Below are 54,815 nucleotides of genomic sequence, written 5' to 3'. Positions count from 1 at the left end.
GCGACAGTGTCGGAAACCGGCTGGCCCTACGTGCAGTTTCGCGGTGGTCCGGCAGGCTGGCTCAAGGTGCTTGATCCGCAGACCATCGCCTATGCCGACCTACGCGGGAACCGCCAATACGTGAGCCTTGGCAACCTGCAAGGCAACGACCGCGTGTCGATCATCTTCATGGACTATCCCAACCGCGCGCGCCTCAAGCTGATGGGGCGTGTGGAATTCGTTGATGCCGCCGATGATCCCGACCTGATCGCGCGGCTGATGCCGGAAGGCCAGAAAATGGCCCCTGAACGCGCGGTCCTGATCAAGGTGGCAGGGTTCGACTGGAACTGCCCCCGCAATATTCCCATGCGGTTCACCCCTGATGAACTCGCCCCCCATTTGGCCCCGCTGCACGACAGGATTGCCGAGTTGCAGGCCGAAAACGAAGCCCTGAAGGCCCAAGGCTGACAGGGAAACCCCCTAAATTTGAAAGGAAACGACATGAATAAAACGATTATTGCCGAACTTCGCGCCGCGCTCCTGACAACTTCTATGGTCGTGGCAATGGCCCTGCCAGGCGGGGCCGAGGCCACCGAAGCCTCTTCCATGATGCCCAAGGTGGATTTCAACACAGTCATGCTCGACGGCCTCAAGATCGCCTACCGCGAAGCGGGCGATCCGTCGAAGCCAACCGTCCTGCTGTTGCACGGTTTTCCGACATCGTCGCACATGTTCCGTAACCTGATCCCGGTTCTGGCGCGCGACTACCACGTGATTGCCCCCGACTATCCGGGCTTTGGGGCCTCGGACATGCCAAAGGCCGAAGACTATGACTATGGCTTTGAAAACACGGCGCAACTCGTGACCCGCCTGCTCGATCTCAAGGGCGTTGACCGCTATGCCGTCTACCTCATGGACTACGGCGCGCCCGTCGGCTACCGGATGTTTGCCAACGACCCCGAGCGCGTCTCTGCCTTCATCATCCAGAACGGCAACGCCTATGAAGAAGGCCTGCGCGAATTCTGGGATCCGATGCGCGACTACTGGAAATCGCCGTCCGACAAGACTGCCGATCCGCTCCGCGGCTTCCTGACCTTCGAGGCGACCAAGTGGCAATTCACCCACGGCACCCAGAACCCCGAGGCCATCAACCCCGACAACTTCTGGCACGTGCAATACCTGCTGGACCGTCCGGGCAACCAGGAGGTTCAGCTGGAATGGTTCCTCGACTATGGCACCAACGTCGGGGAATATCCCAAGTGGCAGGCCCTGTTTCGCGAGCATCAGCCGCCTGCGCTTTTGATGTGGGGCAAGAACGACGTGATCTTCCCCGAGGACGGCGCACATCCCTACAAGCGTGACCTCGCCAATCTGGATTTCCACATCCTCGACACCGGCCACTTCGCACTTGAAGAATACGGCGACGAAATCGCGACCGAGATGCTGGCCTTCCTCGACCGCACCGCCAACTAAGATCACGGGTCCGCCCCCTCAGGCGGGCGGACCTGCCCGAAAGGAGTTTACCATGACACATCCCGACACCCTGACAATCGAACGTGTCGCCGCCTTTTCAGACGGCGAAACCGGCGGGAACCCCGCAGGCGTGGTCATTGCCGATGCCCTGCCGTCCGAAATCGAAATGCAGCGTATCGCGGCCGAGGTCGGTTATTCCGAAACCGCCTTTGCCGCCCCGGAAGGGAACGCATGGCGCGTGCGCTACTTTGCGCCCACGGTCGAAGTGGCCTTCTGCGGCCACGCCACCATCGCGCTGGCGACGCGGCTGGCCGAACACAAGGGTCCCGGCACTTACGCCCTCACCCTGAACGACAGCAAGATCACCGTCGAAAGCCGCCAGATCAACGGTCGCGCGCAGGCCTCATTGACCTCTCCGCCGACGCGCAGCGCCCCGGCAGATCCCGCACTTGTGTCTGCGGCTCTCGATCTGTTCGGATTGCAGGCCTCCGACCTTGCCGAGGGCTTTCCTCCGGGTCTGGCCCACGCCGGCAATGATCACCTTGTGCTGGCCCTCAAATCTCGCGATCTCCTGGCCCGGATCACCTATGATCTTGATGCCGGCGCCGCCTTGATGGCACAACATGGATTGACCACCATCAACCTTCTCTCCATCGAAACCCCGCGCCTGTTCCACAGCCGCAATGCCTTTGCCATCGGCGGCGTTCTGGAAGACCCCGCTACGGGTGCCGCCGCCGCCGCACTGGGCGGCTACCTGCGCGATCTCGGCTGGCCGCATGAGGGCAGCATCGACATCATTCAGGGCGAAGACATGGGCGCGCGGTCCCTGCTGCGGGTCGACATCCCCGCCCCCAAAGGCAGTGGCATCCGCGTGTCCGGCACGGCGCGCACCCTTTAGGCCTTGAGCGCCGCGCCCACCTCGGCAAGAACCTTTTCCGCGGCTTCCTCCCTGACGGGACCATAGCCGCGGATTTCCATCGGGGCCGACAGGATCGCTTCGAACCGCTCGGCCTCGGCTTCCGAATATCGGGCTTCAACCTCGGACAACACCCCTTCGAACCACGCCAGCAAGTCGCGATCCAGCTTGCGATCCGCGGACCAACGGAACGGATCGAACACGCCACCGCGCAGCCCCTTCATGCGGGCAAGCCCCCGCAGAACCGGTGTGATCCAAGGCCCAAAGCGGCGTTTCTTCGGCCGCCCGCGCCCGTCTTTTTCAAAGCTCAGGATTGGCGGCGCAAAGTGGTGCACCACCTTGAAATCCCCCTCGAATTCCCGCGCGATCTGCTCGGCAAAACCCGATCCAACCTGCAAACGCGCCACTTCATATTCGTCCTTGTAGGCCATCAGCTTGAACAGTGACTTGGCAGCCGCAATGGCAAGCGCCTCCGGCACCTTCTCCGCAATGGCCTCAATCCGCGCCCGATAGCGATCCGCATAGGCCTGATCCTGATAGTCCTTCAGAAAATCGCCGCGACGTGCCAGAACCTCTGCCAACCCGTCTTCGGCGGGGGCATCCTCGGCAAGGAACCCCGCCACCCGCTCGGGCGCGGCGGCCATGATCCGCCCCATGTCAAAGGCCTGTTCGTTGCGCGTGATGGCAACGCCGTTCAGGGTGATGGCCTGTTTCATGGCCTCTTCAGACACCGGAACCAGCCCCTGCTGCCAAGCCGCGCCCAACATCATGATGTTGGCAAACACCGCATCACCCAGCAACCCCTCTGCCGCCTTGTTGGCGTCCATCCCGATCACGTTCTCATCGCCAACAACGCCGCGGATCAGCGCCTCGCGTTCGTCGATCTTCAGCGCGGCATCCCGGCGCAACACCAGATCCCCGGTTGGCATCTCGGCCCGGTTCACAACGGTCTTGGTGCCCCTGCGATAATGAACCGATGCCTTGGGTGCCGAAGCCACCACCGCGTCGCAGGCAATCAGCGCATCCGCCGCCCCGGTCTCGATCCGCACCTGATGGATGGCCTCCGGCGTTTTGCCAAGACGCACATAGCCGATCACCGTTCCGAACTTCTGGGCAAAACCGGTGAAATCCAGCACGCTTGATCCCTTGCCCTCAAGATGCGCCGCCATGGTGATCAGCGCCCCGACTGTCACAACCCCGGTCCCGCCGACACCTGCAACCAGCAGGTCAAACGGTGTCTCCAGCGAAGGCAATTGCGGATCAGGCAAGGATTTCACCACCTCCGCAATATCGAAATCCACCCCCTTGCGTTTGCGACGCTGCCCGCCTTCGATGGTCACGAAAGAGGGACAGAACCCGTTCAGGCACGAGAAATCCTTGTTACAGCTCGACAGGTTGATCTTGCGCTTGCGGCCGAACACCGTCTCTTTCGGCTCAACGCTAAGACAGTTGCTCTCCAGCGAACAATCCCCGCAGCCTTCGCACACCAGATCGTTGATAAAGGCAAACTTGGCCGGGTCTTCCATCTTGCCGCGCTTGCGACGGCGGCGTTTTTCGGTGGCGCAGGTCTGTTCGTAAATCAGAACCGACACACCCTTCACCTCACGCAATTCGCGCTGCACCGCATCCAGTGTCTCGCGCGCATGAAACGTGGTGCCGGGCGGGAAGATCTCGTGTTTGAACTTGCTGATGTCATCACTCACCAGCGCAATCCGCTGCACCCCTTCGGCGCGACAGGTAAAGGCGATGCCCTGAACGCTGACCGGTCCATCCACCGGCTGTCCACCAGTCATCGCCACCGCATCATTGTAAAGGATCTTGTAGGTGATATTCGTCCCCGCCGCGACGGCCTGACGGATCGCGAGCGAGCCAGAGTGATACCACGTCCCCTCGCCGAGGTTCTGGAAAATATGCTTGCCGCCGTTGTACTTGGAGGTCACCACCCACGGCACCCCTTCGCCCCCCATCTGGGCATAGCCAACGGTTTCGCGGTCCATCCAGCTGGCCATCACGTGACAGCCGATACCGCTCGCCGCCTTGCTGCCCTCGGGCACCTTGGTCGAAGTGTTGTGCGGGCAGCCGGAACAGAAATACGGCGTGCGAGACGCCCCCGGCAGATGCAACACCGGCGGCGGGGTTTCGGTGAGCTTTGCCGCCTTCTCAACCAGCCCTTCTTCGGGAAAGAACCGATCCAGCCGCTCGGCCACTACGGGCACGAGCTTAAGGGGGCTGAGTTCGCCAGTCCAGGGCAACAACGGATCGCCCGCCGCACGGTGTTTGCCCACCATTTTCTCGGGCTTGTCCCCCGGCCAGTCATAGAAATATTCCTTGAACTGGCTTTCGATGATGCCCCGCTTCTCTTCGATCACCAGCACTTCTTTTTTGCCACGCACAAAGGCCAGCGCATCGCGCCGCGCCAGCGGCCAGACCATGCCAACCTTGTAGATATCGATGCCAAGCTCCCGGCACTTGGCGTGATCCAACCCCAACAGGCGCAGGGCTTCCATCAGATCATGGTGCCCCTTGCCCGTCGTCACGATGCCAAAGCTGGCATCCTTCAGGTCATAAATGCGCCGGTCAATCGGGTTGGCCTCGACAAAGGCCTCGACCGCCTCAAGTTTGTGACCGATCCGCGCCTCGATCTCGGGGCTTGGCAGGTCGGCAAGGCGCACATGCAGCCCCCCTTGCGGCGCGGTATAGTCCGGCTGAACAAAGGCGCGGTCCGCGTGCAACTCGACCGACTGACCGCTTTCCACCGCTTCGGAAATGGCCTTGAACCCGACCCATGCGCCAGAAAATCGCGAGAGCGCAAAGCCGTATTCTCCGAACTCGAGGTATTCCGCGACAGAGGCAGGGTTCAGCGTTGGCATGAACCACGACATGAAGGCCACGTCCGATTGGTGCGGCATGGACGAGGAGACACAGCCGTGATCATCCCCAGCCACGACCAACACGCCGCCCTTAGGCGATGACCCATAGGCGTTGCCATGCTTCAGCGCATCGCCGGACCGGTCAACACCGGGGCCCTTGCCGTACCACATCGAAAACACGCCCTCGACCTCGCAATGCGGGTCCAATGCCGCCTGCTGCGCCCCAAGAACCGCCGTTGCGCCAAGGTCTTCGTTGACCGCCGGCATGAAGTCGATCTTTGCCGCGCCCAATTGTTCGCGACAGCGCCACATCTCGAGATCGACACCCCCAAGCGGAGACCCGCGGTAACCAGACACGAACCCCGCCGTCTTCATCCCGCCATCACGGTCACGCCGCGCCTGATCCAGCATGACCCGGACAAGGGCCTGTGTCCCGGTCAGGAAGACACGGCCTTCCTGTCGGTCATATCGGTCGTTGAGTTTGTAGCTATCCAGCTGGCGGTCATGCGAAGACATTGCGGGCTCCTGTTCTGCTCGCTTTATTTTGCACCGCAAGCACCGGCAAATTTGACCAAATTACTGGACCTCGGATTGAATTTTCGAATACTTTACCCAAAAAGGCGGCCAATTCCGGACAACTGAACCATGGACACCCTCAACCAGACAGACCTGAAGATTCTGCGCCACTTGCGACAGGACAGCCGGATTTCGAACGCTGACCTCGCCGACAGGGTCGGGCTTTCATCGTCCTCCTGCTGGCGGCGCGTGCGCGCATTGGAAGACAGCGGGGTTCTGCACCGCTATTCGATCGTGCTGGACGAAGAGAAGATGGGCCTGACGTTTCAGGCCATCGTGCATGTCCACCTCACCCGCCACGATCCGGAGTTGGTAGAAGATTTCCTGCGTGTCGTGCAGCGTCAGGAAGAAATCCGTGACTGTTATGCGACTACCGGTCAGGCCGACTATCACCTGATTGTCCGTTGCCGCGATCTGAACGCCTATAACGATTTTCTGGAAAACACCCTGTTCCGCATTCCCGCCGTCGCCAGCGCCCAGACAAACCTTGTCCTGCGCAGCATCAAGACCCGCGAAACAGGTGCCTGAACGCAAAAAGGGCCGCCACGAGGGCGGCCCAGACTGCTCGATGTTCGGGGATCAGCCGAACATGTCGGAGGTGATGCCAGCGTACCAGCCCACCGATTCTTCAAAGGTCTGCTGACGCAGGTCCGCGCTCTCGCCGGTCTTCGAGATAAAGCCATCCACCTTGGCGATCTTCTCGTCGGTCGCCTCATAGGTGGCCCCGACCTTCACGCCGTCATTGGTGTCAATCAGCGACCAGCAGGTGTTCGAGAACTTGGCCGGGAACACTTTTGATCCGGTCAGCGCGCCACGTACCGCCATCGCGGCAACCTTGGCCTGGCTGTTGGCCGAGAAGCCCGATTTCGGCATGTCACCCTGCGCACAGGCATCGCCCAGAACGTGGATGTTCTCATCGACACGGCTTTGCATGGTGTGGCCGTTGACCGGTGCCCAGTTGCCTTCGTTGATGCCCGCCATCTCGCAGATACGGCCCGCTTTCATTGCCGGGATCACGTTGCAGGCGTCAACCTTGGTCGCTTCGCCATCAATGGTCACCGTCATCTCGTCGGCATTCACTTCGACACTGTCGCCACCAAAGTCGGGGCCAACCCAGTCGATCATGCCGTCATAGTGGTTGCTCCAGCCTTCCTGGAACAGCGCCATTTTCGAGAACTTCGGCTTGGGGTCCGCCACGATGATCTTCGCGGTCGGGTTCTTTTCCTTGAGCAGGTGCGCCACCATCGACACGCGCTCGTAAGGTCCGGGCGGGCAGCGATAGGGGTTCGGCGGGGCGACCATGGCAAAGGTACCGCCCTGCGGCATCGACTCGATCTGCGCCTTAAGCAGCTCGGTCTGCGATCCCGCCTTATAGGCATGGGGCATCTTGTTCTGCTTGGTCACGTCCCAACCGGCAACCGCACCTTCGACAAAGTCGATACCCGGCGACAGTATCAGACGGTCATAAGGCAGCTTGGCACCCCCCGCGAGCGATACGGTCTTGGCGTCGCGGTCGATGCCAATGGCCCAGTCATGCACCACGTTCACGCCATATTCGCTGGCCAGCGTGCCATAGCTGTGCGCAATCGACGAAAGATCGCGGAAGCCACCGATATACAGGTTCGAGAAGAAACAGGTGTAATAGGTGCGGCTTGGCTCGACGAGTGTCACGTCGATCTCACCCTTGGAGCCCTTTGCGATGTAGCGCGCGGCCGTGGCACCGCCGGCGCCGCCCCCAACAACGACAACACGGGGCTTGCCGTGACCAGCCCCCATTACCATCGGTGCCGACAGGCTTGCCGCCGCAGCGGCCCCTGTCCCGATAAACATCCTTCTATTCAATTTCATAGATCGTCCTCCCTTGATCTAACGTCTTAATCTCACTCCAAATTTCCGAAATAGGCCGCCAGCGCCGCGATCTCTTCGTCGGACAGGCGCGCAGCCATCATCTGCATCACCGGATGCGGACGGATTTCGCGTTTGTAGGCATGCATGGCGAGGACAAAGTCCTCTTCATACCAGCCGGTGATCACCGGGATACCGTCATAATCGCCGTCAATCTGGTGGCAGGTCGTGCATTCCGTCGACAGGTATTCGCCATAGTCCGGATCACCCACAATCGCGAGGATCTCAGGGGGCAACTCCACCTCTTCGGCATAGGCCGTCGGGGCCGCTTCCGGAATGTCCTGCGGGCTATACGAGAACTGCCGCAGATAGGCGAGCACGTCACCGCGATCCTCTGGCTTTTTCATGCCCCGGAAGTCCATATTGGTGCCTGACACCAACAGCTTGGGGTTGGTCAGATAGGCATCCAGATGTTCCAGATCCCAGACCATGCCATCCTTGCGCGCCCGAACGATCCCTTCGGAATACTTGAAGAAATCCTCGAACTGCGCGACCTCGCGGTCAAAGATGTGGTTGAGGTGCGGGCCCTGCCCCGGATCAACGCCATGAACGGCGCCCTCCCCGACCTGGTGACAGCTTCCACAGCTCCGCTGAAACAGCATTTCACCCCGATCGACATCGCCGATCAGGGTGGCTTCTTCCTCGGCCATGGCCGCGCCTGCAAGCGCGACCAGTGCCAATGTTACTCCTCCCAGAAACCGCATCAGATCAATACGACTTCAGGTATGTGATGACCGCCTCGATGTCCGTCTCCTTTTTCAGACCGGAGAACGACATCTTGGTGCCCTTCATGTACTTCTTGGGGCGCGACAGGAAGGCCGAGAGTTCGTCTTCGCTCCAGACCAATCCACCAGAGGCGGCGGCCTTCATCGGCTTGGAGTATTTGAACCCGTCAACCGCACCGGCTGATGCACCGACAATACCGTTCAGGATCGGTCCGGTCTTGTTCTTCGCGCTGTCGCCAACCTGGTGGCAGGACTTGCACTTTTTAAAGACCTTCTCGCCCTTCTTGACCATTTCGGGGTCAAGCGCGACCACTTCAACAACCGGCTCTGCAGCAGGTTCGGCGGCAGGTTCTTCAACCTTGGCTTCCTCAACCGGCTCTGCGGCGGTTTCCTCAACCTTGGCTTCGGCCGCGCCTTCCTCTTCCGGGGTCACATCCAGAACCAGCGCGCGCATGGTAATTTCAACGCTGTCCTTGCAGTTCTCCATGCACGGCGCATCCGTCCAGAAATGCGCTTCCGAAGTTTCGCGGTCATCAATGATGAAACCACCCGCGTTGGGCATTTCGACATCCAGGAAGTTTTCGTTCGACAGAACGAACTCATCATCCACGAGGTCGTTGGAATAGAGGATATAGGCCACGATGGCGTAAACATCATCCGGGCTCAGCGTCTGCGCGGCACCAAAGGGCATCGAGCGGTTCACATAGTCCCATGTAGTCGAGAGATACGGCCAGTAAGATCCCACCGTCTTAAGCGGGTCTTCGTGATCCAGCGTGTCGGCACCACCGGCCAGTTTCGGCCAGTTATCAACACCTTCCGCGAAATCGCCGTGACAGATCGCGCAGTTGTCGGCGAAAACTTCTTCACCGGTGAACACGTCACCCGAGCCAACCGGCAGGCCGGTGCCATCGGGGGCCACATCCAGATCCCAGGCGGCGATTTCATCCGCCGTGGCCGGACGTCCAAGGCCGTATTTCTCGGCCAGCGCCGGGGCAGCGATCAGGGTCGAAGCCAGCGCGGTGCCGGCGACCAGATTAAGAAACTTCGACATTCTCTGCCTCCCCGTTCGATTTGACCCACCAGGTCTGGATACAGTTGTTGTGATAGATCGAGTTCAGACCGCGCACGTCGCGCAGCTGTGCCTTGGTCGGCTGGACATAGCCGCTCGAGTCACGCGCACGCGACTGCAACAGCATCTCTTCGCCGGTCCACTCGGTATCGAGATAGAAACGGGTGAGCGCCTTGTCGGTACCCGGAGCCGCCAGACGTGCCTCCTGCCAGGTCTTGCCACCATCGGTCGACACGTCGACACCGGTGATCGACCCGCGACCCGACCATGCGAGGCCGGTGATAACCAGCGGGCCATGGCCGTGCTTGATCGGCGCCTGCGGGCTGGGCGAGGTGACAACCGATTTGGCGTCCATGACCCAGGTCCATTTGCGCGAAGTACCGTCCTCAAGCGTGTCGGTGTACTTCGAGGTTTCTTCACGCGATTCAATGGCTTGGTTGGTCACTTCGATGCGACGCAGCCATTTGACCCACATGTTGCCTTCCCAACCGGGAACCACGAGACGCACCGGATAGCCATGTTCCTTGCGCAGAGCTTCGCCGTTGGCCTTGAACGCCACCAGAACATCGTCCAGCGCCTTTTCCATCGGGATCGAGCGACCGTTCGAAGAGGCATCCGCGCCTTCGACGTAAACCCACTTGTCTTTGAGGTCGCCTGCCGCGCCGAGACCCGCTTCTTCAAGCAGGGTGCGCAGGGTCACGCCGGAATATTCCATGTTGTGGATCATGCCGTGGGTGAACTGGGCACCGTTCAGCTGGGCACCCGCCCATTCCATGCCGGTGTTCGCCGCGCACTCACAGAAATACACGTGGTTCTCACGCGGGAAGCGCTCCAGATCTTCGTAGGTAAACACCAGCGGGGTGTCGACCAAACCGTTGATCATCAGACGATAGTCTTCTTTCTTCAGCTCGATCGCGCCCGAATGGTGACGCTCGAACGCACAGCCCTGCGGCGTGATCGTACCGTCGAGCGCGTGGATCGGGGTAAAGTTGATCGACGAAATCGTGTCAGCGGTCAGCCACTCCACGTTCCGGCGCACCACGTCCGCCTCGTACTGGATCGGCAGGCCATAGGGGGTTGCGTCAACCCCGTCACCCGTGGCCGATGCCCACTCCTGGACCTCTGTGATCAGCGGATCACCCGCTGCGTTTGCAAAGCTGGCACCGGCAACCGTCCCGCTGGCCGCAACAGCGCCCTTCAGGAACGCGCGGCGCGAGGGCTTGCCTTTGAAGCTCATTGTCATCTGGCTATGCCTCCTGTTAATCCTCTTGCTCGGCTGGCGGGGAACCAGCCGAAATTCCGTTAAATTCCAAGGCGCTAAATTAGGCGCCTGCGACTTTCACATTCTCATGGGGTTCCACGCTCACGGTGCCCTTGCGGCGGATGTAGTTCTCGACCACATCCCAGATCTGCGGACCTTCCGTGCCCTCGTTGACCGAGGCCCAACCGGCAACCTGATAGGTCTTCGCAGGATCAATAGCCTCGCCGGTCTTGAGCAGCGTCATATCGCTGATGCGCTCGCCCTGCGGTTTCGAGACGTCGATCCGGTAGCCCATGCCACCGATGCGCACCATGTCACCGCCCTGCTGATAGTAGGGGTCGGTGTTGAACAGGTTGTCGCCCACGTCTTCGAGGATCACGTGGATGAACTCACCCGTCATCTCGGTGCGATAGGCTTCGCCGTAGGACATCGAGGTGACGTTCCAGATGTCCTCGCGGGTGATGTTCTGACCCGGCAGGATCGACGGACCCCAGCGCACGCCCGGCGACATCGAAATATCGGCCTCGCGCTCTTCGATCAGCGCCTGACAGATCAGATCATCCCAGGTGCCGTTAAAGTTGCCACGACGATAAAGCAGCGAGTCGGTCTGACCGATCACCTCTTCCAGCTTGTCTTTATAGGGCGCGCGCTGTTCGTCGATCAGCTGCGTGATTTCCGCATTCGGCGCGATCACGTCCGAGAAGATCGGGATCAGCTTGTGACGGAAGCCCATCATGCGGCCGTCGCGAATGTCGAGGTCGACGCGGCTGACGAACTTGCCGTTCGAGCCCGAGGCCACAACGATGGTTTCACCCACCAGAACCGGCTCGGGTAGCGCATCATGAGTGTGGCCCGACAGGATCACGTCGATGCCCTTGACGCGGCCCGCCATTTTCTTGTCCACGTCGAAACCGTTGTGCGACAGGACGACAACGCATTCCGCGCCCATTCCGCGCACTTCGTCGACCATCGCCTGCATGTTCTCGTCACGAATACCGAAGGAATACTCGGGGAACATCCAACGCGGGTTGGCGATCGGCATATAGGGGAAGGCCTGACCGATAACGGCGATGTTGACGCCACCACGCTCAAAGAACTTGTACGGTTTAAACAGTTCGGCAGGTTCATCCCACTCGGCGTCAAAGATGTTCTGGCCAAGTGCTGCAAACGGCAGGTTCTCGACCAGCTCGTTGATACGGTCGGTGCCCAGCGTGAATTCCCAGTGGAAGGTCATCGCGTCCGGCTTGAGCGCGTTCATGACGTTCACGACGTCCTGCCCTTCGGTGTGATAGCAGGTGTAGGATCCGTGCCAGGTGTCACCGCCGTCCAGCAGCAGCGCATCCGGACGGTCGGCGCGGATCGCGTCAACCACGGTGGCCACACGGTCCATGCCACCAACACGGCCATAGGTCTGGGCCAACGCGGTAAAGTCGTTGTAGGTCAGGGCGTAAGCCGAAGGGCTGCCGTCCGCGATGCCGTAAAGCTTGCGGAAATCCGCACCGGTGATGTGGGGAACGTGACCATAGGCATCGCCAACGCCAAGGTTGATCTCGGGCTCGCGGAAATAGATCGGCTTGAGCTGCGCATGGATGTCGGTGATGTGGATCAGCGAGACATTGCCATAGGTGTCGAACTGCAACAGGTCATCCTGGGTCAGCGATTGCTGCGCGGCCAGACGGGCCCAATTGCCGAAACCCGAAGCGCCAACCATGGCCGATGCCGCCATGGAGACCTGAAGGAAATCGCGACGAGAGATCATAGACGAAGCGCCTTTCTAAGATTGCGTTCCACACTCAGCTTACATTCGCATGTGTGAATTTATTAAAGTAAACAAAACCCGCCCCGGTTTTGCCGAGGCGGGTTTATTCGATTAGTTGCGGACCGACGGTGCTTCGACCGAAAGACCGTTGCCGCGCGAAGCGACGTAAAGTTCCAGCGCGATGAACTCGTCCGAACCCGGCTTGTAGGTTTCGGCGCGGGTGTCACGTACGCAGCCCTTGAAGCGGCCATGCGCTGTGGTCAGCTTGGCATTCTTCAGGCGATACACCGGGAAGCCATTGATGTGGCCCTGGCTGAGGTGGTCGGAACGGATGTGGTTGCCATAGTTTTCTTCGTGGCAGGACGCACAGGACAGATCAAGCTGGCCGGTCCGAGTGTAGTAAAGCTCTTTACCCAGTTCCCAGGTTGCCTCGGCCGGGCCGTCGATGGCCACGTTCACCGGCATACCGCGCGACTGAACCGAAATCAGAGCTTCCATGCGCGCCATTTTGGCACCGGATTTCTTGAGCGGCTCTGCACCCATCCCGGTTTCGCGGCAGTCGTTGATCTGCATTTCCATGGTATAGACCTTTTCCTTGCTGTCGTTCCATTTCGGATAGACAGCGCGGACGCCAACCATGCTTTCTTCGACATCGCCGTGGCAGGACGCACAGGACTTGCCCTTGGTGCCTTCGACGGTGCCCCAGTCATCCAGCGCCTGCTCGACAAAGATCATGCCGGGGTTGTCAAAGTCGTCCGCCTGCATGATCTGGGTCTCGTCCGAACGCATGTGCCAGCCCGAGATGACCTCGTCGAGGACATCGGACAGGTGCGCCGGAGCCGGAGCCTTGGTGATCATTTCGATCTCGCCGTTGACGACCAGTACGTCGTCATCCGCCTCTGCCGTTGCCAGCGCGGGAACCGAGACCGCAAGTGCGGCAATTGTTGCCATTGCCTTGAATTTCATCGCATTTCCTCCCTTGGTACCGCCCTGCCCCGTCTGTTCGGGGCAGGACAGATGTGCCTTGGTCCACCGGCAGATCAGCCGATAGCGACTTTTTTCGCAGTGTCGTAGACCGAACCGTCGTCGTCGTACCAGGTGAACTGGAACTCACCGGCCTCGGGCACGGTAGCTTCGAATTCAAAGTACGGGTTGGTCGAGATCGCCGGCTCGAGCGTGACGTCGATGACCGACTGGCCGTTAAACTCGCAGGTAAAACGGTTGATGATCGAACGCGGAACGATGTTGCCGGATTTGTCCTTGCGCTGACCCGATTCCATTTTGTGCGAAATCAGGGTCTTGATGGTGATCGCCTCACCAGCAGCGGCTTTTTTCGGGACTTTGACGCGGGGTTTTACACCAGATGCCATGTTTGTGTTCTCCTATGCCTTAGCCGCCGCAGCCGCCGATGGTCACTTTTACGGTCGACGATGCCTTGGCAAACGAACCGTCCGCCAGTTTCGCGATGGCCACCACGTCCTGGGTGCCTGCGAGACGGATACGGGTCGATGCGGCTTGGCTTGCGACCAGCGGACCGAAGTTGAATTGTGCGACACCCGGGGTCGGGTTGCCGGTTGCCAGAAGCAGGATCGCGCTTGCGCCCGGTGCCGAAACACCAACCGGAACGGTGTTGCCGTTCTCTGCGATTTCCGGCGCGGTCAGCTCAACGCCGCCTTCAGCGACATCTGCGCCGCCGGTGAATGCTGCGATCGCCTCGTCAGCGGCAGCCAGCACACGGAAGGGAAGAACGGTCAGTGCCGCCGCCCCTGCACCGAGTGCCAGAGTTTCACGTCTCGTGAAGTCCATCGGTTTCTCCTTTGGGGTAAAGTCTTGAGGCCCGATCACTCGTCTTTCAGAGTCATCAGGAATGCGATTACGTCTTCGATCTGCTGCGCGCTCAGAAGCGGATCCAGCGGACCTTCGGCTGCCTTGCCGGTATAGCCGTTGCCGGGACGGGTAAATCCGTCGACCTTGTAGTAAGCCGGCATCACGGTACCTTCGTAGGTGAGCTTTGCATTGGCGAGGATGCCGCGCAGTTCGGCCTCGTTCCAACGATCAGCCACGCCGTCCAGCATGGGGCCAACTTCGCCGTGGAACGGGGCTTCGCTCAGAGCGGAAACCTCGTGACACGCGATGCAGTTGCCCAGCGATTTCGTCGTCATGATCTTTGCGCCGCTTTCCGCGTTTCCGGCCGCGCCGGACAGCGAGGCCGCAACGGCCCCCGCGTCATCAAAGACCACATCCGCAGGCGCAACCGGGCCTGCCATTGCCGCGCCAGCGGTCAAAGTTGCCGCCAGTGTCAGTGTCGAAAGCTTCATGTTTCCTCCCATGGCTACCGTATTTATCAGGTTAGCTTTGTATACCGTAGGCTACCGGGGAGGCTGAACGCAACAACAAATTCATTAAAATGAATTATTGAGTGCGTTTTGTCGCAGATGTTAAGGATTTCCATTTGTTACGCGCAATTTACCTCACGCGCAACAAACGAATATGAACAGATGCCGAAAGGCTTATCGCGTGTCGCCGTCGTTGCGCTCTCGAATCATGCGCGCGTGGTAGCGTTGGAAATCTTCCTCACTTTGATCCAGGTAACGCTGCTCTGCGACCCATGTCATGAGGTCGTATGTCGTGCCCGGCGCAAAGGCCCCCGGCATGATCGCCACGGCCTGCTGGTTGGCCGGTTTTTCCAGGTCGATCTCCGGCGGCATGAAGACCATCGTGGGCGTGAACATCACCCCCCACTTGCGCGCCGCGAGGCGCTCTTCAAGACTCTCGCCATCGGTGTCCACCATCTCGTTTGCCCCATAAAGATCAAGCTGCACCGGATAGTAGGTTTCGGTCAGATGCTTCAGCACGCGCTCGTCCTTGAAGGCGCCTTCGTGCATATCCTTGCAATACAGGCAGCCCCGTTGCTCAAAGATGATCAGCAAGCGCTTTCCCTCGGCGCGCGCCTCTTCATAGTCTTCCTGCAAATCCTTGAACGTATCGCGGAACCAGTCGGTCTTGTGCAAACCGTCATCGCCCAGCTCTGCCGCCCAAAGCGGCACAGCCATCACCAGCGCCACAAGCGCCATCATCCATTTGGTCATCGTTCACTCCTCCTCCAAGGTTGTGCCCGACGCTAGCCCAATCCGGTCAGCCCCGGCGCATATCGGATCATCAGATCCGCAAGACGATTCACCGTGTTCGTTGCGATCAGGATAGCGAAGATGAGCAACATCGCCCCCATGACCTTTTCAACATACGGCAGGAATCTGCGATTGCGCTGCATCCAGCGCAGAAATGGCTGTGCAAACAGCGCGGCAATGATGAAGGGCGCGGTCATGGCAAGCCCGTAGACCATCAGCAACAGCGCCCCACGCGAAATATCCCCCATGCCACTTGCCACCATCAGGATCGAGGCAAGCGCCGGCCCGACACAGGGTGTCCAGCCAAATCCGAATGCCAGCCCCATGAGATAGGCCCCGGCAATCGTTGTCGGCTCGGCCGTGCTTTCAATCTTGGCCTCGCGATAGAGCAGCGGGATCTTGAGAATGCCCAGGAAATGCAGGCCAAACAACGCCAGCAGGGCCGCGGCCACATATGACAACGGCTGCTTCCACTGTGCAAAGGCCTGCCCCAGCGCGGTCGCCCCCATGCCAAGCAGCACGAAAATCGTCGTCACCCCAAGGGCGAAGAACACCGACGAGACGATAAGGCGTCGACGTGCGCCCGGGGCGATTCCCCCGTCTCCCTGAAGTTCCGACATCGAGATTCCGGCCATGTAACACAGGTAAAAGGGGACCATCGGCAGGACGCAGGGGGTAAAGAACGACAGCATCCCGGCCAGTGCCGCCCCCGCAAATGATATGTCCAACATGCCCGCGCTCCTTGATTTATGCACATATTCAGATTAAGTTGTGCGTACGTAATTCGTCAATCTGGTGTCTCATGAAGTTTCGCACCTTTTTCGCGGCAACCGCCCTTGCCCTCAGCTCCTCCCTGCCCGCTTGGGCGGTGGAACTGATCATGGTCGAACAGCCTGGCTGTTATACCTGCCGCCTCTGGAACCAGGAGATCGCACCGATCTATCCCAAGACCGAGGCGGGCCAGTTTGCCCCCCTGCGTCGCGCTGAACTGCGTCATCCCCCTAAAGACCTCACCTATGCGCGCGCCGTCAACTTCACTCCGACGTTCATCCTGATTGACGAGGGCCAGGAAATCGCACGCCTCGAAGGTTATCCGGGCGAAGATTTCTTCTGGTGGCACATCGAGACCCTGCTTGCCGAAAAAGCAGGCTTTGAAGGGGCCACCCGATAACAACACACGCCTTTTTGCACCTGCAAAAGGTTCCAATACGGTAGAGTTTGGTGTATGCGGCCCCGAACCCTGCGGACAACAACAAAAACGCCGCATCAGGGTTGGTGGTCAGGGACACCCCAAAGGCTCTCTTGACCGCTTTTCAGCGCCCCTCGGATCAAAGGGGCTGTGAAAGGAAGATAAGGGGAACCGCCATGGCACTTCCGGTGTTCACGGACGACATAACAGAAGAAGAAATGGACCGCATGGTGGACAACGCCACCAGTGCGTCGAACTTCCTCAAAGCCATCAGCCACGAAGGCCGATTGATGATCCTCTGTCACCTCGTAAGTGGCGAAAAATCGGTCACCGAACTGGAAGAGCTGATCTCGGCCCGCCAAGCCGCTGTTTCCCAACAACTTTCCCGCCTCCGTCTTGAGGGTCTCGTGATCCCCCGCCGCGAAGGCAAGACCATCTATTATCGATTGGCGGATCACCGACCGCGTCGTATACTGGAAGTGGTCTACGATCTTTTCTGCAACGACGACGATTGATCGCGCATTCGATCTGGACCAGCACACCGGTTTCTTAGGGAGGAGTACCGGCCATGCTGGCAATGCTGGAAACACTGCTTGAAACACTTGGCGACAGCAACCTTGTCGCCCTCTTCGGCTGTCTTGGCGGTATCCTTCTCGGGCTGGCGGCACGTCTGGGCCGATTCTGCACGCTTGGCGCGATCGAAGACCTGCTCTACGGCGGTTCGGACCTGCGCATCAGGATGTGGGGCATCGCCATCGGCATCGCCATCATCGGCAGTTTCGCCCTGATCGGCACAGGCTCACTCGAAGCCGAAACCTCTTTCTACTTCTCTATCCGCTGGATGCCGCTGGCCTCGATCCTGGGTGGCCTCATGTTCGGATACGGCATGGCCCTGTCCGGCAACTGTGGCTACGGCGCCATTGCCCGCCTCGGCGGCGGCGACCTGCGCAGCTTTGTCATTGTCCTCGTGATGGGTGTCTCGGCCTATGTCGTCCTCGCAGGCCCCCTCGCTCCGCTGCGCAACTGGGCTTTTCCCCAGATCGACGTCACCAATCCTGTGCCCCCCGGCATCGCCCACTACACGGGCGCTTGGCTGGGCCTCTCCCCGGTTCCCATCGGCATCACCATAGGCGTTCTGATGATGGTCGCGGCCCTGTGGTCGCGCGAAATGCGCAGCGATTTCAAATCGATCTTCTGGTCCGCCGTCGTGGGCCTTGCCATCGTCTCCGGCTGGGCCGGAAGCCAATGGGTCGCCTCGAACGGCTTTGACGGGCTTCAGGTGGTCTCTCACAGTTTCTCGGCCCCAGTCGGCGAAACCATCCTCTTTGCCATGAACGGCTCGGTCCGGCCCCTGTCCTTCGCCGTCGGCTCTGTCGCCGGCGTTTGGGTCGGGGCCTTTATCGGCTCAATGATCCGTGGCCATTTCCGCTGGGAAGCCTGCGAAGACCCACGCGAACTGCGCCGCCAGATCGTCGGAGCGATGATCATGGGCGCCGGTGCGGTTCTGGCCATCGGCTGCACCGTGGGACAAGGCCTCACCGCCTTTTCACTGCTGGCAATCTCTGCCCCCGTCACCTTCATCGCGATCTTTGCCGGGGCCGCGCTTGGCCTGCGCCAGTTGATCGAAGGCTTCCAACCCGCCGAATAATCACGAGGGGCATCCATGCGCCATTTTGACGAGCTCTACGCCATTGCCGCGGATCGCAAGGGCGGTCCCGACGCGTTGGAAGACCTGATCCCGCGCCCTGATCCGAACGTCACCGCCCTTCCCGAAGATCGTTGGCTGTCTCTCTTCACCAAGGGCATTTTCCAGGCCGGTTTCAACTGGAAAGTCATTGAAAACAAATGGGATGGCTTCGAAGAGGCCTTCCACGGTTTCGACGTGGACCGCTGTGCCTTCATGCATGACGAAGACATGGATCGCCTGATGGCGAACACCGCCATCGTGCGCAACGGGCCAAAGATCCGCACCGTGATCGACAACGCCCACTTCCTCCAATCCCTGCGCGAACAGGGCGGTGCCGGTCAAGTGATCGGCGGCTGGCCCTCCACCGATTTCATCGGCCTTCTGGAGATGATGAAAAAGAACGGCAGCCGCCTTGGCGGCATGACCGGCCAATACGCCCTGCGCTTTGCCGGACGAGATGCCTTTATCCTGTCACGCGATGTCACCGCCCGCCTGATCGCCGAGGGCGTGATCGACAAGCAACCGACCTCCAAGACCGCCATGAAATCCGTTCAGGCCGCCTTCAACACATGGATGTTCCAGTCCGGACGCGGCCTGACCGAAATCTCCCGCGTACTGGCCTTCACGCTCTAGAATTTGCCGCCTCACCAGCCAGATGCTACCCTCATTTCATTCCAGGAGGGGTTTTCATGACGGTCATTCTGCGTTCTTGGTTGGTGCTACTGTGCCTTGCTCTTGCCGCCCCAGCTCTGGCTGAACTCAAATACAATGAAGCCATCATCCAGGCCCGCAAACTGCCTGCCCCGCATGTCAGCCAAAAATCGGTCTTCCTCGGCGTGCCGCACATGCGCCAGAAGCCTTATCTCTGCGTGCCGACATCCAGCGCCATGGTCCTTGCCTACTATGGTGACAAACATAGGCCCACCGATCTCAAGGCACTGGCCGAAGGCCATAAACCCAAAAGCCAGAGGAACCGGAACTTCACCTATTTCGTCGACATGATCCACGCCGTGAAACAGCACGGATATGGTTGGAAGATGCGCACATACCCAAGGACAAACGCAGGTTTTCGCTCAGGCCTAAGTGCAATCAAGGCCAGTCTGCGCAAGCAGCGCCCGGTGCTGATCGACGTCCATCTTGGTCAAGGCCACACCTTTGTTGTCGAAGGCTTCGACGATCAGGAAGAGGTTGTCTTTATCCGCGATCCCGACATCAGCCGCAGCCGCGCACGTAAACTCAGCTACACCAAGTTGCAGAAGGACTGGCACAACCATCGTTTCGGTCCAGGCCGTACCGCCGTTTTCACCTTTCCAAAGTAAGCCCTACTTCTGGATCGTCCGCAGATACTCAAGCAAAGCGGCAAGCGGGCGTGGCGTGGGGGTCAAGGCCCCGTCGTCAGTTTCAACTGGCACCAGATCCCCTTCCAACAGCAGACCGAACTCCGGCATGCCGTCTTCCTCGGACCGCAGGTACCCATCAATCTGGCTCAGCACACGGTTGGTCGGAAACACCGCGCCGTTGTTCCGCGCAAGTCGCGTCAGATCCGCCGCACGGGGTGACACGCCGGCAACACCCGTGCCATCCGCCCCGTGACACATGGCGCAATTCGCCTCATAGACCCGCGCGCCTTCGATCTGGTCAGGCATGTCCTGCGGCTGGCACGCCGCAACCAGACCCACCGCGACAACAAGACCTGCCGCAATCCTCATTTCTGCACCTCTTGCAGATAGGCCACGAGATCGGCCACCGCCCCGCTTGTCATGATCGGTTGCCCCGATTGCGTCTTGAGCGCCATGTCACGCCCCTCGAAGAAATGCCCGTAAACCGGCATCGGGCTGCCATGTGACACCAACGGGTCGCGCCCGTCGATCCGCTTGATGACACGCACCAGCGGGAACACCCCGTCATTGCCCGCCGTCAACACAGAAAGATCAGCCGGTTTGATCACCATGACGCCGGCCATCGGCCCCTGTCCGTCAAGGTTAACACCGTGGCACGCAACGCAATGTTCGTTATACAGCACCTCGCCGCGCTCTGCCGGTCCGGCAAGGACAACCGAAGCCGCACAGACCGCTGCAAGGCCAAGTCCCATTCCCAATCTCTTGTTCATCTCGCCTCCTCTCGGGGCCACCCTGGCCCCAATCTACTGTTGCAAGCGTTCCAAATAGTCGACCACCACCGCAAGCTGCGCATCGGCGGCCGGTCCGCGCCCGCCCACTTCGGAAAACTCCGGCATCGCGCCGCTGAAGTGTTCGCCACGCCCCAGCCCTTCGATCGACTGGCGCACTCGAAGGCGCGGAAAAGTGCCGCCATTCTCTGCCGCCAGCACCGTCAAATCCGCGGGCGGGATCAGAAGATGCGCCGCAAAGGGCCCGTCCCCCTGCCCGCGCGCGCCATGACAAGACAGGCAATGCGCGTCATAGGTTGCCTTTCCGGGGCTCCAGACTTGCACACAGCCCGCAAGCACAACCCCAAGAAAAACAACAACAAAACTCCCCAAGACCCGTCTCATTGCGGCGGCACCTCCTGCATCGCTTCTGCGATCTTCCACCAACAGCTTGGCACTGACGCAACGATCTCTCCTTGATACGGATCATATTGAGGTGACATTCCCCAAGGCAACGGCCATGCTCGCCGAAAGGACAAGGGAGGAAACGACGTATGGCTCTCACACCGGCAGACGCGCAGCGGTTTCTCGAGGAGAACTTCGCGCCTTGGGTCAAGGCACTGGATCTCACGATCACCGACATCACCCGTGATGGTGCCACGCTTACCATGCCCATTACCGATGATCTGGCCCGCGTTGGCGGCATCATCTCCGGTCAGGCGCTGGCCGCGATGGCCGATACGGCCATGGTCTTTGCCACCTTTGGTCACCTGCAGGAACCCCGCCCCGTGGCGACCACCAACCTTGATACCCAGTTCCTGCGCCCCGGCACCGGCGATACCATCCGATGCGACGCCGAGATCGTTCGCGCCGGCAAGGCGCTGATCTTCACCCGCGCCACCATGACGGCCCTGCCCTCGGACAAGGTCGTTGCCACTGCCACCGCCACCTTCTTTGTACCCTGACATCCGGAGCCTGACATGCCGCCCACCACCATCTATGCCGCGACCATGCTTGCCGCCGGGATCGGCATCCCCGTTCTGGCCGCGCTGAACGCCGCCCTTGGCCAACGCATCGGCGCCCCGATCGCCGCCAGCACCATCCTGTTTCTGGTGGCCCTGACGACAACGGTTATCGCCCTTTTTCTAAGCGGCACCGCCTCGGCCCTGACGCAGGCCATGACCGCCCCCAAGCATCTGTTTCTCGCCGGTTTTCTGGTCGCGTTCTACGTTTTGTCGATCACCTTCGTGGCCCCAAAGTTCGGGGTCGGTAACGCGGTGTTCTTCGTTCTGCTCGGTCAGTTGATCTCGGCCGCCGCCATCGACCATTTCGGCTTGTTCGGCGCGCAGATCTCACCACTATCGCTAAGCCGTGCCGGTGGGATCGGCCTCATGGCCGCTGGGGTATGGATGACGCAACAGGCCTGAACTCAGGCCTCGGTCAGCACCCCGTTCTCAAGCCGCACCGCGCGATCCATCCGCGCGGCCAGGTCAAGGTTATGGGTGGCGATCAGCGCCGCCAACCCGGTCTCGCGCACCAGTTGCATCAACGCGCCGAACACCTGGTCGGAGGTTCCGGGATCAAGGTTGCCCGTCGGCTCGTCCGCCAAAAGCAGCCTTGGCGCGTTCGCCAGCGCCCGACAGAAGGCCACGCGCTGTTGTTCGCCACCAGAAAGCGCCGCAGGACGGTGATCTACACGCGCTCCGACACCGACACGATCCAGCAGCATATCGGCCCGCGCGTCCGCCTTGGCGCGGGACATTCCGTTCGCCAGCTGCGGCAAAACGATGTTTTCACGCGCGTTAAACTCGGGCAGCAAGTGGTGGAATTGATAGACAAAACCAATGTCACGCCGTCGTGCCTCTGTGCGCTTGCGATCAGAGCGGCCCGACATCACCTCACCGCCGATCTGCACCTCGCCACTGTCCGGCTGGTCTAGCAATCCGGCGATGTGAAGAAGCGTGGATTTGCCCGCGCCCGACGGCGCAACCAGCGCCACAACTTCACCGGCGTTCAAGGTCAGCTCAGCGCCCCGAAGCACTTGCACCTCGCCCGGCAACCCCTTGTTATACGCCTTTTCTATGCCCTTGAGGCCCAGCACCACATCACTCATACCGCAGCGCCTCCACCGGGTTCATCCGCGCTGCCCGCCGCGCAGGAAAGATCGTGACCACGAAACTCAGGCCAAGAGACAGGCAAACCGCGCTCAGAACATCGCCGAATTCAAGCTTGGCAGGCAGGTGATAGATACCACGGATAGAGGGATCCCACACACCACCGCCCATCATGTAGTTTACAAAAGCGAACAATGGATCGATGTAGATCGCAAACAGGCATCCAAGGGCCACACCAAGAACCGTGCCAAGAAAGCCCGTGAAGGCTCCGCAAATAAAGAAGACTCTGAGAACAGACCCTTCAGCCAATCCCATGGTGCGCAAAATTCCGATGTCGCGCCCCTTGTTCTTTACCAACATTATGAGGCCAGAAACGATATTCATCGCCGCGATCAGAACAAGGATCGACAGGATGATGAACATCACGTTGTCTTCAACCTCCAGCGCCCGCAAAAACCCGCCCGAAGCGTCCCGCCAGGTCCAGATCAGCGTCCGGTCCCCGCCCGCCTGCAACAGGTCGAGCACAAGGCGATCCACGTGCTCCGGTTCTTCCACCATGACCTCGATCTCGTCGGCCACGCCATCGCGGTTAAAGAAACTCTGCGCCTCGGCAAAGGGAAGATAAACCCGTGTGCGATCAATGTCATAGCGGCCCGCCGAGAAGATATAGACCACCTCGTAGGCGTTGATCCGGGGCGAGGTGCCAAAGGCGGTTTTCACCCCGTTGGGCGAGATCACCTTGATCCGATCCCCGACCAGCACACCCAGTTCCTGCGCCACGCCAGACCCAATCGCAATGCCCTCGCCAAACCGTTCAATATCACCACGCCCCGTTTCAGGGTCGGCAATACGCGGCAGCTCTTTCAGGTTTTCCAACTGGATTCCAAAGACTTCCACGCCGGCGTTACGGCTGCGCAGATTGACCATCACCTGCCCTTTGACCAACGGCGCGGCGCGCGTCACGCCTTCGACCGTGCGCAAGCGTGCTGCCATCCCGTCATAGTCGGCAATGGTGCGGTCGATGCGGCCATTCTCGGTCACGACGCCGGACTGATACACCGTCACATGAGCGTTGGCGCCAAGGATCGTGTCAACAAATTCCGCCCGAAACCCAGAGCGCACGGCGAGGGTTGCAATAAGGGCAAACACCGCCAGCGTGATCCCGATCAGGCTGATCCAGGTCATCACGCTCACGCCACCTTCCGCGCGCCGCGCACGCAGATAGCGCCAGGCGATCATCCACTCGAAAGCGGCAAAGGGGGGTGGCGTCTTGGCCATCGGTTATCCTGCTCTTTTTCGGGGAACCTGCTGAAATCCCCTCGCAAGGTCAAGCGTTGCAGCAGTTTTGTCGCCCTTTCACGCCGATTTCGGCCGATCCGAGTCCGATACGTCACGGTTTCTCCTTCGGAACGGCGCACGCAGGCCCCAGACCATGATCGCCATGCCCAGCATTCCAAGAACAAAACCCGTCCCGCCGAACACCGCCCCCTCAAAGGTAAACGGCAGGGCCGGCCGAAAATCTTGCCAGGCTTTGCGCGCGATGTCGCCGTCGCTGAACCGGCGCGCATTCAGCGCCCGCGTAAACGGCCCGGCGGTCCGCAGGGTTTCAAGATCCCGCGCCAATCGTTCGCGCCGATCAATGGTTTCCGCCACGGTTTTCGCCCGCGCCGCCCCCATTTCGCCCCCCTGGGCCAATTCAACAAGGGCTTCACTGCGCCCCAGCCCGAGCGACCGCGCATCCCTGTCGAATTCCTCTACAAAGAGGGTCAACTCATCCACGGCCCCGGCAAGACGCTGGGTATATTGCTGCGCATATTCGGGAAACTGCGACAGCCCCGCCGCCACGCTCAATCCCCCGGCAAGGGCCAAGACACGTCCGATCATGCGTCAAAGCCCAAGGCGCGCCCGAACCGGCGCCTGCAGGGCAAGGCCCAGCGCGCGGCTGTCCTCTGCCTCAAGGTGGTAACAATCCGCCGGACTGCCCCGCGCCACGGTGGCCGCATCAAAGAACCCCGCGCCCAACTCTTCCGCCAGCCCCGCAACCACTGGGGCCATCTTGGCGGTCTCTGCCACCTTGGCCTCGGTCACGAAGGGATCATCCCCAAGGCTCACCAGGGGCGGCGAAATCAGCATCACGTCAGGCACATGCGGTTCCGGCAGCCGGTAAGGGTGGCTGCGCACGATCTCGACCAGCCGCATCAGCCCGTCGCGGGCATTCTGCACCGAGAACCCCTCGTAAAGGTCATTGCTGCCCAGCATGATGATCACAAGGTCCAGCGGCGCGTGGCTGTGCAACAATGCTGGCAAGACCCGCCCGCCGTTCATGTCCGAAGAGGCAGAGGGGCGATCATAAACCGTCGCTCTGCCGCGCAGCCCTTCGGAAATCACCTCGACCCCGTCCAGACCTTCGGCCAATGCCACCGGCCAGCGACAGTCGCGGGGATGCCGCCCTCCGGTATGCGGATCACTGCCCCATGTCAGGCTGTCACCAAATGCCAGAACCGTTTTCATATCGCACCTCGTCGCGCCGTTTCCGCCACCCTGCAAAGCCCTTGGCAGCCTGTCAATTCGACAAAGAAAAAAGGGAGGCAATTGCCCCCCCTTCAATTCCTTTTGCCGAAACAGTGTCGGTATCAGAACCCGCGCACCATGTGGCCTTCGTAGATGCCCGCAACCTTGGCGACCGCCTGTTCCGGCGTCATCTCTTCGCTTTCGCCGGTCCGGCGGCAGGTCAGTTCCACAACACCGTTCTTGAGACCACGCGGACCAACGGTGATGCGCCACGGCAGGCCGATCAGGTCCATGGTGGCAAACTTGCCGCCCGCACGTTCCTTGCGGTCGTCATAAAGCGGCTCAAGGCCCAGCGCGGTCAGCGATTTGTAAAGCGCGTCACAGGCGGCATCGGCCTCTTCGTCACCCTGCTTGAGGTTCACGATGCCGCAGTGGAACGGTGTGACACCCTCGGGCCAGATGATGCCCTTGTCGTCGTGGCTGGCTTCGATGATCGCGCCAAGCAGACGCGACACGCCAATTCCGTGCGAGCCCATGTGAACCGGGGTCGGCTTGCCATCGGGGCCCTGAACGGTTGCGCCCAGCGGCTCGGAATACTTGGTGCCGAAATAGAAGATCTGGCCAACCTCGATCCCGCGCGCCACGCGGCGGCGTTCCTCGGGGATCGCGTTGAACAGGGCTTCGTCGTGGGTTTCGTCGGTACGCGCGTATTTCGAGGTGAACTCGTCAAGGATCGCGCGGCATTGCTCGTGCGAGTCATAGTCGATCTCGCGGTCGCCAAAGGTCAGGTCGGTGACGGCGCTGTCATAAAAGACCTCGGACTCGCCGGTTTCCGCCAGCACAAGGAACTCGTGGGTGTCATCGCCACCAATCGGGCCGGAATCAGCCCGCATCGGGATCGCCTGAAGGCCCATGCGTTCGTAGGTACGCAGGTAGCTCACGAGGTGACGGTTGTAGGCGTGCAGCGCGTCTTCCTTGGTGAGGTCAAAGTTGTAGCCGTCCTTCATATAGAACTCGCGGCCCCGCATCACGCCGAAACGCGGACGGATCTCGTCGCGGAATTTCCACTGGATCTGGTAGAGGGTCAGCGGCAGGTCCTTGTACGACGACACGTGGCTGCGGAAGATGTCGGTCACCATCTCTTCGGCGGTCGGCGTATACAGCATGTCGCGGCCATGGCGGTCCTGCATACGCAGCATTTCCTGGCCGTAATCGTCATAACGGCCCGATTCACGCCACAGGTCGGCGCCTTGCAGGATCGGCATCTGGATCGGCACGTGACCAGCACGCACCTGCTCTTCGTGCACGATGTTCTCGATCTTGCGCAGGACCTTGAACCCCAGCGGCAGCCAGGAATAGATGCCGGCGGATTGCTGTTTGATCATGCCGGCACGCAGCATGTAACGGTGGCTCACGATCTGCGCCTCGGCGGGCGTCTCTTTCAGAACGGGCAGAAAATAACGGCTGAGGCGCATGTGGGCTCCATCTGCGAGTGTCTCTTGGGTCTGCCCCCGTTTATGGCTTTGCGCCCTGCCAGACAAGAGCGCAAAACACAGCGCAGCCCCTGTCGCTGGCCTCTATCCGTCGTCCGCCCCAATCAACGCATCATAAGAAGCCGCGTCAAACGGCAGCCTCTTGCCCGCCTTGACGTCGAACAGGCTGCGCTCGACCGTTGTCAGCTCGCCCAAGTAGACATGAAACCCGTTGCACGGCACCGCGCTGACGCAGGCCACCGAATGAATGGCACTTGGCCCGATCGACAAGACATCCCCCGGCTCCAGCACGACATCCGAACTCTTGCGCAAACCGCCCTCACCGTCAGCTTCATAGAAGTTGTTGCGCTCCTGCCCGCGAAAGACGCCGATCACCGCCGACATCTGGTGGTCATGCGCTGGCACCATCTTGCCGGGGTCGAAATGCGCGTACCAGATCGAAACGGTGTCATCCTCGAACAACACCACGTCCTCGCCGTAATGCGGAACCGCCGCGGCCAGTAGGTCGGGATCGGCCACCACCTCTTCGATGATCGCCCGCACCCTGCGCGGTGCGTCCTCGCCAACCGCCGCGTCGCGCAACCGATCCACCATCGCGTCGATGTCAAAACTTTCGTTCATGCGTCTCTCCCTCGCCTGTTCGCGCAGCCCACCATGCCAGCTTCGCCCCGTCTTGTCTTCACGCGACATCACAGGGCCGTGACCCCACACATCCAACTGCCAAATGCCGCCGTACCCTTCGCACATGCAAACCGCATGGTGATTTCAACAGAGAGGACCAAACATGATCCGCAAACTCAGCATCGCCACCGCATTCGCAGCCATGACCGCCACCGCGGCAAGCGCCGCAGGCACCATCGTCGACATCGCCGCATCGGACGATCGCTTCTCGACCCTCGTCGCCGCCGTCTCGGCTGCCGGTCTGGTCGACACCCTGCAGGGCGAAGGCCCCTTCACCGTCTATGCCCCGGTCAACGATGCCTTTGCCGCCCTTCCAGAAGGCACGGTGGAAACCCTTCTGAAGCCCGAGAATAAGGGCCAGCTGACCGACATCCTGCTGTATCACGTGGATGACCGCAAACTGGCCGCAGGCGACATCCCGGCAGGGTCGAACTACTTCAAGCCGGTTCTGGCGTCTGAACGCCTTTGCATCACCAAAGGCTCCGACGGCGTGGCCATTGCCGATGGCACCGGCTCAAGCGCCAACGTGATCATCGCCGACATCAAGGCCGACAACGGCGTGATCCACGTGATCGACAAGGTCCTGCTGCCCGGCAGCCGCCCGGCCTGCCACTGATCCACACACGGATTTCAGACCAAGGCCCGCCCGTTCGGCGGGCCTTCTTTTTTCGCCGCCCCCTTGAACTGACGCGGCAGGTGCGCAATGTCTGAAACACGTTCAGTTTAAGAGGTAATTCATGGCCCTGCCGATCCGCGATCAGATGAAATACTGGGGTTTGGCCCTTGCAATCTTCATGTTGGCGCTCTGGTTCCTCGGCGACATCATGCTGCCTTTCGTGCTTGGCGGTGCCATTGCCTATTTCCTTGATCCCGTGGCCGACCGCCTTGAAACCATGGGCCTAAGCCGCGTTGGCGCAACCGTCGTGATCACGTTGGTGGCCATCCTCCTGTTCGTTGTCGCCGTGCTGGCCGTCATCCCGACACTGGTGCAACAGCTCGTCTCGCTGTTCAACATGGCCCCCGACATCGCCCGCGATCTGCAAAACTTCCTGACCACGCGTTTCCCCGAAATCCTCCAACCCGACTCGGCCATCCACCAGGCGCTCCTGAACCTCGGCCAGGCGGTTCAGGAACGCGGCGGGCAACTGCTTCAGGGCGTCCTCTCTGGCGCGATGTCCCTGATCAACGTGGTGATGCTCCTCGTGATCGTGCCGGTTGTCGCCTTCTACCTGCTGCTCGACTGGGACAACATGATCGCCGAGATCAACCGCCTCCTGCCGCTGGATCACGCCCCGATCGTCCGCAAACTCGCGGGCCAGATCGACCACACGCTGGCCTCGTTCATTCGCGGCATGGGCACTGTCTGCCTGATCCTTGGCACCTATTATGCCGTTGCCCTGATGCTGGTAGGCCTGCAATTCGGCCTTGTTGTCGGGGCCTTTGCCGGCCTGATCACTTTCATTCCCTACGTAGGCGCCATCCTCGGTGGTGCCCTCGCCATCGGCCTCGGCCTGTTCCAGTTCTGGGGTGACTGGCTCTCGCTCGGCCTCGTCGCCGGTATCTTCGTGATTGGTCAGGTGGTCGAAGGCAACATCCTGACCCCCAAATTGGTGGGCTCCTCCGTCGGCCTGCACCCTGTCTGGCTGATCTTCGCCCTCTCCGTATTTGGTGCGCTGTTCGGCTTTGTCGGTATGCTGGTCGCGGTTCCCGTCGCGGCCTCCATCGGGGTACTGGCACGTTTCGGCGCCGAGAGGTATACCGAGTCGCGGCTCTACAAGGGCCTCGCCGGAAAACAACCAGACGAATAACATGGCAGAGCAGTTGAACCTTACCCTACCGGTCCGAACCGCGTTAGGGCGTGACGATTTCTTCGTCAGCCCGGCCAACGCGATGGCATTGGGACTGGTCGACATGTGGCCCGACTGGCCCGGTGGCAAACTTGTGCTGTCCGGCCCTGCCGGTTCGGGCAAAACCCACCTCACCCACGTGTGGGCGGGGATCAGCCACGCGCGCATCGTGCCTGCGACCTCGCTGCCGGATCAGGACATTCCGGCGCTCGCCACCGGCCCTGTCGCCGTGGAAGACGTGCATCTGATCGCAGGCAACAAAGCCGCACAGGATGCCCTGTTTCACCTGCACAACCTCGTGCTGGCCGAACGCCATACCCTGCTTCTGACCGGCGCGGGCGAGCCGAAACACTGGGGCCTCACCCTGCCCGACCTCATGAGCAGGATGCAAGGCACCACCGTCGCCGCGCTGGAACAACCCGACGACACACTGCTGACCGTGGTCATGGCCAAGATGTTCAACGACCGGCAACTGACCCCACCACCAGACACCCTGCCCTTCCTGATCAAGAACATGGACCGCTCCTTCGAAGCCGCCCGCGATCTCGTCGAACGCCTTGATACCCTCTCGCTCAGCGAAAAACGCCCAATAACTCGCGCTTTGGCCCGTCGCGTTCTCGAAGAACGCTGACCAATCGGCCCTGCATCTGGACTTCCTGCGATTTCAGGCAGATAGTGTCATTTCTCCGTTACCGGTTGATGACATAAACACCCCATGACTTACGCAGACTTCCTGAAATCCGATTTCCCCGCCGCCGTCGAGTTGCCAGATGTTGACCTGACCGGACCGGGCCGTTTCTACAACCGCGAACTCAGCTGGCTGGGCTTCAACTGGCGTGTGCTGGAAGAATCCGAGAATCCGCGCGTGCCGCTGCTTGAACGTCTGCGTTTCCTGTCGATCTCGGCCACCAACCTTGATGAATTCTACACCGTCCGCGTCGCCGGCCTGCGTGAACTGGTGCGCGAAGGCAATTCGCATCCCGCCCAGGACGGGCTGACACCCGCCGAACAGCTGGTGCTGATCAACGAAGACGCCCGCAACCTGCTCCAGAAACAGCAGGAAATGTACGGCCGCCTGCGCGCCGAGATGGAAGCGGAAAACATCGTCATCCTCGACCACAAGTCGATCAACGAAGATGACAAACCTTTCCTTGCCGACGTGTTCCTGAACAAGGTGTTCCCGGTCCTGTCGCCGCTCGCCATCGACCCGGCACACCCCTTCCCCTTCATTCCCAACCTCGGCTACTCGCTCGCTCTCCAGCTTGAGCGCAACAAGAACAAATCCTCGCTGAAGGCCCTGCTGCCGATCCCCCACCAGATCGACCGCTTCATCTTCCTGCCCTCTGCCGAAGGCACCACCCGCGCCCTGCCGCTCGAAGAGCTGCTGCTTCTGCACCTCGACAGCCTCTTCCCCGGCTATAAGGCCAAGGGCCACTGTTCCTTCCGCGTCCTGCGCGACAGCGACCTCGAAGTCGAAGACGAGGCCGAAGACCTCGTGCGCGAATTCGAAGTGGCGCTCAAACGTCGCCGCCGGGGCGAAGTGGTGCGCATGAAGCTTTCCGCTGACGCCCCCAAGGCCCTGCGCTCGCTGATCATGGAAGAGCTGCACGTGCGCGATGACGAGGTGGTCGAGATCGACGGCATGATCGGCCTCGCCGACCTGAGCGAACTGGTCCTCGATGAACGCCCGGACCTGCTGTGGCCCTCCTTTGCGCCGCGCGTTCCCGAACGCGTACAGGATTTTGACGGCAACATGTTCGCCGCCATCAGCCAGAAGGACATGCTCCTGCATCACCCCTACGAGACCTTCGACATGGTGGTGCGCTTCCTGCAACAGGCGGCCCGCGATCCGAACGTGGTGGCGATCAAGCAGACCCTCTATCGCACCTCCAAGAACTCGCCCATCGTCGAGGCCCTCTGCGAAGCGGCGGAAGACGGCAAATCCGTCACCGCGCTGGTGGAACTCAAGGCCCGCTTCGACGAGGCCGCCAACATCCACCAGTCACGCCGCCTTGAACGCGCCGGCGCGCATGTGGTTTACGGCTTCACCGACTGGAAGACCCACGCCAAGATCTCGACCGTGGTGCGCCGCGAAGGTGACCAACTGGTCACCTACACCCACTACGGCACCGGCAATTACCACCCGATCACCGCCAAGATCTATACCGACCTCAGCTTCTTCACCTGCGATACCGACCTCGGCCGCGACGCCACCAAGGTGTTCAACTACCTCTCCGGCTATGTGGAACCCGAAAAGCTCGACAACCTCGCGATTTCGCCCCATTCGCTGAAGTCGCGCCTGATCGAAAAGATCGACGCCGAGATCGAACACGCCAAGGCTGGCAGGCCCGCGGAAATCTGGGCCAAGATGAACTCACTCATCGAACCCGAGGTGATCGACGCCCTCTACAAGGCCTCGCAGGCTGGCGTGAAGATCAGCCTCGTGATCCGCGGCATCTGTGGCCTGCGTCCTGGCATCAAGGGCCTTTCAGAAAACATCCGCGTCAAATCCATCGTTGGACGTTTCCTCGAACACTCGCGCATCGTCTGCTTCGGCAACGGCGAGGGCCTGCCCTCGAAAAAGGCCAAGGTCTATATCTCCTCCGCCGACTGGATGGGCCGCAACCTCAACCGTCGCGTCGAAACCCTGGTCGAGATCAAAAACGCCACCGTGAAGGCCCAGATCGTAAGTCAGGTCATGGCCGCGAATCTGGCCGACGTGGCCCAAAGCTGGGTCATGAACGCCGATGGCAGCTTTGATCGCGCCGAAGTTCCCGAAGGTGAATTCGCGTTCAATTGCCACAGGTTCTTCATGGAATACCCTTCCCTGTCTGGCCGTGGCTCGGCCGGTGCCTCGGATGTTCCCAAGCTGACCCACACCAACGATTGACCCACACCGGCCACTGCCGATAATGGGACGCACCAACAGTCTTGGGATGGAATATGGACGGGAATACTGACCCCGCAGGCGACTGGGGGCCCTTTGGCCGGCCCCTGTTCAATGACGCATCTGCCCGCGCCCTGTCGCGCGTCGGCGTCGTGGATGTCGGTTCAAACTCGGTGCGTCTCGTCGTGTTCGACGGCGCCGCCCGAAGCCCCGCCTATTTCTACAACGAAAAGATCATGTGTGCCCTTGGCGCGGGTCTGTCCGAAACCGGGCACCTCAACCCCGAAGGCCGCGCCCGCGCCCTCTCGGCCATCCGCCGCTTTCAGGAAATCGCCCGTCAGATCTGCCACGGCGACCTGACCGCCGTTGCCACCGCCGCCGTGCGCGAAGCCAGCGACGGCCCCGACTTCTGCGAAGAGGTTCTGCGCGAAACCGGCCTCAATATCCACGTGATCGACGGCCAGGAAGAGGCCCGCCTCTCGGCGCAGGGCGTACTGCTTGGCTGGCCCGGCTCTTACGGTCTGGTCTGTGACATTGGCGGCTCCTCGATGGAACTGGCGGAAATCAACGACGGCAAGGTCGGCCGCCGGGTGACCTCGGCGCTCGGGCCCCTCAAGCTGCGCGACATCAAGGGCGGCAAGAAAGGCCGCCGCGCCTATATCAACGACACGCTGGACCAGCTCAAGGAAACCATGGGCTCGCAGCGCAACCGCCTGTTCCTTGTCGGCGGCTCTTGGCGCGCCATTGCCCGGATCGACATGGAGCGTCGCGGCTATCCCCTGCGCGTCCTGCACGAATACCGGATGAGCGCCTCGGCGATTTCTGCCACGGCAAAATACATCAAGCAACACGACCTTGAAGAACTGCGCCAGCGCTGTGGCGTCTCTGCCTCGCGTATGGCACTGGTGCCGCTTGCCATCGACGTCCTCAAGGGTGTCGTGCGCCGCTTCAAACCCTATGACATCGCCGTAAGCTCCTATGGCATCCGCGAAGGCATGCTGTATGAGCAGATGCCTGACGCCCTGCGCCAGCGTGATCCGCTGATCGAATCCTGCCGCTTTGCCGAAGCCAAGGACGCCCGCCTCCCCGGCTTTGGCAAGTCGCTCTACAAATTCGTTCTACCACTGTTCAGCAGTCAGACCGAGGACCAGAAGCGCCTCGTCAAGGCCGCCTGCCTGCTGCATGACGTAAGCTGGCGCGCCCACCCCGACTATCGCGCCGAAGTTTGTTTCGACAACGCCACCCGCGCCAACCTTGGCGGCATGCGTCATTCGGAACGGATTTTCCTTGGCCTCGCCCTGATGCACCGCTACCGCAACAAGCGCGAAGGCACCCAGTTCGAGAACCTGTTCGACCTTCTGGACAAGAAAACCCTCAATCGCGCCGAAGTTCTGGGCAAGGCCATGCGCTTTGGCGCCATGCTCTGGATGGACAGTTCCGCGGATATGGGCACGATGAAATGGCGCCCCAAGAAGCGACATCTCGAACTGACGTTGCCCGCCTCGGCCGAACCGCTCTTTGGCGAAGTGGCCAAGGCGCGCCTGCAATCCCTCGCTGACGCGCTTGAGGCAGAAACCTTCGTGAAAATCCGCAAGGCCTAGGGGCAAAACCCGCACCGTCGCAATACCGACGTAATACCGACGCGATACATATGCCCGGTTTTACAAGTCCACCGCCCCGTCTTCTGTCCCCTCTTCCGGGGTCGGCTCTGGCTGTTTGCGGCGTATGATGATGTCTCCGTTCGGCAGCATTTCAGGCGGGTGATAGACGCTCCAGTCCTCGATCTCCGCCATCAGCTCCGCCAGCGCCGGCCCCATTTCCTCGGCAAACTGGCGCAGCGCGGGGCCCGCCTCTTCGGCCAGTGTCCCCAACTCATCCAAAGCTGGCTCCATCTGGTCCATCAGACCTTCGAAAAACAGCAAAGCCCCCCGCTCCATCAGGGTTAACCCGCTGTCTTCGCTTCCATTTTCCGCCTGTTCCTCGGCCCAGACAGGGCCAGATGCAAGGCAGGCACATAGTGCAATCACCAATGGTTTCATACGTGTCATGTGGGGATCCTCCCGCGACAATGCAAAACTCAGATATCCAGATCCAATGTAACAGGGAAATGATCCGATGCCGCAAGAAGCGCCTCACGCAACTCGGGCACGGACCAGCAGTCATGGTCGTTGAACGGATGCCAGATACGCCACTCCGGCGCCCGCCCCCGAAGGTCCTGGGACACCATCACATAATCCAGCAACGCCTGTAAGTATTTCTTTTCTTTTGACAAATAGAACCGTGAGGTGGAAATCGCCGTTCCCAACTTCGATCTCAACGCCGCCCGCGCATGGGGATCGAACAGACAGGGGCCACCCTCTTCTCCCATGATGATCTCGACCGAAGATCGCCCGAAAAGATGTTCGTATTCATCCAGCCCCGGACCGTCGTTCAAATCCCCCAGCACCATCAACGGCTCTCCCGCCGCCAGGTGCTGCTCCACCCGCCGCCGCAGCCAGATCGCCTGCGCCAGTTGCTTGCGGCGATTGGCAATCGACATACGCATCACCTCGTCCCGCCCCCGCGCCCCATGCGGTGCCTTGGATTTCAGGTGCGCCCCGATCAGCCGCAGATCAAACCCCTTGGCCGTCCGCATCGCCACCTCCAAAGGCGGCTTGGAAAACCGCACCATGTCTTCGGTGGCATCCACATCAAGATCAATCCGGAACACGCCATCAAACCGCGGCGCATCTGTGGCCCCCTTCTTGCCGGTCTCCTGCCCGATCGGGTCATGCCGCGCCGTGACGGCATCCGGATCGTACAACAGCGCAATCTCCTGCTGGGTGTCATTCCCGAACCCCAACAACGCCTTGCGCGCCCGCAGGTCAAAGGCTGCGGCAAATGTCTCAAGCGCCTGAACTGTCGACCTTTTTCCGTTCTGATCCGGTGCTTCCACCACCACGATCACATCCGCATCCAGCGCCGTGAACACAATGCCCAAGGCCTCGATCTGCTGCGCCCGTTTGATGTCGTGACGGCCCGACCAGCCATCGTCCATCAACAGGTGACCATGATCATCAAACAGATTGTTGAACCACTCGACGTTATACGTCGCAAAGCGCATCAGGCTGCCGCCCCGTTGATCTCGTCCCAGGCGCGGTTGATGTCGATCATCTTCTTTTCGGCAAGGCGGATCGCCTCTTCCGGTACCCCGCGAGCTATCATGCTGTCGGGATGGGTCTCACGCACCAGACGCCGCCAGACCTTGCGGATTTCGGAAATCGGCGTCTCGGGGGAGACGCCCAACACCGAATAGGGATCGGGTTCTGCATCCGGCACGAACCGCGCCCGCATCGCCACAAACTCGTTCTCGGCCATGCCGAAAATCTCGGCCACCCGCCCAAGGAACACGTCCTCGTTCGGATGATAGGTGCCGTCCGCCATCGCAATGTGGAACAACCCTTCCATCAGGTCGCAGTAACAACTGTGTTCTTCGCCGAACAAGCCCTTGATACGCAGCGCATATTCTTCAAAACCCGCCACATCCTGACGGGCGAGATTGAACACGCGCGCCGCACCAGCCTCATCTTCGCGGGCAATCTGGAAAACCTCGCGAAAGGCTGTCACCTCGTCTCGCGTTACCAAGCCATCGGCCTTGGCCATCTTCGCGCCCAGCGCCACAACCGCGATGGCAAAGGCAACCGAACGCTCGGGCGGTGTTTTCAACCGCTCGAAAACCTCGGCAAGGCTCTCACCCTTGGTCAGGGCGGCAATGGCATCTGATATTCGCGTCCAAATCGACATGGCACCAACCTAAACCCTGTCCGTGACAATGTCAGGACATCCTCAAAGAATTTTCTGCATAAGCACAAGGTCCATCCAGCGCCCGAATTTGCGCCCGACCTCCGGCATCCGCCCAACCTCTTCAAAACCTAGTGCAGAATGAAAGGCGATGCCTGCGGCATTCTCGCCCCCGATCCCCGCGACAAGCACATGAACACCGTTCGCACGCGCCACTTTCTCAATCGCCCGCATCAAGGCACGCCCCGCCCCGTGCCCACGGGCCGCCGGATCAAGGTAAATGGTGTGTTCCATGCTCTGTGCATATCCGATCCCGCCGCGAAACGGACCATAGGTCGCGAAACCGATGAGTTGTCCTTCATCTTCCGCCACGCGCACCGCCGCCCCGCGTTCCGCGATCATGCTGGCGATCTCGGCATCCGATTTCTCGACCGAGTTGAACGTGCTGACCCCGTTCGAAATCTCGCGGTTCCAGATCGCGGCAATGGCCCCGGCGTCCTGCGGCTCTGCCTGTCGGATATTCACCGCAACACCCGCGTGCCATGCGGGGTGTCAAAGGTTGCCCGCATCTCCGGCGCCCCTTCGGTAAAGACAACGCGCGCATCGTTCAGCGACAGCACCCCGCGCAGCCACGCCGCCTCGGGATGGGCCACTTCGAACCGAGCCAACCGGCATCCCGATGACGGCAGGCTCTCTCCCGGGATCTTGTCCACCTGCCATTCGATCAGGGCGGGAAAGCCCCCGTCGCACGGCAAAATCCCATCCTCCGGCACCGCCATCAGCCAGCGCAGATCTCCTCGCGTCAGCGCCACAGGTTGCCCCGCACCTTCCGGCAGGTCCCGCAGGCGTGCCTCCAGATCATCGACCCGACAAATCCAGTTCCCGATCCGTGGTGCGCCCGCAAACCGATCCAGATCGAACCACCGCGCATATCCAAGGGGCGCGGCATCGGGATCAATGGCGATTGCCTCAAGGTACAGCCCCTCTTCCAGCCCGATCAGGCGGTTGTGAGTACCAAAGTGCACGTGCTGCCCCCCCGGCCCCATTTTCACGCCCAGCGCCTCTTCCACATGCGCCACCGCCGCCTCAAGCGTTTCTCCGGCCACGGCCAAATGGTCAAAAATCATCGAAATCCCCAATCTTTGGTATTGTCAGCGGCCCTTTGCGCACCATCTGGAGCTATGATGACCATTTAACTCAGGAAATGAAATGCTGATCGCCGCGATTGACCGCTTTTTCAAACACGAAGCAGCGGGGGGTATCCTCCTCATGCTTTCTGCCGTGCTTGCCATGTTGGTGGCCAACTCCGCTCTCGCCCCGTCCTACAACTTCATTCTCGATACGATGGGCGCCATCACGATGAATGGCAAGGGTATCGAGAAGCCAATGATCCTCTGGATCAACGACGGCCTCATGGCCGTGTTCTTTTTCCTGATCGGTCTCGAACTGAAACGGGAAATCCTTGAAGGCAAGCTCAAGAACCCGCGCGACGTCATCCTTCCGGGTGCGGCCGCCGTGGGCGGCATGGCCCTTCCTGCCCTGATCTTCGTGGCCCTGAACTGGAACAGCCCCGAAACCCTGACCGGCTGGGCCATTCCGGCGGCAACCGACATCGCCTTTGCCCTTGGCATCCTCGCCCTTGTTGGCGCGCGGGCCCCGGCCCCTCTCAAGGTCTTTCTACTGACACTGGCCATCCTCGACGACATTGGCGCAATCCTCATCATCGCCCTATTCTACACCGCCAACCTCAAGGTGCATTTCCTTGGCATGGCGCTGATCCCGCTGGTGGCCATGTTCATTCTGAACCAGATGAAGATCCACCGCATCGCGCCCTTCATCCTGCTGGGCATCGTGCTCTGGGTTCTGGTGCTGAAATCCGGCGTCCACGCCACCTTGGCCGGTGTTGTCGCCGCCTTCTTCATTCCGCTCTACGACCGCTGGGGCAAATCCCCGCTGCACTCGCTCGAGCATGGCCTGACGCCCTATGTGTATTTCTTCATCGTGCCCGTCTTCGCCTTTGCCAACGCGGGCGTCGTGCTTGGCGACATCTCGATCGAGGCGCTGGCCCAGCCGCTGCCGCTCGGCATCATCCTCGGCCTTGTGATCGGCAAGCAGATCGGTGTCTTCGGCATGACCTGGCTGATCGTCAAAACCGGCGCGGCGCAGCTGCCGCACGGGGTGAACTGGCGCCATATCTATGGCGTGGCCTGTCTGGCCGGTATCGGCTTTACCATGTCGCTCTTTATCGGCGGGCTGAGCTTTGCCGACCCCGATCTGATGAACCAGACCCGCCTTGGCGTTCTCGGCGGCTCTCTGATCTCGGGCATCCTTGGTTATGCGCTGCTGGCCTGGCCAAGCGCCAAGGAAGCCACGCAACCGGCGGAATAAACGAAAGACGCGGCCCCAATCGGGGCCGCGTTCATGTCTGTAACTGGAAACCTGAAATCAGGCGCGGGTTTCGCGGATGATGTTCAGAATGTCCTGGGCCGCTTCCGGAATGTTGGTGCCCGGACCAAAGATCGCCTTAACGCCTGCGTTTTTCAGGAAGTCATAGTCCTGCTGCGGAATAACGCCGCCACAGATCACGATGATATCCTCGGCATCCTTTTCCTTCAGAGCCTCGATCAGCTGCGGAGCCAGCGTCTTGTGGCCGGCAGCCTGGCTCGAGATACCAACAACATGCACGTCGTTGTCCACAGCATCCTGCGCCGCTTCGTCCGGCGTCTGGAACAGCGGGCCCACGTCCACGTCGAAACCGATGTCGGCAAATGCGGTTGCGATGACCTTGGCACCACGGTCGTGACCGTCCTGCCCCATCTTCACAACAAGCATACGCGGACGACGGCCCTCGGCCTCGGCAAAGTCCTCGACCGACTTCTGGATCGCGGCAAAGCCTTCGTCCCCTTCGTAGGCGGCGCCATAGACACCGGCCAGGGTCTTCACTTCGGCGCGGTGGCGGCCGAACTCTTTTTCCATAGCCATGCTGATTTCCCCAACAGAAGCCCGCGCACGCGCTGCCTCGACAGCGGCGGCAAGCAGGTTGCCCCCCTCTTTGGCCACGCGGGTCAACTCGTCCAGAGCCGCCGTGCAGGCCGCGTTGTCACGCTCGGCGCGGATCTTCTCAAGCCGCGCAACCTGTGCCTCGCGCACAGCGACGTTGTCCACGTCAAGGATGTCGATCACATCCTCTTTTTCCTTGCGGTACTTGTTGACGCCCACGATGACTTCGTCGCCGCGGTCGATCATCGCCTGACGGGTCGCTGCCGATTCTTCGATGCGCAGCTTGGGCATGCCGCTGGCAACAGCCTTGGTCATGCCACCCATTTCCTCGACCTCTTCCATCAGGGCCCAGGCTTTTTCGATCAGATCGTTGGTCAGGCTCTCGACATAGTAAGAGCCAGCCAGCGGATCGACCACGTTTGTGACGCCGGTTTCTTCCTGCAGCACAAGCTGGGTGTTCCGTGCAATGCGTGCCGAGAAATCGGTCGGCAGGGCAATAGCTTCGTCCAGCGCGTTGGTGTGCAGCGACTGGGTACCCCCCAGAACCGCCGAAAGGGCTTCGTATGCGGTCCGGATAACGTTGTTGTAGGGATCCTGCTCCTGAAGCGACACACCCGATGTCTGGCAGTGGGTCCGCAGCATCTTGGAACGCTCGTTCTTGGCGCCGAATTCAGTCATCACGCGGTGCCACAGGGTCCGCGCGGCGCGCAGCTTGGCGGCTTCCATGAAGAAGTTCATGCCGATGGCAAAGAAGAACGACAGGCGACCGGCAAACTTGTCCACGTCCATGCCCGCGTTCATCGCCGCGCGCACGTATTCACGACCGTCCGCCAGCGTGTAGGCCAGTTCCTGAACAAGGTTCGCCCCCGCTTCCTGCATGTGATAGCCGGAGATCGAGATCGAGTTGAACTTGGGCATCTCGTTCGAGGTGTACTCGATGATGTCCGAAATGATCCGCATCGAAGGTTCCGGCGGATAGATATAGGTGTTGCGCACCATGAACTCTTTCAGAATGTCGTTCTGAATGGTGCCCGCGAGAACGGATTTGTCGTGCCCCTGCTCTTCACCGGCAACAATGAAGTTCGCCAGGATCGGGATCACGGCACCGTTCATCGTCATCGAGACCGACACCTTGTCGAGCGGAATACCGTCAAACAGGATCTTCATGTCCTCGATGCTGTCGATGGCCACACCGGCCTTACCGACATCGCCCACCACGCGCGGGTGATCCGAGTCATAGCCACGGTGCGTCGCAAGGTCGAAGGCCACCGAAACGCCCTGCTGACCCGCAGCAAGGTTGCGACGGTAGAAGGCGTTCGATTCCTCGGCGGTCGAAAAGCCCGCGTATTGGCGGATCGTCCAGGGACGACCGGCATACATGGTGGCCTTCACACCACGGGTGAACGGGCCGAAACCGGGCAGCGTGCCCATGTGATCAAGGTTCTCGGTGTCTTCCGCCGTATAGAGCGGCTTGACCTCGATCCCTTCCAGCGTGTTCCAGTTCAGGTCTTCCAGCGGGCGGCCACGAAGCTCTTTCTCCGCAAGCGCCGACCAGTCTTCTTTCTTGGTCATATCCCAGTCCTCTTGATCTCACCCAATCCGCACCGGATCAGGGTCGCTTTCCACTATGAAATGCCTGAACGCGGCCTATATTGAACATGACAGGAGACCTCTCATGCGCCGCTTGGCATTTGTTTTGATTGCATTTCTCGGGCTTCCGGCCTTTGCAGCGGAAACCGCTGAAACCGCACCGGACCCGTTGTTTGTCGACGGCACCACTGTGCCGACCGACATGTATCTCTGGCAAAAACGCGTCATCGTCGTGTTTGCCGACAGCACCGCCGACCCGCGGTTCGCGCAACAGATCGCCCTTCTCGAAGCATTACCCGAAGAGCTGCGTGAACGCGACGTGGTGGTTCTGACAGATGCAGCCCCCGCAGCCAAATCCGCCCTGCGCAAGAAACTGCGACCGCGCGGATTCATGATGGTGCTGATGGCCAAGGACGGCACAGTGTACCTGCGCAAACCGCTGCCCTGGAACGTCCGCGAAATCTCGCGTTCCATCGACAAACTCCCACTGCGCCAGCAGGAAATCCGGGACCGGCGCACCGCTCCCGAACAATGATACGAGCGCGCCGGGGCACGGGCGGGCACATGGCCCTCCCGCAAACCCATGATATCGGCGCGCATCAACATCGTCTTATTCGAACTCCAGGATCACGTCGTCCACGGCAAGGCTGTCGCCCGCTGCGGCGTTGATCTTCGAGACAACACCCTTCTTCTCGGCGCGCAGGATGTTTTCCATCTTCATCGCCTCGACGGTGCAGAGCGCCTGCCCCTCCTGAACTTCGTCGCCCACTTCCACGTCGACCTTAACGATCAGACCCGGCATCGGGCAGAGCAGCATCTTCGATGTATCCGGCGGCAGTTTCTCCGGCATCAGCTTGGCCAGTTCGGCCTGACGCGGGGTGCGCACGTGCACCTTGAGGTCCGCACCACGGCTGCGGATGCGGAAACCGCCCGAGATCTTGCCGACTTTCAGAACCAGCGTCTCGCCGTTCAGCGTCAGCTCGGCAAGTTGGTCACCCGGCGTCCAGTCCGAGGCCACGCGCATCGACGAACCGTCGTCGAAGGTCACGGTCGAACCATCATGATCCGCGTCGATATGAACGGCAAAGTCCGAACCTTGCAGCGTCACAACCCACTCGGTGCCAACGCGGCGCTCGTGGTTGTCCATGCGGCCCGACACGCGGGTGCGACGGATTTCGGCCACGCGGTGCATCGCAGCGGCAGCTGCAGCCACCTTGCGCAGGGTCTCTTCCGGCAGCTCAACACCTTCGAAACCTTCGGGATACTCTTCCTCGATGAAGGCGGTGGTCATGTCACCCGAGATGAACTTGGGATGATCCATCACGGCGCTGACGAAAGGCAGGTTGTGACCGATGCCTTCCAGCTCGAAACCGTCCAGCGCGTTGCGCATCGCCTCGATGGCCTCGTCACGGGTCGGGGCCCAGGTACACAGCTTGGCGATCATCGGGTCGTAGTACATCGAGATTTCGCCGCCCTCATAGACGCCGGTATCGTTGCGTACGGCAAATCCGTCACCCTTGGTGGCGTCATCGGCCCACTTGTCGTTCTCCAGCATCGGGCCAGCCGCGATTTCCGCCGGCGGGCGGTAGCGGGTTAGGCGGCCAATCGACGGCAGGAAGTTGCGATAAGGATCTTCCGCGTAAACACGGTTCTCGATAGCCCAACCGTTGATGCCCACATCTTCTTGCGTGATCGAAAGCGGCTCACCGTTGGCGACACGGATCATCTGCTCGACAAGGTCCACACCGGTGATCAGTTCGGTCACGGGGTGTTCCACCTGCAGGCGGGTGTTCATTTCGAGGAAGTAGAAGTTCTTGTCACCGTCGACGATGAATTCCACGGTACCGGCCGAGGTATAGCCCACGGCCTTGGCCAGCGCGACCGACTGTTCGCCCATGGCTTTGCGGGTGGCTTCGTCAAGGAACGGCGACGGCGCTTCTTCGACAACTTTCTGGTTCCGACGCTGGATCGAGCATTCGCGCTCGTTCAGGTAGATGCCGTTGCCGTGTGCATCGCAGAGAACCTGGATTTCGATGTGGCGCGGTTGGGTAACGAACTTTTCGATGAAGATACGGTCGTCACCGAACGAGTTTGCGGCTTCGTTCTTGGACGATTGGAAACCTTCGCGGGCTTCCTGGTCGTTCCATGCAATCCGCATACCCTTACCGCCACCACCGGCAGAGGCCTTGATCATCACCGGATAGCCGATCTCGTTCGAGATTTTCACGGCCTCGTCGGCGTCTTCGATCAGGCCCATGTAACCGGGAACGGTCGACACGTTGGCATCCTGGGCGATCTTCTTCGAGGTGATCTTGTCACCCATCGCTTCGATAGCGCCTTTCGGGGGGCCTACGAAGGCGACGCCTTCGGCTTCAAGCGCCTCGGCAAACTTCGAGTTCTCCGACAGGAAACCATAGCCCGGGTGAACCGCCTGTGCGCCGGTCTGGCGGATGGCGTCCATCACCTTGTCGATGACGATATACGACTGGTTGGCCGGCGGCGGGCCGATATGAACCGCTTCATCCGCCATCTGGACGTGCAGGGCCTGCTTGTCGGCATCCGAGTAGATGGCGACCGTCTTGATGCCCATCTTGCGGGCGGTCTTGATCACACGGCAGGCGATCTCGCCCCGGTTTGCAATCAGAATCTTGTCGAACATTTCATGTCCCTTCTGGTTCTTGGCCCGCCGGACGGCCGCCGGGCTGTGGCAACAAAAAAACCACCGGGGCGGCAAGGCCACCGGTGGTTCTGGTCTCATTGTCGGGCTGCGCGAAAGCAGCCGACGAATTCAGCGAATTAGCATTTTGACGGGTTCTGCTGGCAGTAGAGCACATTTGCGCCCGCGCCGATGATGGCACCGGTTGCAAGGTCTCCGTCCAGAACAACGGCTGTCGCCGCGCCGGCACCGGCGCCGATGACGGCCTGCTCGGCCGCTGTGTCACCGCAGGCCGCGAGCGATACCGCTGCGAGCCCGGCAAATGCTGCGAGTGTGAGTTTGCCCATGTCTTTCCCCTTTTCGATGGGTTTGCGTTAGCCCCTTCATGGGCTGCAAACCGTGCGTTGGAAAGGCCTTGCGACATCGTGCCTGCCAGATCGGCATGGCTCTGCCGATGCGGTTCAGATGCATAACGCAAAGGGGAAAAGGCGGGTGATCCAAGAGGGACGCAATTGGACCACCCGCGAGGGGAAGGGTAACGGAATACACAGTTACAGGCGGGGGCCCTGGTCTGCCTGACCGCCATGCAACGAATATTGGAAGCCGATCGCGCTCTTGCAACCACCACGTTTGCGATAACGGGGAGTTTGGCCGCTTCTTGCGCAAATCCGAGGGCGATCGGCGAAATCATGCCCAATCCTCCTCTTCGAAGGCATCGGGAAACGAGGCGCGGGCCACGTCTTCGTTGATGACCAGCAGGGCTTCATAGCTTTCGGGATCAAACGGATCTTCTGCGGCCACCACTTCGCGGCCGAACAGCCAGCTCAGGCGCCCCGCATCCAGATTACCACGCTCGAACGGCTGATCGCCGAAATAGGCCCACAGCGCCTGCATGAAGGCCGCGTCGGCGCGGCGGTCGGCAGGCTTGCGGTCGCGGAAACGCTCGCGCCGGGTGATCGGCGTGACGCCTTTGGGGTTGGCGCGACGGATAACGAATTGGAAGTCGGTGCCGGTGAGACGGCCAGGGAAGCCACGATGCTTCAGCATGCCACGCCCTCCTGTGCAATCGGTGCCGGAGACGTGGGAAAAGCGGCGGGCCGTGAAGCCCGCCAGCCCGAATGGGCGGAATTACTTGTATTTGCCGGTGTAGGTCGGCTCTTCCGAGATGGGCTCGGGATCGACGACGACGTATTCTTCGACCGGTGCGGTGTCCACGCAGGCCGCGACAAGCGCGACGAGACCGAGTGCCACCAGCGCTTTGATGCTGTTCGACATGTTCTTCTCCAGTTCTTTTGTTCGTTTGCAACAAGGCCATGCGGCCCTGCCTGCCCCACTTTTTGGTACGAGGTCACTTGGGTGTAACCGAACGGAAGAATAGCGGATTCCGACGCAAAAATACATAGATAGCCGCCAAGGCTAATGTGTTGTGGCCGGAAAGACGCACAATGGCGTCGCGTGATGCGGGATGCCGCAAGATGTTGTGGTATCATCAGAAACCCTCCCAGATACAGGAACCGTTTTCGAGACGGAAAGCCTCGAAATACTGGGTTGCGACGCTGGATGATACCCCGAATTCAAGCTCGCGGTCGGCCAGGGAGATGATCACCTGGTCCACAATTTCATCGGATTTCTCGATGCTCGGCACGGCATGAGATTCGCAGAGCACCGGGAAATCCTGCTCCACATGGAAAAAGGTCACGCCCTCCTGCCCGATGATCGGCATCACGTACCGGAACCGCGCAACACGCGACTGGTCCTGACGCAGCTCGAAAAGCATCTCTTGCAGGTAGACTTCGAAACCGGAAGGCACAGCCGGGAACTCCTCCAAATCCCCGGCCGTGGCCGCGCCCTGCTGGGCTCCTCCTATCGCGGCGAAAACTGTTGCGGCCCCAAGGGCCCATTTGCGGATCAGGGTCATCTCAGCCATCAGCCTGCGCCCCCTTGCCCGCCCATGCGCTCCAGCGCGCACGGTTTTGCGGATCGGCCAGCACCTCGGCAATCGCCGCCTCGGTACCGGCACGCGGGAACGCCCCGTCAACCGATCCACCTGCCGTCACACGGCACTGCGCCCCTTCGGTCTCGACCCTCACCACCGGCGAAAAGCCCCGCATCCCCTGCAGACGCCGCCACATGTCCTGCCGCACCTGCCGCGCCAAGCGCACAGGCGATCCGGCCGGCAACACCGTCTCGGCCGAAACGTCGAAACGCACCGGCAGACGACGTGCCATGGTCAGACAGTCGGCCTCTTCCAGGATATGCCAGCGGCGGCGGGTCACCAGTAGTCCCTCTTCCGGAACACGGTGACCATTCGACAGGACTTGTTCATTGCTCCGCCCTGACTTGGATAGCTTGAATAAAGAGATGCTCCGGGCGAAACCTCGCGCTGCTCCCAATGCATGACGACAGAGACGGCGGAATACTTCTCGCCTTCCATTACCTTGTGCGCGGCCTCTTTGTATTTGGCGCAGATCTGGCGAAGCCTCGGCTTCAAAACGCGATGCATCACGGAATGCGGACCGGACATCAATACAACAATGGTAGCGCTTGGCTGCTCGCTCCTGCTTGTGCCGACAGACCTCACCACTGAGGCATTCGTAATTGCCAAGACACACCCCGAAGCGCCGTCATCAAGGCTGAACTTCGGTTTACCTCGGCAATCAAGCTTGTTTTGAGCGAACGCTGGTCCGCTCAAAACAAGAAGGCCTATCAAGAGTGCTCTAAGCAACGGGCGACCTCAACTTACAACGGAATGTTGTCGTGCTTTTTCCAGGGGTTCTCCAGCTTCTTGTTACGCAAGCTGGCGAAGGCACGCGACACGCGACGGCGGGTCGATTGCGGCATGATCACCTCGTCGATGAAGCCACGTTCTGCCGCCACGAAGGGGTTGGCGAAACGGTCTTCATAGTCCTGGGTGTGCGCCGCGATCTTCTCGGCGTCGCCAAGGTCGGCACGGTGAATGATCTCGGTTGCCCCCTTGGCCCCCATCACCGCGATCTCTGCAGTCGGCCAGGCATAGTTGAAATCACCGCGCAGGTGCTTGGACGCCATAACGTCATAGGCACCACCATAGGCCTTACGGGTAATCACGGTCACTTTCGGAACGGTGGCTTCACCATAGGCAAACAGCAGCTTGGCACCGTGCTTGATGACACCGCCGTATTCCTGCGAGGTGCCCGGCAGGAAGCCCGGAACGTCAACCAGCGTCAGGATCGGGATTTCAAAACAGTCGCAGAAGCGCACGAAACGCGCGGCCTTGCGGCTCGAGTCGATGTCGAGACAGCCCGCCAGAACCATCGGCTGGTTGGCAACAATACCCACGGTCTGCCCTTCCAGACGGACGAAACCGGTGATGATGTTCTTGGCGTAGTCTTCCTGGATCTCGTAGAAGTCACCCTCATCCGCGATCTTCAGGATCAGTTCCTTCATGTCGTACGGCGTGTTCGGGTTTTCCGGCACGAGGGTGTCGAGGCTTTCCTCGATGCGGCCCGGCTCGTCAAAGAACGGGCGCACCGGCGGCTTTTCGCGGTTGTTGAGCGGCAGGAAGTCCACCAGGCGGCGCACTTCGGCCAGCGCTTCAACGTCATTTTCAAACGCCCCGTCGGCGACGCTCGATTTCTTGGTGTGGGTCGATGCCCCACCCAGTTCTTCGGCGGTGACAACTTCGTTGGTCACGGTCTTCACCACGTCGGGGCCGGTGACGAACATGTAGGAGGTGTCCTTCACCATGAAGATGAAGTCGGTCATCGCGGGCGAATACACGGCACCACCGGCACAAGGGCCCATGATCACCGAGATCTGCGGAACAACGCCCGAGGCCATGATGTTGCGCTGGAACACTTCCGCATAACCGGCAAGCGAAGCCACGCCTTCCTGAATACGTGCACCGCCCGAGTCGTTGATGCCAATCACGGGCGCGCCGTTCTGAACGGCCATGTCCATGATCTTGCAGATTTTCTCGGCGTGGGTCTCGGACAGCGAACCACCGAAAACAGTAAAGTCCTGGCTGAACACATAGACCATGCGGCCATTGATGGTGCCCCAGCCAGTGACAACACCGTCACCTGCGGGTTTGTCCTTTTCCATGCCAAAGTCGGTGCAGCGGTGCGCCTTGAACATGTCGAACTCTTCAAAGCTGTCTTCGTCGAGCAGCAGTTCGATACGTTCACGCGCGGTCAGCTTGCCACGGGCGTGCTGGCTGTCAATGCGGCGTTGACCGCCACCCAGACGGGCAACGGCACGGCGGTCTTCCAGTTCCTGGAGGATATCTTTCATGTGTGGTCCCCTTAAATTTGGACCGACACTAAGCAAAAGGGTGACTCGCTCAAAGCAAAAACCCGCAAATTTGCAAATCAAAGAAAATCATGTGATTGCGAATTGCAAATCGGCTAACTTTTCCGAAGCAGTAAGAGATTGGCAATTTTTCTCCGACACGAAATCTCGGGCGCACGAAGCAATCAGCCTATGGTATAATGCCACAAACACAACATCCGAGGAAGGACGCCTAGATGACTGTCACCGAAACGGAAATTCTGGATGGAATGCAATTTTCATTCCTGAATGGCAAAGACCCGATGAACACCACCGGGGCCCCCGCCCTGACGATCACCTATCAATACGCGGGCACCTCCGCCCCCGCCGACCTGCCAACGAGCTCGACCTACACCGGCTGGACCGCATTCACCGCGGCCGAGAAAGCGGCGATCCGCGACGCGATGGACCACATCGAAACCTTCCTGAACGTCAGCTTTGTCGAAGTGACCGGTGACTCCGACCCCGACATGAACATCGGCAACGTGTTCCTTCCGGGCTCTACCGCGGGCACCGGCGGATACTCCGCCTCCTCGATCGGCAACACCATTTCGCGCTACGACTCATATGTTGTGTACGACAACGGCCTGGCACTCGAAGGCGAAATGTCCCTCCTGCTGCACGAGCTCGGCCATGCAATGGGCCTCAAACACCCGTTCAGCAGCCCAACCGTGCCTTCCGGATACGACAGCAACAAATATTCTCTGATGTCCTATACCGCGAACCCCGACAACGGCGTCGACAGCGACGCGATGATGCTGTTCGACGTGTTCGCCCTCCAGGACATGTGGGGCGCTGCCAGCTACAACACCGGCAATACGTCTTATACGGCCCCGCGCAATTCGACGGTTGATCTGATCTGGGACACCGGCGGAACGGATGAACTCAATGCCTCTGCCAAGACAACCAAGGTGATCCTCGACCTGCGTGAAGGTGAATTCTCACAGTTTGGAACCTATGACGACGTCGTCATCGGCTATGGCGTCACGATCGAAAACGCCAAGGGCGGCAGCAAGGGGGACAAGATCACCGGCAACGATGTCCGCAACGTGCTGACCGGCAATGGCGGCTATGACACCATCCTCGGCAATGGCGGCAACGATGTTCTGAACGGCAACAAGGGCAACGACCGCATGTTTGGCGGCCTCGGCAAGGACAACCTGCTGGGCGGCAAGGGGGCCGACAACCTCTTTGGCAACAAGGGCAACGACACCATCAAGGGCGGCCAAGGTGCCGACAAGATCAGGGGCGAAAAAGGCACCGACCAGCTTTATGGCAACGGCGGCGCCGACACCTTCATCTACAAGGCCGGTTACCATAAGGACGTGATCCACGATTTTGCCGACGACATCGATACCCTCCAGATTTCAGGCCACGGCACCAAGGCCGCAATTCTTGGCCTTGCCAAGGAACAGAACGGCAATGTCATCTTTGATTTCGGCGGTGGCGACATCATCAACATCAAGAACATGACGATTGCCGACATCACCGACGATCTGATTGTGGTCTGATCTGAAAACGCCGGGGCGCAACGCCCCGGCAAGACGCCGCGACGTTATCACGCTCAAAGGTTGATCTGTTAAGCCTTTCCCCCTACCTCTGTCTGCATGACGGACCGTCCCGAGGTGCGCTTTTTAGACCGCACCACCCCACCACATATTGGCACGCTTATCCTGCTCGCCGGGATTTCTGCCCTCTGCATGAACGTGTTCCTGCCATCGCTTCCGGGCATGGCCGTCTATTTCGATGCCGATTACAGCCTGATGCAGCTTTCGGTGGCGGTCTACCTCGCGGTCAACGCCGTCCTCCAGATCATCGTCGGCCCGATCTCTGACAAGATGGGCCGCCGCCCCGTCATTCTCTGGGGCGTCGGGCTTTTCCTGCTGGCCACGCTGGGCTGTATCTATGCCCCCAATGCACAGGTCTTCCTTGCCTTCCGAATGGCGCAGGCCGTCGTGGTTGCCGCCATGGTTCTAAGCCGCGCCGTGGTGCGCGATATCGCACCAGCCGCACAGGCCGCTGCCCTGATCGGTTATGTCACGATGGGCATGTCGATTGTCCCGATGATCGGGCCGATGATCGGCGGCTTTCTCGATTCGACCTTCGACTGGCGCGCTAGTTTCTGGATGCTGTTCATCCTTGGCCTCGCCATCCTGATCCTCACCTGGTTCGACCTTGGCGAGACCAGCCGCAAAAGCGGCCTCTCCCTGACCCAGCAGTTCCGCGAATTCCCCGAACTGCTGACCAGCCCCCGCTTCTGGGGCTATTCCCTCGCCTCGGGCCTGTCCTCCGGCGCGTTCTTTGCCTATCTCGGCGGTGCCCCCTTCGTGGCAACAGAGCTGTTTGGCCTGTCCCCGGCGATGATGGGCATCTACTTCGGCGCCCCCGCCGTGGGCTATTTCCTTGGCAACTGGGCTTCGGGGCGCTTTTCGGTGCGCCTTGGTGTCAACCGCATGGTGGCCTGGGGCTGCTATATCAACGCCGCCGGCGTCGCCATGTCGATGGTTGTTTTCCAGATGGGCTTTGGAACCGCCGAGAGCTTCTTTGGCTTCATGACCCTTGTGGGCATCGGCAACGGCATGAGCATTCCCAACGCCACCGCAGGCGCTCTCTCCGTGCGCCCCCACCTTGCCGGGACGGCCTCGGGCCTCAGTGGGTCCATCATGCTTGGGGGTGGCGCGGCCCTGTCGGCCCTGGCCGGCGCCCTCCTGACACCTGGCAGCGGGGCCTACCCTCTGCTCTGGATCATGCTTGCAACGTCCGCTGCGGCCATAGGTGCGATAACCTATGTCGTATGGCGCGAACGCCGTCTCGGCCTCTAGGAGTCACGGCCTTCGCGCGCAACAAGCGCGGCCAGAAAGCTGTCTTTCATCCCCGCAAGGCGCCCCTCCCCCCAAACGCCAACCAGCGTCGCATCTGAAATCGCGAAATAGTTGATCGCCCCGATCGCCTGATAGGCCGCTGACGCCACCGCGTCGTCCGACTGCCCCGCATAAAGCGGCGTCTCGCGCATCACTTCGACCATGTCATCAAGGAACCCGCGCAGAAACCACTTCTGGCTGGTCTTGGCGCGATCCGGATTGTCCAGCAACTCGCGCATGATCAATCGGGCATCCTCGGGACAGTCCTGCATGTGCCGATGCAATGCCCCAAGCACCGCCTCAAGCCGCGCAACACCAGTGCCTTCCTGCGCCCTGACGCGCCCGACAACCTCATCGAAATGCCCCGCCATCTTGCCCAGGACCGCCGCGTAGAGCGCCTCCTTGGTGCGAAAATGATAGATGATCGCCTGTTTGCTGACGCCTATCTCTTTTGCAACGTCATTCAGGGACACACCGTAAAAACCCCGCTGTGAAAAGAGCTTATAGGCCATGTCGATGAATTTCTGCCGGGGGTTTTCGTCTTTTGCCATAACGTCACATTATCCCGCGATTGACTCACTTACCAGTCGTAAAGTATCAACTTACCAATCGGTAAGTGAACCAAGGGAGCCCGATCATGGAACGCGCCAAACAGATTGCCCTGCTTGAGGAGTTGCAGGGTCTCAAGGACAACGGACTGTTCTTTCTCGATGACGAGGTCGCAAAGTCACCGATCACCCGCTACGCCTCGCAAGACCGTTTCGATGCCGAAATGCGCGACATCTTCCGGGGCGTGCCGATCATCGCCTGCCACGCCAGCGAACTGCCCGAGCCCGGCAGCTTCATGACCCGCGAACTCTCTGGCCTGCCGGTTCTGCTCACCCGCGACCGCGACAACACAGTGCATGCCTTCATCAACGTCTGCCGCCACCGTGGCGCGCGCCTAGTGCGCGAAGGATCAGGATGCAAGAACGCCTTCAGCTGCCCCTACCACGCCTGGACATGGGGCAATAACGGCACGCTGCGCGGCGTCCCGCACCAGAAAGAGGGCTTTCCCGGCCTAGACCGCGACGCCCATGCCCTCAAGCGGCTGCCGGCCATGGAACGCTATGGCCTTGTCTGGGTCATCGCAAACCCCGATGCACAGCCTGATTTCGACAGCTTCCTCACCCCGCTGGCGGGCGAGTTTGCATGGGCGGAAATGGAAACCCTCGCCATCGCGGCCACCGATACGATTGAACGCAAGGCCAACTGGAAACTGCTCGCCGAGGGCGGCATCGAAGCCTATCACTTCAAGGTCACCCACCGCGACACCATCGGCCCGCATTTCCTCGACAATCTGTCCTCCTACGAGACCCTGGGATCGCACATGCGCTCGGTCCTGCCGCGCAGCTCCCTGCCCGAGTTGAACGGCACCGACCCCGCTGAGTGGGATATCCGGACCGAGGCCAACGTGCTGTACACGGTCTTTCCCACCTCGCAGTTTCTCGTGATGCAGGACCATATCGGATGGATCGAACTGATCCCGCTGGCCCCCGATCTCACCCGCCTGCGCCTCACCACGCTTGCACCGAAATCCGAGATTACGCCCGACAAAGAAGAGCATTGGAAGCGCAATCACGCCATCACGTCGGTCACGCTGAACGAAGATTTCGAAGTCAACGAAGAGGTGCAATCCGGCCTCCTGAGCGGTGCCAACGAGAGCCTCACTTTCGGCCGCTACGAAGGCGCGCTGGATGCCTTCAACAGGGAAATCGAACGCCACCTGACGCCGGGCGCGGCATAAGGCGCATCAAAACAGGGCTGACGGCGAGAGTTTGCAAAGTTATATTTGCAGGAACGCAAACTCTCGCGAGACCCAGATGGCCACCCAGAAACTCTATGCCGGCGCCAAGCTGCGCGAAATCCGCACCCGACTGACGCTGACGCAAAAGGAATTCGCCCAAAAGCTCGGCGTCTCCCTGCCCTACCTGAACCAGATGGAAAACAACAACCGCCCGGTCTCGACCACGGTTGTCCTCGCGCTGGCACAGGAGTTCGGCTTTGACGTCACCGAACTCAGCACCGGCGATTCCGAACGCCTTGTCAGTGACATGCGCGAAGCCATGGCCGACCCGATCCTCGCCGACACCACGGCCCCTCTGGCAGACCTGCGCCTGACCGCATCAAACGCCCCCGCCTTTGCGCGTGCCTTCCTCGAACTGCATCGCGCCTACCGACAAACCCACGAACGCCTTGCCTCACTCGACGAAGCCCTGGGCCGGGAAGACGTGCAGATGCAACCCTCTCCCTGGGACGAAGTGCGCGACTTCTTCCACTATTGCGACAACTACATCGACGCGGTCGATCACGCCGCCGAAAACTTTGCAAACCGCGCCATCGGCGAAGGCGGCATTCGCAACGCCGCCCTGCGGGCGCTGAACGACAAGGGCATATCGCTCGAGTACGCCGACGAAGACCGCCTGCGCCACTATGACGAAGCCGCCCGCACCCTCTTCATCTCGGAACGCAGCACTCCGGAAACCCAGACCTTCCAGATGCTGATGCAGATCGCGCTGCTGCAATCGGATAAGTTGCTGGAAGCCACCCTCGATCTCGCCCGTTTCCAGACCGAAGCGGCGCGTTCCATCGCCAAGATCGGCCTTGCCAACTATTTCGCCGGGGCCGCGATGATGCCCTATGGCCGGTTTCTCGAAGCCGCCCGCGACACGCGGCACGATCTCGAAGTCCTCGCCAACCGGTTTGGGGCCTCCATCGAACAGGTCGCTCACCGCCTGTCGACCCTGCAACGCCCCGGCGCCAAGGGCATCCCCTTCTTTTTCGTGCGCGTAGATCAGGCCGGCACCATCACTAAGCGCCACTCGGCCACCCGCCTGCAATTTGCCCGTTTCGGCGGCGCCTGCCCGCTCTGGAACGTCCACCGCGCCTTTGAAACCCCGGGCCGTTTCCTGCGCCAACTGGCCGAAACCCCCGATGGCGTGCGCTACTTCTCGCTTGCCCGTGACGTTTCAAAAACCGGCGGCCACTACGGGGCGCCCGTGCGCCGTTACGCCATCGCGCTCGGCTGCGAGATCCGCCACGTCGATGCGCTGGTCTACGCCGACCACATGGACCTCTCCACCGCCGAAGCCTTTGAGCCGATCGGCATCTCCTGCCGGATCTGCGAGCGCACCCACTGCCACCAGCGGTCGGTGCCGCCGCTGGAACGCCGCCTCACCATCGACGAAAACCAACGCGGCGTTCTGCCCTATGAGGTCGGCTAGCACCGCGCAAGCCGTTTCGAAACGGCTTGAAGCGCCTTCGAAGGCGCTTCTCCGCGCAAAAACCTCCAGCGCCCAAAGTGCAGAAAGAGCAAAAGACCTTGCGTATTGTCATTCGCCTCGCCCTGATCCTTGCGGCCCTCGGCATCGCCACGGTCGCCCTCGGCAACCTCGCCGAACGCTGGATGATCTACCCTCTCGATCCCACGCGGGTGACACCAGCCGACAAGGGCCTGGCATCCGTCACGGAAGTCACGTTTGAAAACGATGGCGAGATCCTGGTTGCATGGGCTGCCAAACCCGCCGCAGGAAAGCCCGTGATCCTCTATTTCCACGGCAACGCAGGCAACCTCGCGGTCCGCACCGAACGCTTCCGCCGCCTCCTCAAACGGGGCTACGGCCTCTTCGCCCCGGCCTATCGCGGGTCATCAGGCAGCAGCGGCACCCCGTCAGAAACCGCCCTCCTCTGGGACGCCGAAACCGCCTATCACGCGATGTTCACGCAGTTCCCCGACCTGCCCCCGGACAAGGTCGTGCTCTATGGCGAAAGCATCGGCACCGCTGTGTCGCTCGGCCTCTTGAACACCCCGGCCACCAACCCCGACAAGGGCTTCGGCCCGCCCGCCGCCGTGATCCTGGAGGCACCGTTCACCGCCATTGCCGACCTTTCCGAGCACCACTACCCCGGCACCCGCGCCCTTGCCGAACGCCTCGACAACCAGTGGCCCAGCCTGTCCCGCAGCCGCGCCCTGACCATGCCGCTTCTCGTCCTCCACGGCACCGCAGATGATCTGATCCCAATAGAAATGGGACGACAGATTTACGCTGCCGCCCCATCTGGAGAGAAAGTCTTTGTTGCGGTCAAAGGCGCGGGTCACACCGATCTGTGGCGATCAGAGACCCTGCCGCGCCTTTGGCGCTTCATCGATCAGTTTGCCTTGAGATAGGCATAGATTTCGTCTTTCAGCGCACCACGGCGCTTGCGCAGATCAACCTCAGCCAGCTCTTCACGAGGCTTCACGTTGGTCTCCGCCGAATGCACCTTGCGATTCAACTCGTGGTAGTCGTTGAACAGTTTCGCGAAATGCTTGTCCGAAACCTTCAGGCTGCTCATTTTCTCGACGAATTCCGGAAATTCTTCAGCCAGTTCGTGCGGGACGTGAGACATATGTTTGCGCTCCTT

Annotated in this window: 59 protein-coding genes (1 of these 59 running past the window's edge); 23 read left to right on the top strand and 36 right to left on the bottom strand. The window is 60.7% G+C overall.

The genetic code is table 11. The annotated features are described in order from the left end of the window. The 3 genes in view from ABWV42_RS18715 to ABWV42_RS18705 are tightly spaced (at most 52 nt apart) and all read left to right on the top strand, a layout consistent with a single transcriptional unit that may run on beyond the window. Positions 1–447, top strand: the 3' portion of a protein-coding gene (locus tag ABWV42_RS18715) for a pyridoxamine 5'-phosphate oxidase family protein (protein ID WP_353341501.1). 171 nt of this gene lie to the left of the window's left edge; the window shows 447 of its 618 coding nt (coding positions 172–618); its start codon lies beyond the left edge, outside the window; the stop codon is at positions 445–447. Positions 448–480: 33 nt separating this feature from the next. Beyond that, positions 481–1,452, top strand: a complete 972-nt coding sequence (locus ABWV42_RS18710) for an alpha/beta fold hydrolase (RefSeq protein ID WP_255109126.1) — start codon at positions 481–483, stop codon at positions 1,450–1,452. A gap of 52 nt (positions 1,453–1,504) precedes the next feature. After that, positions 1,505–2,350: a PhzF family phenazine biosynthesis protein gene (locus ABWV42_RS18705; RefSeq protein ID WP_353341500.1), complete on the top strand. Its 846-nt coding sequence runs from the start codon at positions 1,505–1,507 to the stop codon at positions 2,348–2,350. Here the strand turns inward: ABWV42_RS18705 and ABWV42_RS18700 are convergent. Then, positions 2,347–5,754 (bottom strand): indolepyruvate ferredoxin oxidoreductase family protein, encoded by a 3,408-nt coding sequence (locus ABWV42_RS18700; protein ID WP_353341499.1) that lies wholly within the window; start codon positions 5,752–5,754, stop codon positions 2,347–2,349. The genes ABWV42_RS18705 and ABWV42_RS18700 overlap by 4 nt on opposite strands. Positions 5,755–5,883: 129 nt before the next feature. Here ABWV42_RS18700 and ABWV42_RS18695 point away from each other — a divergent pair, with 129 nt between their 5' ends. After that, on the top strand, positions 5,884–6,342 hold the full coding sequence (locus tag ABWV42_RS18695; protein WP_353341498.1) for an Lrp/AsnC family transcriptional regulator: 459 nt from the start codon (positions 5,884–5,886) through the stop codon (positions 6,340–6,342). A 51-nt stretch (positions 6,343–6,393) separates the two neighbouring features. On the opposite strand, the gene ABWV42_RS18690 is transcribed toward ABWV42_RS18695, so the two are convergent. The 11 genes from ABWV42_RS18690 to ABWV42_RS18640 all read right to left on the bottom strand — a co-directional run bounded on the left by ABWV42_RS18690 (position 6,394) and on the right by ABWV42_RS18640 (position 16,392). Next, entirely contained in the window at positions 6,394–7,662 is a 1,269-nt protein-coding gene (locus ABWV42_RS18690; RefSeq protein ID WP_353341497.1) for an FCSD flavin-binding domain-containing protein, read from the bottom strand. Between the two features lie 32 nt (positions 7,663–7,694). Beyond that, on the bottom strand, positions 7,695–8,423 hold the full coding sequence (locus ABWV42_RS18685) for a c-type cytochrome (RefSeq protein ID WP_353341496.1): 729 nt from the start codon (positions 8,421–8,423) through the stop codon (positions 7,695–7,697). A 4-nt stretch (positions 8,424–8,427) separates the two neighbouring features. Then, a complete protein-coding gene (locus tag ABWV42_RS18680; protein WP_353341495.1) occupies positions 8,428–9,495 on the bottom strand; it encodes a c-type cytochrome in 1,068 nt (355 codons plus the stop codon). Further along, positions 9,479–10,756 (bottom strand): sulfite dehydrogenase, encoded by a 1,278-nt coding sequence (soxC, locus tag ABWV42_RS18675; RefSeq protein WP_502930977.1) that lies wholly within the window; start codon positions 10,754–10,756, stop codon positions 9,479–9,481. The genes ABWV42_RS18680 and soxC overlap by 17 nt, the downstream gene beginning before the upstream one ends. 79 nt (positions 10,757–10,835) lie before the next feature. Next, on the bottom strand, positions 10,836–12,533 hold the full coding sequence (gene soxB, locus ABWV42_RS18670) for a thiosulfohydrolase SoxB (protein ID WP_353341494.1): 1,698 nt from the start codon (positions 12,531–12,533) through the stop codon (positions 10,836–10,838). 111 nt (positions 12,534–12,644) lie between these two features. Next, entirely contained in the window at positions 12,645–13,499 is an 855-nt protein-coding gene (gene soxA / locus ABWV42_RS18665) for a sulfur oxidation c-type cytochrome SoxA (protein ID WP_353341493.1), read from the bottom strand. A gap of 74 nt (positions 13,500–13,573) precedes the next feature. Beyond that, a complete protein-coding gene (gene soxZ / locus ABWV42_RS18660; protein WP_353341492.1) occupies positions 13,574–13,903 on the bottom strand; it encodes a thiosulfate oxidation carrier complex protein SoxZ in 330 nt (109 codons plus the stop codon). Positions 13,904–13,922: 19 nt separating this feature from the next. Continuing rightward, positions 13,923–14,339 (bottom strand): thiosulfate oxidation carrier protein SoxY, encoded by a 417-nt coding sequence (gene soxY, locus ABWV42_RS18655; protein WP_255109144.1) that lies wholly within the window; start codon positions 14,337–14,339, stop codon positions 13,923–13,925. A 35-nt stretch (positions 14,340–14,374) separates the two neighbouring features. Further along, complete coding sequence (gene soxX, locus ABWV42_RS18650) at positions 14,375–14,851, bottom strand: sulfur oxidation c-type cytochrome SoxX (RefSeq protein WP_255109146.1); 477 nt, start codon at positions 14,849–14,851, stop codon at positions 14,375–14,377. 192 nt (positions 14,852–15,043) lie between these two features. Next, the gene (locus ABWV42_RS18645) at positions 15,044–15,622 is read right to left on the bottom strand and encodes a thioredoxin family protein (protein ID WP_255109148.1); all 579 of its coding nucleotides are present in this window, start codon (positions 15,620–15,622) and stop codon (positions 15,044–15,046) included. Between the two features lie 32 nt (positions 15,623–15,654). Further along, positions 15,655–16,392 carry a cytochrome c biogenesis CcdA family protein gene (locus ABWV42_RS18640; RefSeq protein WP_353341491.1) on the bottom strand — a complete coding sequence of 246 codons (738 nt, stop codon included), beginning with the start codon at positions 16,390–16,392 and terminating at the stop codon, positions 15,655–15,657. 71 nt (positions 16,393–16,463) lie between these two features. Between ABWV42_RS18640 and ABWV42_RS18635 the strand changes: the two genes are divergently transcribed. From ABWV42_RS18635 to ABWV42_RS18615, 5 genes are all read left to right on the top strand, one after another. After that, positions 16,464–16,832: a thioredoxin fold domain-containing protein gene (locus ABWV42_RS18635; RefSeq protein ID WP_353341490.1), complete on the top strand. Its 369-nt coding sequence runs from the start codon at positions 16,464–16,466 to the stop codon at positions 16,830–16,832. Between the two features lie 194 nt (positions 16,833–17,026). After that, positions 17,027–17,365, top strand: a complete 339-nt coding sequence (locus tag ABWV42_RS18630; RefSeq protein ID WP_255109153.1) for an ArsR/SmtB family transcription factor — start codon at positions 17,027–17,029, stop codon at positions 17,363–17,365. Positions 17,366–17,427: 62 nt separating this feature from the next. Next, entirely contained in the window at positions 17,428–18,498 is a 1,071-nt protein-coding gene (locus tag ABWV42_RS18625; RefSeq protein WP_353341548.1) for a YeeE/YedE family protein, read from the top strand. A 15-nt stretch (positions 18,499–18,513) separates the two neighbouring features. Next, positions 18,514–19,170: a DNA-3-methyladenine glycosylase I gene (locus ABWV42_RS18620; RefSeq protein ID WP_353341489.1), complete on the top strand. Its 657-nt coding sequence runs from the start codon at positions 18,514–18,516 to the stop codon at positions 19,168–19,170. Positions 19,171–19,226: 56 nt separating this feature from the next. Then, positions 19,227–19,856, top strand: a complete 630-nt coding sequence (locus ABWV42_RS18615; RefSeq protein ID WP_353341488.1) for a C39 family peptidase — start codon at positions 19,227–19,229, stop codon at positions 19,854–19,856. 3 nt (positions 19,857–19,859) lie between these two features. Here the strand turns inward: ABWV42_RS18615 and ABWV42_RS18610 are convergent, their stop codons facing one another. The 3 genes from ABWV42_RS18610 to ABWV42_RS18600 are packed head-to-tail and all read right to left on the bottom strand — an operon-like array spanning position 19,860 to position 21,049. Beyond that, positions 19,860–20,246: a c-type cytochrome gene (locus tag ABWV42_RS18610; RefSeq protein WP_353341487.1), complete on the bottom strand. Its 387-nt coding sequence runs from the start codon at positions 20,244–20,246 to the stop codon at positions 19,860–19,862. Further along, the gene (locus ABWV42_RS18605) at positions 20,243–20,647 is read right to left on the bottom strand and encodes a c-type cytochrome (RefSeq protein WP_353341486.1); all 405 of its coding nucleotides are present in this window, start codon (positions 20,645–20,647) and stop codon (positions 20,243–20,245) included. Before ABWV42_RS18605 ends, ABWV42_RS18610 begins: the two co-directional genes overlap by 4 nt. Positions 20,648–20,680: 33 nt before the next feature. Further along, the gene (locus tag ABWV42_RS18600; protein ID WP_353341485.1) at positions 20,681–21,049 is read right to left on the bottom strand and encodes a c-type cytochrome; all 369 of its coding nucleotides are present in this window, start codon (positions 21,047–21,049) and stop codon (positions 20,681–20,683) included. 149 nt (positions 21,050–21,198) lie between these two features. Here ABWV42_RS18600 and ABWV42_RS18595 point away from each other — a divergent pair, with 149 nt between their 5' ends. Both ABWV42_RS18595 and ABWV42_RS18590 read left to right on the top strand, forming a co-directional pair. Beyond that, the gene (locus ABWV42_RS18595; protein ID WP_353341484.1) at positions 21,199–21,609 is read left to right on the top strand and encodes a PaaI family thioesterase; all 411 of its coding nucleotides are present in this window, start codon (positions 21,199–21,201) and stop codon (positions 21,607–21,609) included. A gap of 15 nt (positions 21,610–21,624) precedes the next feature. Then, a complete protein-coding gene (locus ABWV42_RS18590) occupies positions 21,625–22,071 on the top strand; it encodes a DMT family transporter (protein WP_353341483.1) in 447 nt (148 codons plus the stop codon). 2 nt (positions 22,072–22,073) lie between these two features. Here ABWV42_RS18590 and ABWV42_RS18585 read toward each other — a convergent pair whose 3' ends face one another. From ABWV42_RS18585 to ABWV42_RS18560, 6 genes are all read right to left on the bottom strand, one after another. Further along, positions 22,074–22,757: an ABC transporter ATP-binding protein gene (locus tag ABWV42_RS18585; RefSeq protein ID WP_353341482.1), complete on the bottom strand. Its 684-nt coding sequence runs from the start codon at positions 22,755–22,757 to the stop codon at positions 22,074–22,076. Next, positions 22,750–24,036 carry a lipoprotein-releasing ABC transporter permease subunit gene (locus ABWV42_RS18580; RefSeq protein WP_353341481.1) on the bottom strand — a complete coding sequence of 429 codons (1,287 nt, stop codon included), beginning with the start codon at positions 24,034–24,036 and terminating at the stop codon, positions 22,750–22,752. The genes ABWV42_RS18585 and ABWV42_RS18580 overlap by 8 nt, the downstream gene beginning before the upstream one ends. A gap of 78 nt (positions 24,037–24,114) precedes the next feature. Next, on the bottom strand, positions 24,115–24,642 hold the full coding sequence (locus ABWV42_RS18575) for a DUF2937 family protein (RefSeq protein WP_353341480.1): 528 nt from the start codon (positions 24,640–24,642) through the stop codon (positions 24,115–24,117). 3 nt (positions 24,643–24,645) lie between these two features. Next, the gene (locus tag ABWV42_RS18570) at positions 24,646–25,269 is read right to left on the bottom strand and encodes a GDSL-type esterase/lipase family protein (RefSeq protein ID WP_353341479.1); all 624 of its coding nucleotides are present in this window, start codon (positions 25,267–25,269) and stop codon (positions 24,646–24,648) included. Between the two features lie 122 nt (positions 25,270–25,391). Next, positions 25,392–26,744, bottom strand: a complete 1,353-nt coding sequence (gene proS / locus ABWV42_RS18565; RefSeq protein WP_353341478.1) for a proline--tRNA ligase — start codon at positions 26,742–26,744, stop codon at positions 25,392–25,394. Positions 26,745–26,846: 102 nt separating this feature from the next. Then, positions 26,847–27,383: a hypothetical protein gene (locus ABWV42_RS18560; RefSeq protein ID WP_353341477.1), complete on the bottom strand. Its 537-nt coding sequence runs from the start codon at positions 27,381–27,383 to the stop codon at positions 26,847–26,849. Positions 27,384–27,546: 163 nt separating this feature from the next. Between ABWV42_RS18560 and ABWV42_RS18555 the strand changes: the two genes are divergently transcribed. The 5 genes from ABWV42_RS18555 to ABWV42_RS18535 all read left to right on the top strand — a co-directional run bounded on the left by ABWV42_RS18555 (position 27,547) and on the right by ABWV42_RS18535 (position 33,778). After that, complete coding sequence (locus tag ABWV42_RS18555; protein WP_353341476.1) at positions 27,547–28,059, top strand: fasciclin domain-containing protein; 513 nt, start codon at positions 27,547–27,549, stop codon at positions 28,057–28,059. Positions 28,060–28,180: 121 nt separating this feature from the next. After that, positions 28,181–29,251: an AI-2E family transporter gene (locus ABWV42_RS18550; protein WP_353341475.1), complete on the top strand. Its 1,071-nt coding sequence runs from the start codon at positions 28,181–28,183 to the stop codon at positions 29,249–29,251. A gap of 1 nt (position 29,252) precedes the next feature. Then, positions 29,253–29,921 (top strand): P-loop NTPase family protein, encoded by a 669-nt coding sequence (locus tag ABWV42_RS18545; RefSeq protein ID WP_353341474.1) that lies wholly within the window; start codon positions 29,253–29,255, stop codon positions 29,919–29,921. An 84-nt stretch (positions 29,922–30,005) separates the two neighbouring features. After that, positions 30,006–32,180 carry an RNA degradosome polyphosphate kinase gene (locus ABWV42_RS18540; protein ID WP_353341473.1) on the top strand — a complete coding sequence of 725 codons (2,175 nt, stop codon included), beginning with the start codon at positions 30,006–30,008 and terminating at the stop codon, positions 32,178–32,180. 53 nt (positions 32,181–32,233) lie between these two features. Beyond that, a complete protein-coding gene (locus tag ABWV42_RS18535; RefSeq protein WP_353341472.1) occupies positions 32,234–33,778 on the top strand; it encodes a Ppx/GppA family phosphatase in 1,545 nt (514 codons plus the stop codon). A 60-nt stretch (positions 33,779–33,838) separates the two neighbouring features. Here ABWV42_RS18535 and ABWV42_RS18530 read toward each other — a convergent pair whose 3' ends face one another. From ABWV42_RS18530 to ABWV42_RS18510, 5 genes are read right to left on the bottom strand one after another with little or no spacing between them, the layout of a single operon-like run. Beyond that, on the bottom strand, positions 33,839–34,225 hold the full coding sequence (locus tag ABWV42_RS18530) for a hypothetical protein (protein ID WP_502930976.1): 387 nt from the start codon (positions 34,223–34,225) through the stop codon (positions 33,839–33,841). Positions 34,226–34,254: 29 nt separating this feature from the next. Next, positions 34,255–35,280, bottom strand: a complete 1,026-nt coding sequence (locus tag ABWV42_RS18525) for an endonuclease/exonuclease/phosphatase family protein (protein ID WP_353341471.1) — start codon at positions 35,278–35,280, stop codon at positions 34,255–34,257. Then, the gene (locus ABWV42_RS18520; RefSeq protein WP_353341470.1) at positions 35,280–35,960 is read right to left on the bottom strand and encodes a TerB family tellurite resistance protein; all 681 of its coding nucleotides are present in this window, start codon (positions 35,958–35,960) and stop codon (positions 35,280–35,282) included. Before ABWV42_RS18520 ends, ABWV42_RS18525 begins: the two co-directional genes overlap by 1 nt. 42 nt (positions 35,961–36,002) lie before the next feature. Next, positions 36,003–36,482: a GNAT family N-acetyltransferase gene (locus tag ABWV42_RS18515; protein WP_353341469.1), complete on the bottom strand. Its 480-nt coding sequence runs from the start codon at positions 36,480–36,482 to the stop codon at positions 36,003–36,005. Continuing rightward, a complete protein-coding gene (locus ABWV42_RS18510; protein ID WP_353341468.1) occupies positions 36,479–37,084 on the bottom strand; it encodes a VOC family protein in 606 nt (201 codons plus the stop codon). Before ABWV42_RS18510 ends, ABWV42_RS18515 begins: the two co-directional genes overlap by 4 nt. An 82-nt stretch (positions 37,085–37,166) precedes the next feature. Between ABWV42_RS18510 and nhaA the strand changes: the two genes are divergently transcribed. After that, on the top strand, positions 37,167–38,345 hold the full coding sequence (gene nhaA / locus ABWV42_RS18505) for a Na+/H+ antiporter NhaA (protein WP_353341467.1): 1,179 nt from the start codon (positions 37,167–37,169) through the stop codon (positions 38,343–38,345). 57 nt (positions 38,346–38,402) lie between these two features. Here the strand turns inward: nhaA and scpA are convergent, their stop codons facing one another. After that, complete coding sequence (gene scpA, locus ABWV42_RS18500) at positions 38,403–40,529, bottom strand: methylmalonyl-CoA mutase (protein WP_353341466.1); 2,127 nt, start codon at positions 40,527–40,529, stop codon at positions 38,403–38,405. 103 nt (positions 40,530–40,632) lie between these two features. Here scpA and ABWV42_RS18495 point away from each other — a divergent pair, with 103 nt between their 5' ends. Beyond that, a complete protein-coding gene (locus ABWV42_RS18495; RefSeq protein ID WP_353341465.1) occupies positions 40,633–41,082 on the top strand; it encodes a DUF4174 domain-containing protein in 450 nt (149 codons plus the stop codon). Between the two features lie 75 nt (positions 41,083–41,157). Here the strand turns inward: ABWV42_RS18495 and ABWV42_RS18490 are convergent, their stop codons facing one another. From ABWV42_RS18490 to ABWV42_RS18460, 7 genes are all read right to left on the bottom strand, one after another. Beyond that, entirely contained in the window at positions 41,158–43,206 is a 2,049-nt protein-coding gene (locus ABWV42_RS18490) for an ATP-binding protein (RefSeq protein ID WP_353341464.1), read from the bottom strand. Between the two features lie 137 nt (positions 43,207–43,343). Beyond that, positions 43,344–43,550, bottom strand: a complete 207-nt coding sequence (locus ABWV42_RS18485) for a hypothetical protein (protein WP_353341463.1) — start codon at positions 43,548–43,550, stop codon at positions 43,344–43,346. A 340-nt stretch (positions 43,551–43,890) separates the two neighbouring features. Then, positions 43,891–44,250: a hypothetical protein gene (locus ABWV42_RS18480; RefSeq protein WP_353341462.1), complete on the bottom strand. Its 360-nt coding sequence runs from the start codon at positions 44,248–44,250 to the stop codon at positions 43,891–43,893. 81 nt (positions 44,251–44,331) lie between these two features. After that, positions 44,332–44,478 carry a hypothetical protein gene (locus ABWV42_RS18475; RefSeq protein WP_255109206.1) on the bottom strand — a complete coding sequence of 49 codons (147 nt, stop codon included), beginning with the start codon at positions 44,476–44,478 and terminating at the stop codon, positions 44,332–44,334. 214 nt (positions 44,479–44,692) lie between these two features. Beyond that, a complete protein-coding gene (locus tag ABWV42_RS18470; RefSeq protein ID WP_353341461.1) occupies positions 44,693–45,130 on the bottom strand; it encodes a DUF6497 family protein in 438 nt (145 codons plus the stop codon). Next, the gene (locus tag ABWV42_RS18465; RefSeq protein ID WP_353341460.1) at positions 45,123–45,479 is read right to left on the bottom strand and encodes a hypothetical protein; all 357 of its coding nucleotides are present in this window, start codon (positions 45,477–45,479) and stop codon (positions 45,123–45,125) included. The genes ABWV42_RS18470 and ABWV42_RS18465 overlap by 8 nt, the downstream gene beginning before the upstream one ends. Before the next feature lie 463 nt (positions 45,480–45,942). Further along, entirely contained in the window at positions 45,943–47,475 is a 1,533-nt protein-coding gene (locus ABWV42_RS18460) for an acyl-CoA carboxylase subunit beta (RefSeq protein ID WP_255109213.1), read from the bottom strand. 233 nt (positions 47,476–47,708) lie between these two features. Here ABWV42_RS18460 and ABWV42_RS18455 point away from each other — a divergent pair, with 233 nt between their 5' ends. Both ABWV42_RS18455 and ABWV42_RS18450 read left to right on the top strand, forming a co-directional pair. Next, complete coding sequence (locus ABWV42_RS18455) at positions 47,709–49,022, top strand: M10 family metallopeptidase (RefSeq protein WP_255109215.1); 1,314 nt, start codon at positions 47,709–47,711, stop codon at positions 49,020–49,022. 96 nt (positions 49,023–49,118) lie between these two features. Next, positions 49,119–50,333, top strand: a complete 1,215-nt coding sequence (locus ABWV42_RS18450; RefSeq protein WP_255109217.1) for a multidrug effflux MFS transporter — start codon at positions 49,119–49,121, stop codon at positions 50,331–50,333. Here ABWV42_RS18450 and ABWV42_RS18445 read toward each other — a convergent pair. Further along, positions 50,330–50,923 (bottom strand): TetR/AcrR family transcriptional regulator, encoded by a 594-nt coding sequence (locus tag ABWV42_RS18445; protein WP_353341459.1) that lies wholly within the window; start codon positions 50,921–50,923, stop codon positions 50,330–50,332. The two genes, ABWV42_RS18450 and ABWV42_RS18445, sit on opposite strands and share 4 nt — an antisense overlap. 86 nt (positions 50,924–51,009) lie before the next feature. On the opposite strand from ABWV42_RS18445, the gene ABWV42_RS18440 reads away from it, so the two are divergent. The 3 genes from ABWV42_RS18440 to ABWV42_RS18430 all read left to right on the top strand — a co-directional run bounded on the left by ABWV42_RS18440 (position 51,010) and on the right by ABWV42_RS18430 (position 54,579). Then, a complete protein-coding gene (locus tag ABWV42_RS18440; protein WP_353341458.1) occupies positions 51,010–52,158 on the top strand; it encodes an aromatic ring-hydroxylating oxygenase subunit alpha in 1,149 nt (382 codons plus the stop codon). 76 nt (positions 52,159–52,234) lie between these two features. After that, positions 52,235–53,635 carry a helix-turn-helix domain-containing protein gene (locus tag ABWV42_RS18435; RefSeq protein WP_353341457.1) on the top strand — a complete coding sequence of 467 codons (1,401 nt, stop codon included), beginning with the start codon at positions 52,235–52,237 and terminating at the stop codon, positions 53,633–53,635. Between the two features lie 98 nt (positions 53,636–53,733). Then, positions 53,734–54,579: an alpha/beta hydrolase gene (locus ABWV42_RS18430; protein WP_353341456.1), complete on the top strand. Its 846-nt coding sequence runs from the start codon at positions 53,734–53,736 to the stop codon at positions 54,577–54,579. On the opposite strand, the gene ABWV42_RS18425 is transcribed toward ABWV42_RS18430, so the two are convergent. Next, entirely contained in the window at positions 54,561–54,800 is a 240-nt protein-coding gene (locus ABWV42_RS18425) for an HP1242/YdcH family protein (RefSeq protein WP_255109226.1), read from the bottom strand. The genes ABWV42_RS18430 and ABWV42_RS18425 overlap by 19 nt on opposite strands. Positions 54,801–54,815: the final 15 nt, after the last annotated feature.

Origin of the sequence: Pelagimonas sp. KU-00592-HH (assembly GCF_040369695.1) — a bacterium.
GTDB lineage: Bacteria > Pseudomonadota > Alphaproteobacteria > Rhodobacterales > Rhodobacteraceae > Shimia.
The sequence above is the reverse complement of the archived record's forward strand: the minus strand, read 5'-3'. Positions and strand labels throughout refer to the sequence as shown.

Excerpts from the sequence above, each read along its gene's own strand:
- ABWV42_RS18685 (WP_353341496.1), bottom strand. The coding sequence starts at position 8,423 with ATGCGGTTTCTGGGAGGAGTAACATTGGCACTGGTCGCGCTTGCAGGC.
- ABWV42_RS18460 (WP_255109213.1), bottom strand. The coding sequence starts at position 47,475 with ATGAAAGATATCCTCCAGGAACTGGAAGACCGCCGTGCCGTTGCCCGT.
- ABWV42_RS18695 (WP_353341498.1), top strand. The coding sequence starts at position 5,884 with ATGGACACCCTCAACCAGACAGACCTGAAGATTCTGCGCCACTTGCGA.
- ABWV42_RS18425 (WP_255109226.1), bottom strand. The coding sequence starts at position 54,800 with ATGTCTCACGTCCCGCACGAACTGGCTGAAGAATTTCCGGAATTCGTC.
- ABWV42_RS18560 (WP_353341477.1), bottom strand. The coding sequence starts at position 27,383 with ATGAACGAAAGTTTTGACATCGACGCGATGGTGGATCGGTTGCGCGAC.
- ABWV42_RS18555 (WP_353341476.1), top strand. The coding sequence starts at position 27,547 with ATGATCCGCAAACTCAGCATCGCCACCGCATTCGCAGCCATGACCGCC.
- ABWV42_RS18530 (WP_502930976.1), bottom strand. The coding sequence starts at position 34,225 with ATGACACGTATGAAACCATTGGTGATTGCACTATGTGCCTGCCTTGCA.
- soxC (WP_502930977.1), bottom strand. The coding sequence starts at position 10,756 with ATGACAATGAGCTTCAAAGGCAAGCCCTCGCGCCGCGCGTTCCTGAAG.
- ABWV42_RS18710 (WP_255109126.1), top strand. The coding sequence starts at position 481 with ATGAATAAAACGATTATTGCCGAACTTCGCGCCGCGCTCCTGACAACT.
- ABWV42_RS18615 (WP_353341488.1), top strand. The coding sequence starts at position 19,227 with ATGACGGTCATTCTGCGTTCTTGGTTGGTGCTACTGTGCCTTGCTCTT.
- ABWV42_RS18475 (WP_255109206.1), bottom strand. The coding sequence starts at position 44,478 with ATGTCGAACAGCATCAAAGCGCTGGTGGCACTCGGTCTCGTCGCGCTT.
- ABWV42_RS18635 (WP_353341490.1), top strand. The coding sequence starts at position 16,464 with ATGAAGTTTCGCACCTTTTTCGCGGCAACCGCCCTTGCCCTCAGCTCC.
- ABWV42_RS18490 (WP_353341464.1), bottom strand. The coding sequence starts at position 43,206 with ATGTTCGACAAGATTCTGATTGCAAACCGGGGCGAGATCGCCTGCCGT.
- ABWV42_RS18580 (WP_353341481.1), bottom strand. The coding sequence starts at position 24,036 with ATGGCCAAGACGCCACCCCCCTTTGCCGCTTTCGAGTGGATGATCGCC.
- ABWV42_RS18570 (WP_353341479.1), bottom strand. The coding sequence starts at position 25,269 with ATGAAAACGGTTCTGGCATTTGGTGACAGCCTGACATGGGGCAGTGAT.
- ABWV42_RS18535 (WP_353341472.1), top strand. The coding sequence starts at position 32,234 with ATGGACGGGAATACTGACCCCGCAGGCGACTGGGGGCCCTTTGGCCGG.
- nhaA (WP_353341467.1), top strand. The coding sequence starts at position 37,167 with ATGCTGATCGCCGCGATTGACCGCTTTTTCAAACACGAAGCAGCGGGG.
- ABWV42_RS18480 (WP_353341462.1), bottom strand. The coding sequence starts at position 44,250 with ATGCTGAAGCATCGTGGCTTCCCTGGCCGTCTCACCGGCACCGACTTC.
- ABWV42_RS18450 (WP_255109217.1), top strand. The coding sequence starts at position 49,119 with ATGACGGACCGTCCCGAGGTGCGCTTTTTAGACCGCACCACCCCACCA.
- ABWV42_RS18495 (WP_353341465.1), top strand. The coding sequence starts at position 40,633 with ATGCGCCGCTTGGCATTTGTTTTGATTGCATTTCTCGGGCTTCCGGCC.
- ABWV42_RS18630 (WP_255109153.1), top strand. The coding sequence starts at position 17,027 with ATGGCACTTCCGGTGTTCACGGACGACATAACAGAAGAAGAAATGGAC.
- ABWV42_RS18680 (WP_353341495.1), bottom strand. The coding sequence starts at position 9,495 with ATGTCGAAGTTTCTTAATCTGGTCGCCGGCACCGCGCTGGCTTCGACC.
- ABWV42_RS18620 (WP_353341489.1), top strand. The coding sequence starts at position 18,514 with ATGCGCCATTTTGACGAGCTCTACGCCATTGCCGCGGATCGCAAGGGC.
- ABWV42_RS18600 (WP_353341485.1), bottom strand. The coding sequence starts at position 21,049 with ATGAGACGGGTCTTGGGGAGTTTTGTTGTTGTTTTTCTTGGGGTTGTG.
- ABWV42_RS18550 (WP_353341475.1), top strand. The coding sequence starts at position 28,181 with ATGGCCCTGCCGATCCGCGATCAGATGAAATACTGGGGTTTGGCCCTT.
- ABWV42_RS18575 (WP_353341480.1), bottom strand. The coding sequence starts at position 24,642 with ATGATCGGACGTGTCTTGGCCCTTGCCGGGGGATTGAGCGTGGCGGCG.
- soxX (WP_255109146.1), bottom strand. The coding sequence starts at position 14,851 with ATGAAGCTTTCGACACTGACACTGGCGGCAACTTTGACCGCTGGCGCG.
- soxZ (WP_353341492.1), bottom strand. The coding sequence starts at position 13,903 with ATGGCATCTGGTGTAAAACCCCGCGTCAAAGTCCCGAAAAAAGCCGCT.
- ABWV42_RS18645 (WP_255109148.1), bottom strand. The coding sequence starts at position 15,622 with ATGACCAAATGGATGATGGCGCTTGTGGCGCTGGTGATGGCTGTGCCG.
- ABWV42_RS18470 (WP_353341461.1), bottom strand. The coding sequence starts at position 45,130 with ATGGCTGAGATGACCCTGATCCGCAAATGGGCCCTTGGGGCCGCAACA.
- ABWV42_RS18595 (WP_353341484.1), top strand. The coding sequence starts at position 21,199 with ATGGCTCTCACACCGGCAGACGCGCAGCGGTTTCTCGAGGAGAACTTC.
- soxB (WP_353341494.1), bottom strand. The coding sequence starts at position 12,533 with ATGATCTCTCGTCGCGATTTCCTTCAGGTCTCCATGGCGGCATCGGCC.
- ABWV42_RS18700 (WP_353341499.1), bottom strand. The coding sequence starts at position 5,754 with ATGTCTTCGCATGACCGCCAGCTGGATAGCTACAAACTCAACGACCGA.
- ABWV42_RS18690 (WP_353341497.1), bottom strand. The coding sequence starts at position 7,662 with ATGAAATTGAATAGAAGGATGTTTATCGGGACAGGGGCCGCTGCGGCG.
- ABWV42_RS18705 (WP_353341500.1), top strand. The coding sequence starts at position 1,505 with ATGACACATCCCGACACCCTGACAATCGAACGTGTCGCCGCCTTTTCA.
- ABWV42_RS18625 (WP_353341548.1), top strand. The coding sequence starts at position 17,428 with ATGCTGGAAACACTGCTTGAAACACTTGGCGACAGCAACCTTGTCGCC.
- ABWV42_RS18445 (WP_353341459.1), bottom strand. The coding sequence starts at position 50,923 with ATGGCAAAAGACGAAAACCCCCGGCAGAAATTCATCGACATGGCCTAT.
- ABWV42_RS18440 (WP_353341458.1), top strand. The coding sequence starts at position 51,010 with ATGGAACGCGCCAAACAGATTGCCCTGCTTGAGGAGTTGCAGGGTCTC.
- ABWV42_RS18520 (WP_353341470.1), bottom strand. The coding sequence starts at position 35,960 with ATGTCGATTTGGACGCGAATATCAGATGCCATTGCCGCCCTGACCAAG.
- ABWV42_RS18540 (WP_353341473.1), top strand. The coding sequence starts at position 30,006 with ATGACTTACGCAGACTTCCTGAAATCCGATTTCCCCGCCGCCGTCGAG.
- soxA (WP_353341493.1), bottom strand. The coding sequence starts at position 13,499 with ATGAAATTCAAGGCAATGGCAACAATTGCCGCACTTGCGGTCTCGGTT.
- ABWV42_RS18640 (WP_353341491.1), bottom strand. The coding sequence starts at position 16,392 with ATGTTGGACATATCATTTGCGGGGGCGGCACTGGCCGGGATGCTGTCG.
- ABWV42_RS18485 (WP_353341463.1), bottom strand. The coding sequence starts at position 43,550 with ATGGGCAAACTCACACTCGCAGCATTTGCCGGGCTCGCAGCGGTATCG.
- ABWV42_RS18590 (WP_353341483.1), top strand. The coding sequence starts at position 21,625 with ATGCCGCCCACCACCATCTATGCCGCGACCATGCTTGCCGCCGGGATC.
- ABWV42_RS18435 (WP_353341457.1), top strand. The coding sequence starts at position 52,235 with ATGGCCACCCAGAAACTCTATGCCGGCGCCAAGCTGCGCGAAATCCGC.
- ABWV42_RS18455 (WP_255109215.1), top strand. The coding sequence starts at position 47,709 with ATGACTGTCACCGAAACGGAAATTCTGGATGGAATGCAATTTTCATTC.
- ABWV42_RS18525 (WP_353341471.1), bottom strand. The coding sequence starts at position 35,280 with ATGCGCTTTGCGACGTATAACGTCGAGTGGTTCAACAATCTGTTTGAT.
- ABWV42_RS18585 (WP_353341482.1), bottom strand. The coding sequence starts at position 22,757 with ATGAGTGATGTGGTGCTGGGCCTCAAGGGCATAGAAAAGGCGTATAAC.
- ABWV42_RS18510 (WP_353341468.1), bottom strand. The coding sequence starts at position 37,084 with ATGATTTTTGACCATTTGGCCGTGGCCGGAGAAACGCTTGAGGCGGCG.
- soxY (WP_255109144.1), bottom strand. The coding sequence starts at position 14,339 with ATGGACTTCACGAGACGTGAAACTCTGGCACTCGGTGCAGGGGCGGCG.
- ABWV42_RS18610 (WP_353341487.1), bottom strand. The coding sequence starts at position 20,246 with ATGAGGATTGCGGCAGGTCTTGTTGTCGCGGTGGGTCTGGTTGCGGCG.
- scpA (WP_353341466.1), bottom strand. The coding sequence starts at position 40,529 with ATGACCAAGAAAGAAGACTGGTCGGCGCTTGCGGAGAAAGAGCTTCGT.
- ABWV42_RS18545 (WP_353341474.1), top strand. The coding sequence starts at position 29,253 with ATGGCAGAGCAGTTGAACCTTACCCTACCGGTCCGAACCGCGTTAGGG.
- proS (WP_353341478.1), bottom strand. The coding sequence starts at position 26,744 with ATGCGCCTCAGCCGTTATTTTCTGCCCGTTCTGAAAGAGACGCCCGCC.
- ABWV42_RS18605 (WP_353341486.1), bottom strand. The coding sequence starts at position 20,647 with ATGAACAAGAGATTGGGAATGGGACTTGGCCTTGCAGCGGTCTGTGCG.